This is a genomic window from Amycolatopsis sp. CFH S0740 (genome assembly GCF_004522315.1).
GTDB classification, from domain to species: Bacteria; Actinomycetota; Actinomycetes; order Mycobacteriales; family Pseudonocardiaceae; genus Amycolatopsis; species Amycolatopsis nivea.
On record NZ_SDLS01000011.1, the window covers coordinates 170,222 to 227,005 of the forward strand.

A 56,784-nucleotide genomic window follows, 5' to 3' on the forward strand; every position below is an offset into this window, starting at 1 on the left:
TCGGGGTCGTTCTCGACCCCGAGCTGCTCCGTCTTTCGCTCACGCACCGCTCGTACGCGTACGAGCACGGCGGCCTGCCGCCGAACGAACGACTGGAGTTCCTCGGAGACGCGGTGCTCGGCCTCGTCGTCACCGACCACCTCTACACCACCCACCCCGACCTGCCCGAGGGCCAGCTCGCGAAGCTGCGCGCCAGCGTCGTCAACATGCACGCGCTGGCCGGCGTCGCGCGCGGGCTCGGCGAGGGCGGGCTCGGGGCGCATCTGCTGCTGGGCAAGGGCGAAGAGCTCACCGGCGGCCGGGACAAGGCGAGCATCCTCGCCGACGGTCTCGAAGCCGTCATCGGCGCCACGTACCTCGCGCACGGCATCGAGGTCGCGCGCAAGCTCGTGCACCACCTCTTCGACGGGTTGCTGGCCGAGGCTCCGCTGCGCGGGGCAGGCCTCGACTGGAAGACCAGCCTGCAGGAGCTGACCGCCTCCGGGGGACTCGGCGTGCCCGAGTACCGCGTCGAGGACAGCGGTCCCGACCACCGCAAGGAATTCACCGCCACCGTGCTGGTGGCGGGCCGTGCGCTGGGCGAAGGCAACGGCACCACGAAGAAGGAAGCCGAGCAGAAGGCCGCGGAGACCGCCTGGCGGGCCCTGTCGGAGGAACTCGGCACGGGCGACGACGCGAGCTGACGCGTCGCACTCTTCCCGGGGCCGGTCGACCTAGGTCGACCGGCCCCGTTTTTTGTCGGTGGCGCCGGGCAGAATGAGCGCATGCCCGAACTACCCGAGGTCGAGACCGTCCGCGCCGGTCTCGAAGCGCACGTCGCCGGCCGTACCGTCCGGGCCGTCGAGGTGCTGCACGACCGCGCCATCCGGCGGCACGCCCAGGGAGCCGCCGACTTCACCGGACGGCTCGCCGGAGTCACGATCGAAGCCGCCCGGCGGCGCGGCAAATACCTGTGGCTGGAACTGTCCGACGGCGAGGCGGTGCTGGCGCATCTCGGCATGAGCGGCCAGATGCTGGTGCAGCCCGAGGACGCGCCGGACGAGAAACACCTGCGCGTCCGGGTCCGGTTCGCCGACGACGGACCGGAACTGCGGTTCGTCGACCAGCGCACGTTCGGCGGGCTGGCGCTGGACGAACTGGTCGAGGTCGACGGCGACAGCCTGCCCGGCACGATCGCGCACATCGCCCGGGACCCGATGGACCCGAAGTTCGATCCGGAGGCGGCGGTGCGCGCACTGCGCTCGCGGCGGACCGAGGTGAAGCGTGCGCTGCTGGACCAGACGTTGGTGTCCGGGGTGGGCAACATCTATGCGGACGAGGCGTTGTGGCGGGCCAAGCTGCATTGGTCCCGGCCGACCGAGAAACTCACTGCCGCGCAAGGGCGAACGCTGTTGTCGGCGGCCAGTGACGTGATGTCGGCTGCGTTGCTCGTGGGCGGGACGTCGTTTGACGCGCTTTATGTGAATGTGAACGGTCAGTCTGGGTATTTTGAGCGCTCGCTCGACGCGTACGGCCAGGAAGGGATGCCGTGTCGTCGGTGCGGGTCGCCGATCCGGAGGGAGCCGTTCATGAACCGGTCGTCGTTCTCGTGCCCGCGGTGTCAGCGGCGGGCTCGGGCCGCTTAGTCGGCCGGAGTCGAGAGAAGGCCAAGCCAGCGGCGGTCGTCGCCAGTGCGAGCCATGCGAACCGGTCGCCGAAGCGGGTGTGGAGTGTCTGGCCGGGGTCGGCGGGGACGTCGGTGGCCGCCGGTGCGGGCCTAGTCGAGGACGCGGGCGTAGCTGTCGGGCAGCGTCAGGCTGCCGTTCGCGTCGCGGTGTCAGCGGCGGACTCGGGTCGCTTGGCAGCGCGGAGGCGGGTGAACACTAAGCCAGCAGCGGTCATCGCCAGCGTGAGCCAAGCGAACCAGTCGCCGAAGCGGGTGTAGAAGGTCTGGCCGGGACCCGCCGGGACGTCGGTGATGACTGACGTGAACGGGGCTGGGCCGCCGGTGCGGGCTTCGCCCAGGACGCGGCCGTAGCCGTAAGACAGCATCAGGCTGCCGTTCGCGTCGGAGAGGGCTATCGACTGTCCGCTTTCGACACCTCGGAGCAGCGCGTTGCGGGTGTGCTGCCAGCCGCCCTCGTCGTTGGTGCCCGGTGGGACCGCCAGTTCCGCGGGGACGGCGAGGATCCGCGAACCGGCGGCGGCGTAGTCGCGGCTGGGGGAGGGGAACGTCGTGTCGCCGCAGATCACCAAGCCGGTCGGGATCCTCGCGCCGGGGACGAGCACCAGGTCCTGGCCGGGCGGGCTCACCAGGTCGTGGTGCTTTAGGTAGCGAGCGGGCACCGAGCCGTCGGCGGGGAAGGCCAGTGCGTAGTCGTAGTTGTGCTTGCCGGGGCGGTCGTAGTACTCGAAGCCGACCACGATCGCCGCACCACGGGCCTTCGCCGCGCGTCGCATCGGCTCGACCAGTGCGGCGGGCCATTCTTCTTTGGCGCTGAAAGCGGCTTCGGGCAGGACAACCAGCTGCACGCCGTCGGGCATGGCGGAGATTTGGTCGAGGTACTCCTGCACCAGGGCACGGCCGCGAGCGGTGCCGAGTTCAGGACCCCAGTGGTAGCCAGCGTTTTGCGTGATCGCGGCCATCCGCACCGTCGGGCCGCCCGTGCCGGAAAGTCGTAGGGCACCGCCGCCGAGGGACAGCGTCACGATGACTGCGGCGACCACACCGGTGCGCAGCCGGGAAGCGCCGGGTGCGCACATCGCGGCGACCGCACAGGCGGGCAACAGCACCAGAAACTCGACGCCCCACATTCCGGCCCACGACGCGGTTTGCAGTACGAGGGGCGCGTCGCCTTGGTCGTTGGCGAGGGAACCCATCATTCCCATCGGGTTCAAGGTCGCGATCAAGTACAGGAGGGCAGTCCACGCCGCGGGGGCGGCCAGGCTGGCCAGCAACGTCCGGCGGCGGCGCGCCAAGGCCCAGAAAAGCCAGACCGCGAACGTGAACACCAGCGACATCCCGACATCGATGGCGGCGCCGAACGGCCACAGCGGTTCGTCGCCGGAATGTGCTTGGTAGGCCCACATATTCGCGGTGCCGAGCAGGAACGCGCCGAACGCGGTGCCCGCGGCGGTCCAGCCGCCGACGCGGGTTGCCAGCAGCAGCACCGGAAACGGCGCGAGCCAGGTCAACGCGGCGATCGGCGCGAGGCCGGTGCCGAAGTAGAAGAGCGCCGCCGAAGACAGGAGTGCGGCTGGGATTTGCCAGCGGGCGTGAGGTTTTGAGGTCATCGGAGGCCCTTCGGGGGCTCCGTTGGCCGAGGTTGCGCGGCCTGGATCTCTCGGCGGGCGTGAGGTTTCGAGGTCATCGGAGACCCTCCGGAGGCTCCGTTGGCCGAGGTTGCGCGGCCCGGATCTCTCGGCGGGCATTACGTTCTGAGGCCATCGAAAATCCTCCGGGAAGTACGTCGGCACAGTGCGCGGAACTCGGGTTCCGCCACCCCCATCCGGCCGGCGAGGTAGTGCAGCACCATGCCTTGCGTCTGCGTGCTCACGGTCAGCGCGGCTTCGAGCGGATCGTCGTCGCGCAGCACGCCGTCGCGCATGCCTTCTTCGATCAAGCGCACCAGCGCGGTGAACGGCGGCGATCCGGGCTCGCGGAAACCGTCCGGGTACAGCCGGGCTTGGGCGCCGTCGTCGGTCATCAGGAAGCGGTACAGGTGCGGTTGGCCGAGTGCGAAATCCAGGAACCGGGCCAGCAGCGCGTCGAAGCGGTCGAACCAGTCGCCGTCCGGGGCCGGGTCTTTCCACGCCGCGCCCAGTTCGCGGCCGGTGGCGTCGGCGACCGCGCGCAGCAGGACCTCTCGGTTCTCGTAATGCCGGTAGATCGCCATCGCGGTGACTCCGGCGGCTTCGGCGACCCGGCGCATGCTGACCGCCGCCGCGCCCTCGGCGGCGATGATCTCGCGCGCCGCCGACGCGAGCCGTTCGGCTGTCGGGATCTCGACCATGTCTACACTGTAGACCAGGATGTCTACGCTGTATACCTGACCGTTTGTCTCCCGCTGACCTGGCCGGATGGGCAGCGATACCGCCGGATGGCCGCTCGCCGCGCACACTACTGCGCTATGCGTGGTACCTTCTCTCGCGTAACACCGGGGAAGGAACGCCGTGGAGATCAGTCAGCTGCTCAAGGGAGTGCTGGACCTGGCGGTCCTCGCGGTGCTGCGCGACGACGACGGGTACGGCTACGACGTGCTGCGAAGACTTCGGGTCGCCGGCCTGGGCGAGGTCGGGGACGCATCGGTGTACGGCACGCTGCGGCGGCTGTACAAGGCGGGGTTGCTGACGTCCTATGTGGTTCCGAGCGAAGAAGGCCCGCACCGCAAGTACTACAGCTTGAACGAGCGGGGCCGGGCGCGGCTCGCCGAATCGGCGCGCACGTGGCGCAGCTTCGCGTCCACTATGGACAGTTTGGTGAAAGAGCGGGCCTGACCGCGCGGACAGGCGGAACGCGGCACGAATCGGGGAGAGGCAGCAATGAGCACGGACAAGCCGACGGCCGCGCGGGCGTACCTGTCGAGGGTGCGCACCGCGCTCGCGGATCTGCCCGCGAACGAGATCGAGGAACTGCTCGAGGACGTCCGGCCGCAGCTGGCCGAGATGGAGACGGAACTCGGGGCGGCGGCGAAGGTCGAGGACCTCGTCGCGCGGCTCGGCACCCCGGAGAGCTACGCGGCCGAGTTGCGGGCGTCCGGCGGCTACCCGCCCGCCCCGGCGGCTCCGGAAGCGGCGACCGAGGTGCTCCCGGCGGCGAAGCCGGGCCGGGTCGGACCGCGGCTTGCCCTGTGGGGCTTGCTGTTCAGTGCGGCGGGGACGGCGCTTGTGGCGTTCTCCGCCGCGGTGCGTTTCGACGCCGAGGTGCTGATCGGGATGCTCGTGCTCGCCCCCGTCTTCGCGGTGAGCGTGGCGTTCCTGCTGCTCCGCGGCGTCGACGCGATGCGGGAGCTGCCGGAGGTGGTCCGCGCCAAGGCGATGGTGAAGTCGATGCGGGAGGACCGGTCGGCCGACCGCGCGCTCACGTATCTCAACTCGCTGAAGCCGGCGTGGTGGGTGGTCTGCGGGTTCGCGCTGCTGGCGTTCGGGCTGCTGCTGATGGTCCGGAACCTGCATGCGATCCTGCTGCTGCCGGTGCTGCTGGTCGGCGCGGGCCTGGTGATGTGGGCGGGCCCGCGCACCAAGGCCGACGGACGGATGCTGTGGATCGCGGTTCCGGTGTCGGCGTTCGTGGTGGGCAGCGCGTTCGGCGGCCTCGGCGCGGCGGTCAACCTCGTCCGCGACCGCTCGTACTCGTCGAACTCCACCCCGATCTACACCTCGTCGATGTACCAGGACTCCCACGGCAACGACTCGCTGCGCTACGGCCAGCACGAACTGACCAACCTGTACGTCTTCGACGCGAACGGCAAACCGCTCGAGAACGTCTACCTGTACGACGACCGGGGCCGCCCGCTCACCATCACGCGCTACGGCTGCGAGAAGGACACCGGCACGAGCCAGATGACCGGCCAGGACAACCAGTTCCCGCGCCCGAAGGTCGTCGAGGGAGTGCAGGACGACCACGGGAACGTCAACGGCTACAACGGTTATCGCGGATACTGCCGGGAGGACGCGGGGGTGCCGTTCGCGGCGGTGATCCCGAAGGCCCCCACGCCGGTTCCGCCGACCGCTCCGACGAAGGCCGCTCCGCCGACGCGGTAAGCGCGCCCTCGTGAGCGTTGATTCCGGTCAGAACCGGCATCGGCACTCACGAGACCCCGCCTCCCGGAAAAGCCCCGGAACGCGAAACCGGGTGCCCAGGCCGCGAACGGCCCGGGCGCCCGGGAGGCGAGTCGCCGGAACTCAGTGGTTGAACGCGGAGCGCGCGGCCAGGTCCGCCAGCAGCTGGCGGCCCTTCTCGGCGTTGCGCGGCTGCGACAGCACGTCGTAGCGCTGGGCGACCAGCTGGCTTTGCGAGATGAACCCGCGCTTGTTGCGGTTCGCCGCGTAGCCCAGTGCGCCGAAGGCCACGTTGAACACGACACCCGCGGCGAGGCCGAGCACGATCGACAGCAGTCCGGCGGCCGGGTTGAGCATGCTCAGCACCAGGCCCAGGAACAGGCCGAACACCGCGCCGGACATGGCCGCGCTGCTGAGCATCCGGCTCCAGCTCATCTTGCCCGCGATGCGCTCCACCAGCATCGGCTGGACCCCGACGATCGTGACGTCGGTGACCGGGAAATCAGCGTGCGCGAGGTGGTCGACGGCCTGCTGGGCCTGTTCGTAGGACTGGTACGACCCGATCGGCCACCCGGTGGGCAGCGTCGGGAGCTGCGGCCGCGCCTGCTGCTGGCTGAACGTGGTCTGCGTGAATGCTTCAGTCATCCCTCTCACCTCTCTTGCCCGGTCCAACGCACGAGGCGGCGGATTTGGTCCCGGACGCACCCGATTCACAGTATCTTCTCAGCCGGGCAACCCGGACATAGCAGGCGCCGTGCGGGGGAGGCCGGGCGAGCGCGCGTTTAAAGGTATGAGAAAATACCTTTCAGTGGATTGACCGAGGCCCGACGGCCCGGTAGGAAGAAGCCGCAAAGGACCTGATCCGAACCTTTGGGGCGATGCGATGGCGGCCAGGCGAGGAATGCTCACGCTCGAAGAACTCCGCGAACGGGTGACGGCGGGCACGATCGACACGGTGCTCGTCGCGCTCACCGACATGCAGGGGCGGCTCCAGGGCAAGCGCTGTTCGGCGGAGTACTTTCTCGAAGAGGTAGCCGGCCACGCGACCGAGGCGTGCAACTACCTGCTCGCGGTGGACGTCGACATGAACACCGTCGACGGCTACGACATCTCGTCCTGGCAGAGCGGTTACGGCGACTTCGTGCTCCGGCCGGATTTCGCGACGCTGCGGGAGATCCCGTGGCAGGAGGGCACCGCGCTGGTGCTCGCGGACGTCGAGCGCGTGCAGGGCGGCCCGGTTTCCGTTTCCCCGCGCCAGGTGCTGCGCCGTCAGCTCGACCGGCTCGCCGAGCACGATCTGAAGGCATACGCGGGGACCGAACTCGAGTTCATCGTGTTCGACGACTCCTACGAGTCCGCGTGGGACAAGCGCTACCACGACCTCAAACCGTCCAATCAGTACAACGTCGACTACTCCATGCTCGGCACCGCGCGCATCGAGCCGCTGCTGCGCCGGATCCGCAACGAGATGGCGGGCGCAGGCCTGTATCCGGAGTCGGCGAAGGGCGAGTGCAACCCGGGTCAGCACGAGATCGCCTTCCGCTACGCCGAAGCGCTCGCGACCTGCGACAACCACGGCATCTACAAGAACGGTGCGAAGGAGATCGCCGCGCAGGAGGGCAAGAGCCTCACGTTCATGGCGAAGTACAACGAGCGCGAGGGCAACTCCTGTCACATCCACCTGAGCCTTCGCAGCAAGTCCGGCGAAGCGGTGCTTCCCGGCGACGGTGACCACGGCTTCTCGAAGCTGATGCAGCACTTCCTCGCCGGACAGCTGGAGGCGTTGCGCGAGCTGACGTACTTCTTCGCCCCGAACATCAACTCCTACAAGCGTTACGTCCCTGGCAGCTTCGCGCCGACAGCGATCGCGTGGGGCACGGACAACCGTACGTGCGCGTTGCGCGTTGTCGGACACGGTGACGGGTTGCGTGTCGAGAACCGCGTACCCGGCGGAGACGTGAACCCGTACCTCGCTGTCGCCGCGATGGTCGCTGCAGGGCTGCACGGCATCGAGAACGAACTGCCGTTGGAACCTGAGTTCGTCGGCAACGCGTACGCCTCTGACAAACCGACCGTGCCCGTCACGCTCGCTGAAGCGGCTGAAGCCCTCGAAGGCAGCCGTATCGCGCGAGATGCCTTCGGTGGCGATGTAGTCGACCATTACCTCAACGCCGCGCGGATCGAGCGCGAAGCGTACGAGCGAGCTGTGACCGATTGGGAGCGCATCCGTGGTTTCGAACGACTCTGACCCGCCCGTCATCGGGCTCAGCACGTATTCGGAACAGGCGAAGTTCCTGGCCTGGGACACCGAAGCGACGCTGTTGCACCGGGTGTACGCGGACTGCGTGGTCAAGGCGGGCGGAATTCCGGTGCTGCTGCCGCCGGTAAGCACGGCCTACGACGCGCTCGTCGGACGCATCGACGGTCTTGTCCTCACCGGCGGCGCAGACGTCGAACCCAGCCGTTACGACCAGGAGCCGCACCCCGCGACGTACATCCGCCCGGAGCGCGACGCGTTCGAGTTCGGCCTGTTCGCGGCGGCGCGTGCGGCCGGGAAGCCGGTGCTCGGCGTGTGCCGCGGGCTGCAAGTCATGAGCGTCGCGCTCGGCGGCACGCTCTCGCAGCACCTGCCGGAAACCCTCGGCGACGCAACGCATCAGCCCGCTCCGGCGACGTTCGGCACCAGCACGGTCAACCTGGTCGACGGCACGCGGGCGGCCGCGATCCTCGGCCGGGAAACGAAAGTCCAGTGCTACCACCATCAGGCGATCGACCGGCTCGGCTCCGGCTTGGTCGCGTCCGGCCACGCGGCGGACGGGACGATCGAGGCCGCGGAGATGCCGGGGGAGTTCGTGCTCGGCGTGCAGTGGCATCCGGAGCAGGACGGCGACGACGTCCGGCTGTTCGCCGCGCTGGTCAACGCCGCGCAGGAGGGGAAATGACGACGTTCGAGGTGCGCAACCCGGCGACCGCGGAAGTGGTGCGCCAGGTCGATCTGACCACCGAGGCGGAGACCGACGCCGCGATCGCTCGCGCGCACGCCGCGTTCCCGGCCTGGCGGGCGGTCGCCCCCGGCGATCGGGCGCGGCTGCTGCGCCGGTTCGCCGACGCGGTCGACGCCGACGTCGAGAACCTGGCCCGGCTGGAGGTCGAGAACTCCGGGCACACCATCGGCAACGCCCGCTGGGAAGCGGGCAACGTGCGCGACCTGCTCGAATACTCTTCCGGAGCGCCGGAACGCTTGCTGGGCAAGCAGATCCCGGTCGACGGCGGCGTCAACGTGACCTTCCACGAGCCGCTGGGCGTGGTCGGCGTGATCGTGCCGTGGAACTTCCCGATGCCGATCGCGGGCTGGGGTTTCGCGCCGGCGCTCGCGGCGGGCAACACGGTCGTGCTCAAACCGGCCGAGCTGACCCCGCTCACCGCGTTGCGGCTGGCTGAACTCGCTCGCGAGGCGGGTATCCCCGAGGATGTCTTCCAGGTGCTGCCGGGCAAGGGATCCGTTGTCGGACAACGGTTTGTCACGCATCCGGCGGTGCGCAAGGTCGTGTTCACCGGCTCCACCGAGGTCGGCAAGCAGGTGATGGCCGGCTGCGCGGCGCAGGTGAAACGGGTGACGCTTGAGCTCGGCGGCAAGAACGCCAACATCGTGTTCGCCGACGCGGATCTGGAGAAGGCCGCGGCGACCGCGCCGTACGGGGTGTTCGACAACGCCGGGCAGGACTGCTGCGCGCGGTCGCTGATCCTGGTGCAGGACACCGTTTACGACCGGTTCCTCGAACTGCTGGAACCCGCGGTGCAGGGCGTGGTCGTCGGCGATCCGGGCGACGAGGCGACCGAGATGGGCCCGCTGATTTCCGCGGACCACCACGCCAAAGTCTCCTCCTACGTCACCGAGCGGACGCCGGTCGCCTTCCGCGGCAGCGCGCCGTCCGGGCCTGGCTACTGGTTCGCGCCGACCGTCGTGCTCCCGCCGGGACTGGACGATCCGCTGGCCCGCGACGAGATCTTCGGCCCGGTCGTCGCGGTGGTCCGCTTCCGCGACGAAGCCGAGGCGGTGCGGATGGCGAACGACACCGAATACGGCCTGTCCGGTTCGATCTGGACCCGCGACGTCGGCCGCGCCTTCCGGGTCGCGCGCGGCGTCGAATCCGGGAACCTGTCGGTGAATTCGCACTCCTCGGTCCGGTACTGGACGCCCTTCGGCGGCTTCAAGCAGTCCGGTCTCGGCCGCGAACTGGGCCCGGACGCCGCGGCCGCTTTCACCGAGACGAAGAACGTTTTCTTGAGCACGGAGGAATAGATGGTGCAGCGTTTTGACGGCCGCGTCGCGGTGATCACCGGCGGCGCGAGCGGCATCGGCCTCGCCACCGCCAAGCGGTTGGCGAGCGAGGGCGCGAAGGTCGTGATCGGCGACGTCGCGCCGGAGCAGGGCAAGGCGGCCGCCGACGCGGTGGGCGGGGCCTTCGTCCAGGTCGACGTCACCGACGCGGACCAGGTCGAAGCCCTTTTCCAGACGACCGTCGACGAGTTCGGCGCGGTCGACGTCGCGTTCAACAACGCGGGCATCTCGCCGCCGGAGGACGACTCGATCCTCACCACCGGCATCGAAGCCTGGGAGAAGGTGCAGCGGGTCAACCTGACCTCGGTGTACCTGTGCTGCAAGGCGGTGTTGCCGCACATGCAGCGCCAGGGCCGTGGTTCGATCGTGAACACCGCGTCGTTCGTGGCCGTGATGGGAGCCGCGACGTCGCAGATTTCCTACACCGCTTCGAAAGGCGGCGTGCTCGCCATGACGCGCGAGCTGGGCGTGCAGTTCGCGCGCGAGAACATCCGGGTCAACGCGCTGTGCCCGGGGCCGGTCAACACTCCGCTGCTGAAGGAACTGTTCGCGAAGGACCCGGAGCGCGCGGCTCGCCGTCTGGTGCACGTCCCGGTCGGCCGCTTCGCCGAGCCGGAGGAGATCGCCGCCGCGGTGGCCTTCCTGGCGAGCGACGACGCCAGCTTCATCACCGCCGCGCAGTTCCTCGTCGACGGCGGCATCTCGGGCGCTTACGTGACCCCGCTGTGACGGTCCGTGAAGGGCTCCTTGCCGGAATCTGATTCCCTCAAGGGGTCCTTCACGGACGTTTGTGGCGTAGGCCGGGAGCGGTAGACTGGTGCGCGAAGCGGCAGGTAGAGTGGCCGCACCCACAACTGAACACAGGGCCGTTCGAGCCGGAGCGGGAGAGTCCCATGCGATCAGTGGGACACCGAAGGAGCAAACTCCCCGGAATCTCTCAGGTAACCGCTACCGCTTTTGGCGAGGCCACTCTGGAAAGCAGGCGCACCCGCGCCTCACCCAAGGTGAAAGCCGCGCCGAGCGCGGTGAAACTCTCAGGTGCCCATGACAGAGGGGGAGTTCCCAGTGCACCGCCGCGCCCGGTGCCCGTCCCGAGGAGCTCCCATCACCTCCACCCCCTTCGACACCCGCCATATCGGTCCCGGCGAGGCCGAGCGGGCGAAGATGCTCGCCGAATGCGGTTACGGAAGCCTGGACGCCCTCGTGGAAGCGGCGGTGCCGTTCGCCATCCGCACGGCCGGTGACCTGGCGCTTCCCGCGCCCGCGTCCGAGGAAGAGGCCACCGCCGAGCTGCGTGCGCTCGCCGCGCGCAACCGGCCGATGACGCAGATGATCGGCCTCGGCTACTCCGACACCGTCACCCCGGGCGTGATCCGCCGCAACGTGCTGGAGAACCCGGCCTGGTACACCGCGTACACGCCGTACCAGCCGGAGATCTCGCAGGGCAGGCTCGAAGCGCTGCTGAACTTCCAGACCGCGGTGTCCGACCTGACCGGGCTGGCGATCGCCAATGCCTCGATGCTCGACGAGTCCACCGCGGCCGCCGAGGCGATGACGCTGATGCGCCGCGCGTCGAAGTCGAAGTCCAATGTGGTCGTTCTCGACGCCGAATGCCTTCCGCAGACCATCGAGGTCGTGCGGACGCGTGCCGCCGGCCTCGGCATCGACGTGCAGGTGCGCGACCTGCTCACCGGGCTGCCCGAGGAGTTCTTCGGCGTCATCGTGCAGTACCCGGGCGCGTCCGGCGTGCTGCGCGGGCGCGGTTTCTACCACGCGGTTTCCGAAGCGGCGAAGGCCGCGGGCGCGCTGTACACGGTCGCTGCCGACCTGCTCGCGCTCACCTTGATCGCCGCGCCCGGCGAGTTCGGCGCGGACGTTGCCGTCGGTTCCACGCAGCGCTTCGGCGTGCCGCTGGGCTACGGCGGTCCGCACGCCGGGTACATGGCGGTGCGCGCTGGCCTGGAGCGCTCGCTGCCCGGCCGGCTTGTGGGCGTGTCCGTGGACGCGGACGGCAACACCGCGTACCGCCTCGCGCTGCAGACGCGCGAGCAGCACATCCGTCGCGAGAAGGCGACCTCCAACATCTGTACCGCGCAGGTGCTGCCCGCGGTGCTCGCGGCGATGTACGCGGTCTACCACGGTCCCGAGGGCCTGAAGGCGATCGCGACGCGGGTTCACGAACTCGCGGCCGGTCTCGCGAACGCGCTGCGCGCCGGTGGCGTCGAAGTCGCGCACGAGGCCTTCTTTGACACTGTCGTCGCGAAGGTGCCTGGTCGCGCCGCTGAAGTGCACGCGGCTGCGCGCGAGGCGGGGATCAACCTCGGCCACGTCGACGCTGACCACGTGCGCATCGCCTGCGACGAGGTCACGCGTCCCGACACGCTCGCGAAGGTGCTTCGCGCCTTCGGTGTCGACAGTGCGTGGGAAGCCGCGCAGGCGCTCCCGAACGGTCTCGCTCGCGAAAGCGGCTACCTGACGCACGAGGTGTTCAACTCGCACCGGTCCGAGACGTCGATGCTGCGTTACCTGCGCCGCCTCGCCGACCAGGACTTCGCGCTCGACCGCGGGATGATCCCGCTCGGCTCCTGCACGATGAAGCTCAACGCCACCACCGAAATGGAGCCGATCAGCTGGCGCGAGTTCGCGGGCATCCACCCGTTCGCGCCCGCCGAGGACGCCGAGGGCTACCACGAACTGGTCCGCCAGCTGTCCGGCTGGCTCGCCGAGGTCACCGGCTACGACCAGGTGTCGCTGCAGCCGAACGCGGGCAGCCAGGGCGAGCTCGCCGGGCTGCTGGCCATCCGCGCCTACCACCAGGCGAACGGCCAGCCTGAGCGCGACGTCTGCCTGATCCCGTCGTCCGCGCACGGCACCAACGCCGCGTCCGCGGTGCTCGCCGGGATGCGCGTGGTCGTGGTCAAGTGCACCGACGAGGGCAACGTCGACCTCGAAGACCTGCAGTCCAAGGTGGACCAGCACAGTTCCGACCTCGCCGCGATCATGGTCACCTACCCGTCCACGCACGGCGTCTACGAGCACGGCATCGAGCGGCTCGCCAAGATCGTGCACGACGGCGGCGGCCAGGTGTACGTCGACGGCGCGAACCTCAACGCCCTGCTGGGCCTGGCGAAGCCGGGCGAGTTCGGCGGCGATGTCTCGCACCTGAACCTGCACAAGACGTTCTGCATCCCGCACGGCGGCGGCGGTCCCGGCGTCGGCCCGGTCGCGGCGCGCGAGCACCTCGCCCCGTACCTGCCGAACCACCCGCTGCTCGCGCAGGCCGGACCGGACACCGGTGTCGGCCCGATCAGCGGCGCGCCCTACGGTTCGGCGTCGATCCTGCCGATCTCCTGGGCGTACGTGCGGATGATGGGCGCGCCCGGGCTCACCGAGGCCACCAAGGTCGCGGTGCTCGCGGCGAACTACATCGCCGCCCGGCTCGCGCCGCACTACCCGGTGCTCTACACCGGGCAGGACGGCCTGGTCGCGCACGAGTGCATCCTCGACCTGCGCGGCATCACCAAGGAAACCGGCGTGACCGTGGACGACGTCGCGAAGCGGCTCATCGACTACGGCTTCCACGCGCCGACCATGTCCTTCCCGGTCGCGGGCACGCTCATGGTCGAGCCCACCGAGAGCGAGGACCTGGCCGAGATCGACCGGTTCTGCGAGGCGATGATCGCCATCCGGCACGAGATCGACGAGGTCGCGGCCGGCCGCTGGACCGCCGAGACGAGCCCGCTGCGCGGCGCGCCGCACACCGCGTCCTCGATCGCCGGCGAGTGGACCGCGGACTACGACCGCGAGCTGGCGGTGTACCCGGTCGGCGTGGCGCGCAAGACCAAGTACTGGCCGCCGGTGCGGCGGATCGACGGCGCGCGCGGCGACCGCAACCTCGTCTGCTCCTGCCCGCCCCTCGACGCGTACGACGCGTGAGCGCGACCTCCGCTCGCGACAACGAAAGGCTTCCTGTGACGGAAACCCCCCTGCACCAGGTCCATAAGGATCTCGGTGCGCTGTTCACCGATTTCGCCGGCTGGTCGATGCCGGTGCGCTACGCCAGCGAGCTGGCCGAGCACAAGGCCGTGCGCGAGGCGGCCGGGCTGTTCGACCTGTCGCACATGGCCGAGATCCACGTCCGCGGCGCGCAGGCGGCCGACGTGCTCGACTACGCGCTGGTCGGCAACCTGACCGGCGTGAAGCCGGGCCGCGCCCGCTACACGATGATCTGCGACGCCGACGGCGGCGTGCTGGACGACCTGGTCGTCTACCGGCTCGCCGACGAGGAGTACCTGGTCGTGGCCAACGCGGGCAACGCCGCCGTGGTCGCGGACGCGCTGGCCGAGCGGGTCGCCGGGTTCGACGCGGTGGTGGAGAACCGGTCCGCGGACACCGCGCTGATCGCGGTACAGGGCCCGAAGGCGGTCGACGTCCTCGCCGCGGTGACCGACGCCGACCTCGCGTCGCTGAAGTACTACGCGAGCGTGCCCGCCGTCGTGAAGGGCATCGACGTGTTGCTGGCCCGCACCGGCTACACCGGCGAGGACGGCTTCGAGCTGTTCGTGCCCGCGGCGCAGGCTCCGGCGCTGTGGCAGCTGCTGACCGAGGCGGGGCAGGAGCACGGCCTGGTCCCGTGCGGGCTCGCCTGCCGCGACACGCTGCGGCTGGAAGCCGGGATGCCGTTGTACGGCAACGAACTCAGCCGCGAGCTGAACCCTTTCGCCGCCGGTCTCGGCCGGGTCGTGAAGTTCGAGAAGCCGGGCGACTTCGTGGGCCGTGCGGCCCTGGAGGAGCTGAAGAAGGCCGACGTCCCGCGCGTGCGGGTCGGCCTGCGCGGCACCGGCCGCCGCGCCCCGCGGCACGGGTACGCCGTGCTGTCCGGGGATGCCACTATCGGGGAGATCACCAGCGGCGCGCTGTCGCCGACGCTGGGCTACCCGATCGCCATGGCGTATGTAGACCGGGAGCACGCCGAGCCCGGCACCGCGCTGTCCGTCGACATCCGGGGCCGCGTCGAGCCGGTCGAGGTCGTCGCCCTGCCCTTCTACTCCCGAGCCTGAGAGGCCTGCCGAACCATGAGCATCCCCCAGAACCTGTCCTACACCAAGGAACACGAGTGGCTGTCGGTCAACGACGGCGTCGCGACGGTGGGCATCACCGCGTTCGCGGCAGGCTCGCTCGGCGACATCGTGTTCGTGCAGCTGCCCGGCGTCGGCGACACCGTCACCGCGGGCGAGGTGTTCGGCGAGGTCGAGTCGACCAAGTCGGTCAGCGAGCTGTACTCGCCGGTCAGCGGCGAGGTGGTGGCGGTGAACGAGGCCACATCGGACACCCCCGAGGTCATCAACTCCGACCCCTACACCGAAGGATGGCTGCTGCAGGTGCGGCTCTCGGGCGACGTCCCGGAGCTGCTCGACGCGTCCGCGTACGCCGAGCTGACCCAGGAGAACTGATGACCGCCCCGTTCGACGCCCCCCTGTCCGAGGTGGACCCCGAGGTCGCCGCCGCGGTGGCCGCGGAGCTGGACCGCCAGCAGTCGACGCTCGAGATGATCGCCTCGGAGAACTTCGCGCCGGTCGGCGTGCTCGAGGCGCAGGGCTCGGTGCTGACGAACAAGTACGCCGAGGGCTACCCGGGCCGCCGCTACTACGGCGGCTGCGAGCACGTCGACGTCGTCGAGCAGCTCGCGATCGACCGGGCCAAGGCGCTGTTCGGCGCGGAGCACGCGAACGTGCAGCCGCACTCGGGCGCGCAGGCCAACGCGGCGGCGATGTTCGCGGTGCTGAAGCCGGGCGACACGATCCTCGGCCTCGACCTCGCGCACGGCGGCCACCTGACGCACGGGATGAAGATCAACTTCTCCGGCAAGCTGTACAACGTGGTCGCCTACCACGTCGACAAGGAGACCGGGATCGTCGACGTCGCCGAGATCGAGCGGCTGGCGGTCGAGCACAAGCCGAAGCTGATCGTCGCCGGCTGGTCGGCCTACCCGCGCCAGCTCGACTTCGCCGAGTTCCGCCGGATCGCCGACCTGGTCGACGCCAAGCTGATGGTCGACATGGCGCACTTCGCCGGCCTCGTGGCCGCCGGGCTGCACCCGTCGCCGGTGCCGCACGCGGACATCGTCACGACCACCACGCACAAGACCCTCGGCGGTCCGCGCGGCGGCCTGATCCTCTCCCGCCAGGACTTGGCGAAGAAGATCAACTCGGCGGTGTTCCCCGGTCAGCAGGGCGGTCCGCTGGAGCACGTGATCGCGGCCAAGGCCGTGGCGCTGAAGATCGCCGCGACCGACGGGTTCCGCGAGCGCCAGGAGCGCACCCTGGAAGGCGCGAAGATCCTCGCCGACCGGCTGTCGCGCACCGACTGCGCCGAGGCGGGCGTCCGCGTCCTCACCGGCGGCACCGACGTGCACCTGGTCCTCGTCGACCTGGTGAACTCCCAGCTCAACGGCCAGGAGGCGGAGGACCGGCTGCACTCGGTCGGGATCACCGTCAACCGCAACGCGGTGCCGTTCGACCCGCGTCCGCCGATGGTCACCTCGGGCCTGCGGATCGGCACCCCGGCGCTGGCCACCCGCGGTTTCGGCGCCGACGACTTCACCGAGGTCGCCGACATCATCGCCGAGACGCTCAAGCCGGACTTCGACGAGGCCGCGCAGCAGGCGCTGCGCACCCGGGTCGAGCTGCTGGCGAAGAAGCACCCGCTGTACGCGGACCTGAGCCGATGAGCGCGCAGCCCGAAGGGCGGAAGTTGTTGCGGCTTGAGGTGCGCAACAGCGCGACGCCGATCGAGAAGAAGCCGTCGTGGATCAAGACGCGGGTGCGGATGGGTCCGGAGTTCACCGAACTCAAGGGGCTCGTGCGCCGCGAAGGCCTCCACACGGTGTGCGAAGAGGCGGGTTGTCCCAACATTTACGAATGCTGGGAGGACCGCGAGGCCACGTTCCTGATCGGCGGGGACCAGTGCACCCGGCGCTGTGACTTCTGTCAGATCGACACGGGCAAGCCCGCTGCGCTGGACCGGACGGAGCCGCGGAAGGTCGCGGAGTCGGTGCAGGCCATGGGGCTGCGGTACTCGACGATCACCGGCGTGGCTCGTGACGATCTCGAGGACGGCGGGGCCTGGCTGTACGCGGAGACGGTGCGTCAGATCCACGCGTTGAACCCCGGTACCGGTGTGGAGTTGTTGATCCCGGACTTCAATGCGGAGCCGGATCAGTTGGCTGAGGTGTTTGGGTCGCGGCCGGAGGTTTTGGCGCACAACGTGGAGACGGTGCCGCGGATCTTCAAGCGGATCCGTCCCGGTTTCCGTTATGCGCGGTCGTTGGATGTGATCACGCAGGCTCGNTCCCGGTTTCCGTTATGCGCGGTCGTTGGATGTGATCACGCAGGCTCGTGCGGCTGGTTTGGTGACGAAGTCGAACCTGATCCTCGGCATGGGGGAGACCCCGGACGAGGTCAGCGTCGCGTTGCAGGACCTCTTCGACGCGGGCTGCGAGATCATCACGATCACCCAGTACCTGCGGCCTTCCCCGCGGCACCACCCGGTCGACCGCTGGGTCAAGCCGGAGGAATTCGTCGAGCACGCGAAGACCGCTGAGGCCATCGGGTTCCCGGGCGTGATGGCGGGACCGCTGGTGCGGTCGTCGTACCGCGCCGGACGGCTCTACGCCCAGACCAAGGCGCACCGCGGCGAGGAACTGCCGGAGAACCTCGCCCACCTGACCGCCGAAGGACCGGCGGCGCAAGAAGCCAGCAGCGTGCTGGCGAGGAACTAAGAGAAGGGGCGGATCAATGGCGATCAGCGTCTTCGACCTGTTTTCGATCGGCATCGGGCCGTCGAGTTCGCACACGGTCGGCCCGATGCGCGCGGCCAAGACCTTTGTGGACGGTCTGGTCGAGGACGGCGTGCTCGAGACGGTCGCGCGAGTGCAGGCCGAATTGTTCGGCTCCCTCGGCGCGACCGGATTCGGGCACGGCAGCGACAAGGCGGTGCTGCTCGGGCTTTCCGGGGAGCGTCCGGAGGAAATCGACACCGACACGGTGCCCGCCAAGGTGGCGGCGATCCGGGAGTCCGGCCGGCTGGCTGTCGGCGGGACGCACGAGGTCGCGTTCGTCGAGGACACCGACCTGACGATGCACCGGCGGAAGTCGCTGCCCGCGCATCCCAACGGGATGGTGTTCCGGGCGTTCGCCGCCGACGGTTCGCTGGTGCGGGAACGCACGTACTACTCGGTCGGCGGCGGTTTCGTGCGGGACGAGTCGTACGAGACCGACACGGTGTTCGTGGAGGACTCCACGCCGGTCCCGTACCCGTTCCGCACCGGGGCGGACCTGCTGAAGCATTGCTCGGACACCGGGCTTCCGGTCAGCGAGATCATGCTGCAGAACGAGCTTTCCTGGCGCAGCCGCGAGGAAATCCGGGCTGGGCTGCTGCAGATCTGGCAGGTGATGGCCGAGTGCGTGCGCAACGGGTACACGCACGAGGGCGTGCTGCCGGGCGGTCTGAAGGTTCCTCGGCGGGCCAAGTCGTTGCACGACAAGCTGCTCGCCGAAGACGGCGCGGACGATCCGTTGTACGCGATGGACTGGGTCAGCCTGTACGCCCTCGCGGTCAACGAGGAAAACGCCGCGGGCGGACGCGTCGTCACCGCTCCGACCAACGGCGCGGCCGGGATCATCCCGGCGGTTTTGCATTATTACCAACGGTTTGTGCGCGGGTCTTCGGACGACGGCATCGTCACCTTCCTGCTCACCGCGGGCGCGATCGGCTCGATCCTCAAGCAGACCGGCTCGATCTCGGGCGCCGAGGTCGGCTGCCAGGGCGAGGTCGGCTCGGCCTCGGCGATGGCAGCTGCCGGGTTGACCGAGGTGCTCGGCGGGTCGCCCGCCCAGGTCGAGAACGCGGCGGAAATCGGGGTGGAGCATCACCTCGGATTGACGTGCGACCCGGTGGGCGGGCTGGTGCAGATCCCGTGCATCGAACGCAACGCAGTCGGTGCGTCCAAGGCGATCCACGCCGCGCGCATGGCGATGCGCGGCGACGGAAGCCACGTGGTGACGCTGGACAAGGCGATCAAGACCATGCGCGAGACCGGCGCGGACATGTCGGTGAAGTACAAGGAGACCGCACGCGGCGGGTTGGCCGTGAACGTCATCGAGTGCTGATTTTCGTTCCGTGAAGGGCTCCTTGCGGGAATCAGATTCCTTCGAGGAGTCCTTCACGGCTTTTCGGGGTGGCGAGGCGAAGGCCCACGGTCATCAGCCACCAGCCGAGCCGTTGCCGGGGAGAATCCTTCGGCGTGGACGGCGGTTTGTGCCGGGCGAGACGGCGCTGGTCCGCGTCGGCGCGCAGTCCGTCCTGATATTGGGTGACGAAGGCCAGCAGGTCTGGGTTCATCAGTCTTGGTCCTCTGCTTCCGGTCTGGGCGCGTAGGGAAACACCGACCACTGGGCGAACACAGTGGTGTCGCCGGGACGGCTTTCCCGGCGGTAGCTCTCGATCAGTTCTTGGATCTGCTTGCTCAGCCGCCCGGTTTCCTCCGGGGTGAGCTGGAGTCCGGTGTCGCTCAACGTCGCGTTGCTCTGCCAGGTCTTGCTCCAGCGGGGCATGTCGGCGACGAACCGCAGCGTCTCGCGATAGCGCTGGTTGACGACGTGGTGCAGGAACGCGGTGACTGTGCCCGCGAGGTCGGGATCCTCCAGGAACTCGCTCGTCTTGAGCGAGGTGCCCTGCTGCGCCGCCTTCCACCACCGTTCGCGCTTCGAACCGCGTTCGGGATCCTCGACCACCAGTCCGGCGTCCGCGAGCTGGCGCAGATGCCAGGACGTGGTGCCGGAACTCTCGCCGACGCGTTTGGCGAGGCCGGTCGCGGTGGCCGGGCCGTCCATCGTCAGCAGGTCCAGCAGTTCCATCCGCAGCGGATGGGCGAGCGCGCGCAGGGCGCGGGCGTCGATCTGCCGGTCGTGGTGTTCCGAAGGCATGCGTCCACCATAGAACCGCAGAGAACTCTTTGCAAAGACTTCTCTGCAATTAGGCAGCATAGAATCGGACAGGTGGAGTCGACCTCGGTGGTGAGCGCGAACGCGGCCCTGTTCCGGCCGGTGCGTGCCGGGAACGCCTTCGAGGAGACCGTCGAGCGGCTGTTGCAGGCGATCCGGCTCGGGGTCGTCGGCGCGGGGGACCGGTTGCCCTCCGAGCGCGAGCTGGCGGAACGGCTCGGCGTGAGCCGGGTGACGCTGCGGGAGGCGATTCGCGCGCTGGCCGACGCCGGGTACGTCGAGTCGCGGCGCGGGCGGTACGGCGGCACGTTCGTGAACGAGAAGCTGCCGGAACCTGCCGAACGCGCGGTCGGCGAGGTGGACGCGGCCGGGCTGGAAGACGCGTTGTGCCTGCGGCATGTCCTGGAAACCGGTGCGGCGGAGGCAGCCGCGGCGCGCACGTTGAGCCCGGCCGACCGGCAGCATCTCACCGGCACGCTCGCGGAAGCTTCGGCAGCCAGTCTCGCCGATTACCGGCGCAAGGATTCGCGGCTGCACCTGGCGATCGCCGAGGTCACCGCGTCCGCGTCGCTCACCAGCACGGTCGCCGACGCGCGAACCCGGGTCAACCAGCTGCTCGACCGGATTCCGCTGCTCGAGCCCAATCTGGAGCATTCGAACGCGCAGCACGAGGCGATCGTCGACGCGATCCTGGCCGGCGATCCGGTCGCCGCGCGGCAGGCGATGGCCGAGCACATCGAGGGCACCGCGTCCTTGCTTCGCGCGTTCCTCTCGTGATCAATTCACCGGGTCGACAGAACCTTGTCACTAGTTCAGCCGTCCTCCATTCGTGGAGCCAGCCCCGGAGAGTGAGCAATCCGCTGTTGCCCGTAGCACGTGGCGCCGCATCCGCAAGGGTGCCTACTACCTGACCGGCTTCGCGGTCGGCGTGCCGCTGATCGCGTTCTGGATCGCCTACCTGCTGCTGGATGTCCGCAGTCCGCAGGACGTCCTCGCCTCGCTCGGCAAAACCGTCACGCTGAAGTACGCCGACGGCAGCGAGCTGCTGCGCGTCGTGCCCCCGGAAGGCGACCGGCGGTTCGTGCCGTTCGACCAGATCCCGCAGAAGCTGCGCGACGCCATCGTCGCCACTGAAGACCCGACCTTCTGGGCCAACTCCGGCTTCGACCCGACCGGGATCGGCCGCGCGTTCCTGACCGGCGTCGGCGGCGGGTCCGGGATCACCCAGCAGTACATCAAGAAGTCGACCGGCGACGAGGATTCGACGCTGTCGCGGAAAATGCAGGAACTCGTGCTGGCCACGAAGATCACCCAGGAACAGAGCAAGGAACAGATCTTCGAGAGCTACGTCAACATCATCTCCTTCGGCCGCAACACTTTCGGCCCGGCGGCGGCGATGAACGCGTTCTTCGGCCGCCCGCTGGACAACAGCATCACCTGGAGCGAAGCCGCGTTCCTGGCCGGGATGATCCAGTCGCCGTCGGTGCACGATCCGGCGGTGTCCGGCGACGAACACGCGGCGAAACGCTGGCGGTACGTGCGCGACAAGCTGGTCGAACGGGGTTATCTCAAGAACTCCGACGGCATGGCTTATCCCGGCGCGGAGATCAAGCCGCCTGCCGAGACCCGGGTGAGCCTGAATTACGACCAATACCACCTCAAACAGCGAGTGCTCACTGAACTGGAGACCGCCGGGTTCTCGCTTTCCCGGTTGCAGCAAGGGAATCTGACCGTCCAGACCACCCTGGACCCAGGGTTGCAGACCGCCGCGCACGCCGCGCTGAGCGACCGGTTGAAGGGCGAACCAACGGAGTTCCGCGGCGCGCTGGTGGCAGTCGATCCGGCCAGCGGCGCGGTGCGGGCGTACGACGGCGGCAACCAGGGCGTCCGAGATTATGCGGCAACCGGGCATCCGCTCGGCTCCGCGTTCTACCCGTTCACCGCGGCGGCCGGCTTGAAGAACGGGATGTCGCTGGACGAGAAAGTGGCTGCTCCCCGGGAGATCCAGTACCTCGGCGAGAAGTTCGACTATCCGCCGAAGTGCCCGCAGCCGTGCACCTTGCGCACCGCGTTGACGTCCGGAGCGGACACGCCGTTCATCACGGTCTCGAAGAAGATCGGCGTCGACGAGGTGAGCGAGGCGGCCCGGTCAGCCGGAATCCCGGACGAAGTGGACGGCACGCCGACCATGCGCGAACAGGACGGTGCCACGATCGGCTCGGGCATCGTCGTCGGCCGGTACCCGATGCGGCCGCTCGACGTCGCCGGGGCGTACGCGACCTACGCCGCCAACGGGATGCACGCGCCGGTGCACCTGGTGGACAAGGTGCTCGATCAGTCCGGGAAAGTCGTGTGGCAGCACGAAAACCAACCGGTCTCCGCCGTTCCGGAGCGGGTCGCGCAGGACTTGACGTCCGTTCTGCAGACGACGTTGCCGGACGGTCGCGCGGCGGCTCTGCGCACGGGCGAGTTCGAGCGCGGCAATTCGCGGGACAACCAGGACGCCTGGGCGGTCGGCTACACGCCGCAGCTGGCGACGGCGGTGTGGCTCGGCACCGATGACAACCGCAAGCTGCTCGACGCGACGGGCAAGAAGGTGACGGGTTCGTCGGTACCGGCGGACGTGTGGCGGTCGTTCATGTCCCGCCGCTGAATCACGCCGCGCGGCGGCTGACCTTAGGGATCACCATTGGGCTCCCGCTTTCCGGGCACTCCATCACCCGGCACGGCAGCTCGAAAATCCGCTCCACGTTCTCCGCCGTCACGACCTCCTCCGGCGTCCCGGTGGCCAGCACCTTCCCGTCGCGCATCGCGATCAGGTGCGTCGCGTACCGGGCCGCGTGGTTCAGGTCGTGCAGCACCGCGACCAGCGTGCGGCCCTGTTCGCTGTGCAGGGTCGCGCAGAGGTCGAGGATGTCGAGCTGGTGCGCGATGTCCAGGTACGTCGTGGGCTCGTCGAGCAGCAGCAGATCGGTCTGCTGGGCCAGCGCCATCGCCATCCAGACGCGCTGGCGCTGCCCGCCGGACAGCTCGTCCACCATGCGCTCGGCGAGGTCGTCGACGCCGGTCGCGCGCATCGAATCGGCGACCACCGTCGCGTCCTCGCGGGACCATTGGCGCAGCAGTTTCTGGTGCGGGTACCGGCCGCGCGCGACGAGATCGGACACGGTGATCCCGTCCGGCGCGATCGAGCTTTGCGGCAGCAGGCCGAGCCGCCGCGCGACCTCCTTCGCGCCGTAGCTGGAGATCACCTCGCCGTCGAGGTAGACCGAGCCCGCGCGCGGCTTCAGCATCCTGGCGAGCGCGCGCAGCAGCGTGGTCTTGCCGCAGGCGTTGGGACCGACGATGACCGTGAACGACTTGTCCGGGATGACCACGCCGAGCCGTTCGGCGACCGTGCGGCCGTCGTAGGCCAGCGTCAGGTCCTCGGCGTGCAGTCGGGTGTCTTCGCTCGTCCGTGCCACACAGGTAAGGCTAACCTAGTGACCCCCGTCCGGGGAGTTCCGTGGGTCGCATTAGCGAACAGTGACCGGCCGGTGCCATGATGCGTCCGGGAGAATCCCGGCAGAGCGAGGGTGGGATGGACGACTACCGCGTCGTCGCGGACGAACTCGCCGCCGACATCGAAGCCGGCCGGCTGCGGCCCGGCGATCGGCTGCCGCCGCAGCGCAGGTTCGCGCGCGACCGCGGCATCGCGGGCTCCACCGCGGCCCGCGTGTACGGCGAACTCGTCCGCCGCGGCCTGGCGGTCGGGGAGGTCGGCCGGGGCACCTTCGTACGCGCGGCGAAGCCCGGCCCGGAACCGGCGCTGTCCGAACCCGGCGACGCGCGCGTGGACCTCGAACTCAACTTCGCCGTGCTGCCGACCCAATCGGCCAAACTGGCGCAGGCGCTCGAACCCGTCTTGCGCGCGGACGTCTTCACCGACGCCCTGCATCCGCTCGGCGCGGCCGGCACCAGAGCGGTCCGCGAGGCGGCGGTCTCGATGCTCGCCCGGGGCACTTGGCAGCCGGATCCGGACCAGGTGCTGGTCGCGGGAAACGGGCGGCAGGGCATCGCGGCCGCGCTCGCGGCGTTCGTGCCGACCGGCGAGCGGCTGGCGGTCGAATCCCTGACGTATCCGGTGGTCAAGGCCGCGGCGACTCGGCTCGGCATCGAGCTGGTGCCGATCGAAACCGACGCGCACGGCCTGGTCCCGGCCGCGCTCGCGGCGAGCGCTCCGGTGCGGGCGCTGTACGTCCAGCCGACCCTGCACAACCCGCTCGGCACCACGATGCCGCCGCGGCGCCGCGCCGAGCTGGCCGAGACCGTCCGCAGGCTGGACCTGCCGGTGATCGAGGACGGCATCTACACCTTCCTCCGCCCGGACACCGAACCGCTCGCCGCGCTGATGCCGGAGCGGACGGTGTTCGTGGACAGCCTGTCGAAACGCGTCGCGCCCGGGCTCACCGCCGGGTTCCTCGTGGTGCCGCCGCCGTGGGTCGCGCGGCTGGCGAGCGCGATCCGGTCCGGCGGCTGGTCGGCGTCGCGGTTCTCGGTGGAGGCGGCGCGGCGGTGGATCACCGGCGGCGTGCTCGCGGAGGTCGAAGCGGCGAAACGCGCGGACGCCGGGGCGCGGGCCCGGATCGTCGCGGAGCGGCTGGCGGGTTTCCAGGTGTACGGCGACGCCTTGGCCTACCACCGGTGGTGGGTGCTGCCGGACCAGTGGCGGGCCGAGACGTTCGTGGCCGCCGCTGCTCGCCGGGGGATCGCGTTGTCCCCGGCGGCGGCGTTTTCGGTGGTGCCGGGGCACGCGCCGAACGCGGTGCGGATCGCGGTGTCCGCGCCCTCGGAGGAGACGTTGGCGGGTGCGTTGGACGTGCTGGCCGGGCTGGCCAGCGGATCGCCGGACGACCTGCTGGTGGACTCGTGAGTGTCGATGCCGGTTCTCACCGTGCTGAACACTCACGACGTCCTTAGGCCTTCCGCCGCCAGACCAGCCGCGTCAGCGTCGCCGCGACCTTTGCCGAGGCGGGCTGCCGGGGCAGCTTTTTGGCTTCCGGCGCGGATTCCGGCATCACCCGGTAGACGAGGTGCGCCGCGAACCGCGCGAGGTCCGGCGCTGCCAGCGAGGCCAGTTCCGCGGCCCGGCCCTCGGGCAGGCTCAGGATCTGCGGCCGCCGTTCGATCGCCTTCACCACCAGTGCCGCGGCGCGTTCCGGCGAACTCGCGGGCAGCCCGCGGTACGACCCGGTCGGCGCGATCATGTCCGTGCGCACCAACGGCATCCGGACCGAGGAGAACGTGACGCCGTCGGACAGCGTCTCGCGCCCGGCGGTCAGGCTGAACTCCTCGAGCGCGGCTTTTGAAGCCAGGTAAGCGGAAAACCGCGGGGTGTCGGTCTGCAGGCCCTGCGTGGTGACGTTCACGATGTGGCCGAACCGGCGTTCGGTCATCGACGGCAGCAGGCCGAGGATCAGCCGCACCGGACCGAAGTAGTTGATGGCCATGGTGCGTTCGTAGTCGTGGAACCGTTCCGTCGACAGCTGCACCGAGCGTCGGATGGAGCGTCCTGCGTTGTTCACCAAGACGTCCACCGCGCCGTGGTCGGCGAGGACCGCCTTCACGAGACCGTCGACCGCGTCGCCGTCAGTGAGGTCGCACGGGTACGTCGCTGCTTCGCCGCCTGCTGCGGTGATCTCGCTACGCACGTCTTCGAGTTCTTCGGCACGGCGCGCGATGAGAAGCACCTTCGCACCGCGTCGCGCGACAGCGAGCGCACTAGCGCGGCCAATGCCCGACGACGCACCGGTAATGAGGACAACGCGTCCTTCAAGCCCTGGGCGGCGAGCGTGGTCCGGATCGAGATGCGCGCGCCAGTAGCGGTAGAGCGGTTCTGCGTAGTCGCGAAGCTCGGGAAGGTGGACGCCGCTGCCGTACAGCTCCGAAGTGGTGCGCGCGGTGTCGAACTCCACCTCCATGTTCAGGTGGGGGAGTACTTCGAGCGGAATTCCCAGCTCGGTCAACACTGCTGCGCGCGTCGCACGTCCAGTCGGCAGGCGGTCGACAGCGGTCGCGAGGCGAGACGCTGTGCTGCGAAGCAGACCGGACGGCACCGTCGTGCGTACGCGCGGCGCTCCGGCAACGCGGGCGAAGGCGTTGTAGACCTCGTGCAGCTTCTGCGGTCGCGGCGAAGCGAGGTGATACGTACTGCCCGAAGGCGCTTCGCGGTGCATGAGGTTTTCCATCGCGGCGACGACGTAGTCGACCGGGACGAGGTTGGTGGCCCCGAAATCGGGCGCGGCGAGCGGCAGCTGCTTCGGCAGCGCGGCAAGGCGCGAGATGGCAGGCAGGAAGTAGTACGGACCGTCGATCTTGTCCATCTCGCCGGTGCGCGAATCGCCAACGACCGCGGAGGGCCGGTAGACGCGGAAGGGCACGTCGGACTGCGCGCGGACCAGCTTCTCGGCCTCGAACTTCGTGGCGTGATACGGAGAACTGAAGGACTGTCCGAGGTCGAAATCGGCTTCGGTGAAGCGGCCGGCGTGATCGCCCGCGACGGCGATCGACGACACGTGGTGCAGCAGTCCCGCGCCCGCAGCGGCGGCGAAGGCGAGCAGGTTCCGGGTGCCCTCGACGTTCGCGGCCTGGTTCGCCGCGTCGTCGGCGGTGAAGTCGTAGACCGCGCCGAGGTGGACGACGTGATCGACCCCGTCGTAGCCGGCCGGGTCGAGGCCCAGCAGCGGTTCGGTGAGGTCGCCGACGGCGGGGACCAGGCGGTCGGCGTTCGGCCAGTCCCGCGCCAGCGCGGCCAGGCGGTCGCGCGAGGTGTTGCGGACGAGCACGTGGACGGCGGTCGTGTCCCGCCGCGAGAGCAAGCGGGCGACCAGGCGCTTCCCGAGGAAGCCCGTCGCGCCCGTGACGAAGTAGGTGGTCATGGCCGGCACCTTTCGGGGTCTGCGGGTGCCGACTCTACCTACTCATGAGTAGGAACGGTAGTTGTCAGTCGGTTCCGGTGCGTCGCGCCGACGTCGCGGTGGCCACCACGGCGTCGCGCAGGGCCGCGCGCAGCCGCCCGACCTCCAGCGGCCCCAGCACGGCCGCCTCGCCCGGCGGCGCGACCAGGACGACTTTGTCGTCGCTGCTCACGAACACCGTCACGTCGCGCCGCCTGCCCGCCAGGTCCCGGCAGCCGACCGTCCACTCGTTCCGCACCGCACTGTCGTCCCGCGCTGTCACGGCCCTCGCCTTCCGATCACGTAGCACCCGTGTCCTTCGTGCGGGGGTGTGACCGCGCCCTCCGCGGCGGCTTACGCCGGTTCACCCGAATTGCCTACCGGCCGGTTTTCCACGGGGTGTGACCAGCCGCATACCGGAGTAGCGTCGGCCACCGCACGCCGCGGGCACTCAGGAGGACGCATGTCGGAACCTCGGAAAATCGTCATCGTCGGAGCCGGACTGGCCGGTGCCACCGCCGCGGCGACAGTGCGAGAACGCGGTTTCGACGGCGAGATCCTGCTGCTGGGAGCGGACCCGCACCGGCCGTACGAGCTGCCGCCGCTGTCGAAGGCGGTACTGCTCGGCAACGCCGACGAACCCGACTGGGTGCGCGAAGAGGGCTACTGGAGCGAGCACGACATCCAGCTGCTCTCCGGCACCACCGCAACCCGGGTTGAACTGGGCGCCCGACTGGTCCTCGACGACGCTGGCGACGAACACCGCTACGACCGCCTGGTCTTAGCGACCGGCTCACACCCGCGGACGCTGAAGGTGCCCGGCGGCGACCTCCCCGGCCTCTACATGCTTCGCACTCTCGACGACTCCCTGCGGCTGCGCGCGGCCTTCGAAGCTGCGAAGCGCGTACTGATCGTCGGCGCGGGCTGGATTGGTACCGAAGCCGCCGCTGCCGCGCGTACGCACGGTGCCGAGGTGACTGTGGTCGCCCCGGAGAAGCTGCCGCTCGCGAACGTGTTGGGCGACGAAGTGGCCGGAGCGTTCTACCGCCTGCACGAAGAACACGGTGTGCAGTGGCGTCTAGGCGAAGGCGTCGCAGCGATCACCGGTGACACCGCAGCGACCGGTGTCCGACTGTCGAGCGGCGAAGAGCTGTACGCCGACGTTGTCCTTATCGCCGTCGGCGCGGCCCCGAGCGTCGAACTGGCGCACGCCGCCGGTCTCGAGTTGGCAGACGACGGCGGTGTCGATGTCGATGCAGGTCTGCGTACAGCGGCACCTGACGTTTACGCGATCGGCGACATCGCTTCGCAGTTCCATCCGCGCTACGGCCGCCGCGTACGCGTCGAGCACTGGGCGACAGCGCGTACGCAGGGCGAGCACGTGGCGGCCAACCTCTTTGGCGCGAACGAGCCGTACTTGAACAGCCCGTACTTCTTCTCCGACCAATACGACCCAGACCGCGGCGGCCCGGCGATCGGCTGCGAATACCGCGGCCTGCCCGTCTTGGACCGAGACCGCGTCGTCGTGCGCGGCGACCTCGCGAGCTACGACTTCACGGCGTTCTGGGTGACCCCGGAGAGCGAGGTCTCGGCCGCGATGAACGTCAACCAGTGGGACGACGGGGACGCGCTGCAAAAGCTGGTCGACGAACGCATCGCGGTCACCGACGACCAGCTGCGGAGCGGAAATCTCGCCGATCTGGGCTGACCGCCAGCGTCGCGAACGACAGCAAGGCGACCACCCCGAACCCGGCCATCACCGCGGTCATCGGCACCGCCGTGCCCGGCCCGCCGAGCCCGACCAGCGGCGTCGCGATCCCGCCGATCGCGAACTGCAGCACGCCCAGCAGCGCCGACGCTGACCCCGCCGTACGCGCGTGCCCCGCGAGCGCGAGCGAACTGGCGTTCGGGTTGATGATTCCGATGCAGGAAACCATGAGCAGCAACGGAATCAGCAACGCAGGCAACGGCAGCCGCATGACTGCGGCCGCCAGCGTGGCCAGACCGGAGAGGGTCGACACCGTCAGCCCCGTGCGCAGCAGCGTCCGTTCGGGGAAGCGGCCGACGAGCCACCCGTTGAGCTGCCCAGCGAGCACGATGCCCACCCCGTTGAGCCCGAAGACGACGCTGTATTCCTGCGGACGCAGCCGGTAAACGTCCTGCAGGGCGAACGACGATCCCGAGATGTACGCGAACAACGCGGCGAAGTTCAGCCCGGCGGTGAGCGCGTAACCGAGGAACGTGCGGTCGGTGAGCAGGTGCCAATACGTCCGAAGCACCCCACCCAAGCGCGCCGGATGCCGCCGCTCGACCGGCAACGGCTCCGGCAGCGCGAACGCGACCGCGGCGAGCAACAGCGCACCGAACCCGGTGAGGACGACGAACACTCCGCGCCAGGACGTGAACGTGAGCAACTGCCCGCCGAGCACCGGAGCGAGGATCGGCGCGAGACCGTTGACCAGCAGGAGAAGCGAGAAGAACTTCGTCATCGCCGTACCGGTGTAGAGATCGCGGACGGTCGCGCGCGCGATCACGATCCCCGCCGCCGCGCCAAGCGCCTGGATACTCCGCGCCGCGATCAGCAGCTCGACGCCCGGACTCACCGCCGCCGCGACCGACCCGGCGATGTACAACCCCAACCCGACCAGCAACGGCCGCCGCCGCCCGAAGGAATCCGACAAAGGCCCAGCGACGATCTGCCCGACCGCGAGCCCGACGACGAACGCAGTGAGCGTCAGCTGGACGGTCGTGTCGGAGGCCCGGAAATCCCCCGCCATCCGGGGCAGGGCGGGGAGATACATGTCGATGGAGAGCGGCCCGAAGGCGGAGAGGCCACCGAGGATGAGAAGACGCCGGATCTTGCCCCGGCGAGGGTGCTCGGGGAGGGTGACGGAGTGTTCGAGGGAGGGATATTCCGCGTTGGCTGTGGTGGGGTGGTCGGCCGCGGAGTGATCTGGGGTGGGGCGGTCGGCTGTGGATTGATCCGCCGCGGGGTGGGCGACTGTGGATTGATCCGCCGCGGAGTGACGCGGGGTGGGGTGGTTTGCCGCGGATTGATCCGCCGCGGAGTGATCCGGGGCGGGGCAGTCGGCTGCGGAGTGATTGGCTGCGGAGTGTCCGGGCGTGGAGTGATCCGCGGTGGAGGGTTCGGCAACGGAATGCTCCGCGTCGGAGTATTCCGTTGCAGAGTGATCGGCCGTGGAGTGGTTTGCCATGGGGTGATAGGCCGTGGAGTGATCGGGCGTGGCACGGTTCGCCGTGGGGTGGTCGGCCCTGGAGTGATCGGGCGTCGAATGATCCGCCACCGATCCCTGAGCCCTGGAATGCTCCGCGCCGGAGGCACCAGCGGCGGAGTATTCAGCTCCGGAATGATCCGACGTCACGCGGTCCGCCGTGGAGTGATCCGTCGCGGAATGATCAAGAGCCACCTGATCGTCCGCCGAATAATCAGCAGCGGAGCGCTCCGGAGCGAGCATCCACGAGCCGTCCGGCAACGGCACTGCCCGCTCAGCGGCACACCATTCGCCGCCCGCGCCGCCCGCGCCGCCCGCGCCGCCCGCGCCGCCCGAGTCGTCCGAGTCGTCCGAGTCGTCGGAACCGTCCGCGCCGACTGCCGGAGCGCCAGCCGCGTTCGGGTCCTCCCGGCGATCGCGCCAGTTGCCATCGCTGGGCTCACGCACCCCGCCCTCGTCCCCGGCACCCCGCAGGCCTCCCGCGTCGCCGATGCCTCGCACGCCTCCCGCGTCAGAGCTGTCCCGAGCCCCCTTCATCGGCCCCGACTCTCCGCCGCTGCCCGCCCGCGCCTCGCGGCCTTCCTCGCCGTCGCGCGAACCGCCGCTCGCACGTCCCCGCGGTCCAGCCGCATCCCCAATCGCCATCCGCGCCGCACCGTCTCCCTCGCTCTGACGGGACAACCCCGCCACGACGAGTGTCCGTTATCCGCCCGCCAGCCCGGTGATCGGATCAATTTCCGCACCAAATCCCGCTTCCCTCTAGATCTGTCGCCCTCCGGTGCGCTATACATCGGATGTATCGCGAGAACGGTGTCGAGAGAGGGGTTCGTCCGTGCGGTTTGTGCGTCTCGGGGCAGCGGGGGCTGAGCGTCCGTTCGTCCGTGCCGGTGACGGCACCCTCCACGACCTCTCCGGGGTCACGCCGGACATCGACGGCGCGTTCCTCGCCGGCGACGGACCGGCCAAGGCCGCGCGGGCGCTCGAAGCCGGGGAACTGCCGGTCGCCGACGGGGCCGGGCTGCGGGTCGGCGCGCCGATCGCCGCGCCGGGCAAGATCGTCTGCATCGGCATGAACTACCGCCGTCACGCCGAGGAAACCGGCGCGGCCGTGCCGACCGAACCGGTGCTGTTCATGAAGGCGCCCGACGTGATGGTCGGACCGTTCGACGAGGTGCTCGTCCCGCGCGGCTCCACGGCCACCGACTGGGAGGTCGAGCTCGGCGTCGTCATCGGGAAAACCGCGCGGTACCTGGAAAGCGCGGACGAAGCGCTGGCGCACGTCGCCGGGTATGTCGTGTCCAACGACGTCTCCGAGCGCGATTTCCAGCTGAACCGCGGCGGCCAGTGGGACAAGGGCAAGAACTGCGAGACCTTCAACCCGCTCGGCCCTGAACTCGTGACCGCCGACGAAATCCCCGACCCGCAGGCGCTCGGCCTGCGCACCTGGGTCAACGGCGAGAAGGTGCAGGATTCGTCCACAAAGGACATGGTGTTCGGCGTCGCCGAGATCATCCGTTACCTGAGCCAGTTCATGGTGCTGCGCCCCGGCGACCTGATCAACACCGGCACCCCGGAGGGCGTCGCGCTCGGGCAGCCGGAACCGAAGCCGTACCTGCGCGCGGGCGACGTCGTCGAACTGGAAATCGACGGCCTCGGCAAGCAGCGCCAGACCTTCGGGCAGGCCTGACATGGCGAAAATCGTGGCCATGGAGGTCCGGGACGTCCGCTTCCCGACGTCGCGCGACCTCGACGGTTCGGACGCGATGAACCCGGATCCGGACTATTCGGCGGCCTACGTCGAATTGCACACCGATGCCGGACCGGATGGTTACGGCCTCGCGTTCACCATCGGCCGGGGCAACGACGTGCAGGCCGCCGCGATCCGTGCGCTCGCGCCGCATGTGGTCGGCCGCGATGTTCCTGAAGACGCAGAAGCGCTCGGTGCGCTCTCTCGGGCCTTGGTCGGCGACTCGCAATTCCGTTGGCTGGGACCGGAAAAAGGCGTGGCACACATGGCGATCGGCGCGATCGTCAACGCCGCGTGGGACCTTGCCGCACGGCGTGCCGGACTTCCATTGTGGAAGTTCGCGTCGCGGATGACGCCGGAGGAGCTGGTGTCCCTTGTGGACTTCCGCTACCTCTCCGACGCGCTCACCGAAGAGGAAGCGCTCGACATCCTGCGCGCCGCCGAGCCCGGGAAAGCAGAGCGGATCGCCAAGCTCGAAGCCGACGGCTATCGCGCGTACAGCACGTCGGCGGGTTGGCTCGGTTATTCCGACGCGAAATTGGTACGACTGGCCGAACAAGCCGTTGCCGACGGTTTCGAGATGATCAAACTGAAGGTCGGCGGGAATCTCGAAGACGACGTCCGGCGAATGAAGCTGGCCCGCGAGACTGTCGGCCCGGACATCCGGATCGCGGTCGACGCGAACCAGCGCTGGGATGTCGCGACGGCAGTGTCGTGGATGACTGCGCTGGCACCGTTCGATCCATATTGGATTGAAGAGCCGACCTCGCCGGACGATGTTCTTGGCCATGCGGCCATCGCGAAGGCGCTCGCACCGATCAAGGTCGCCACCGGCGAGCATGTCCAGAACCGCGTGGTGTTCAAGCAATTGCTGCAGGCTAACGCGATCGACGTGCTGCAGCTGGACGCCGCACGCGTCGGCGGGGTGAACGAGAATCTAGCGATCCTGTTGCTGGCAGCCAAATTCGGCGTCCCGGTGTGTCCGCACGCCGGTGGGGTCGGATTGTGCGAACTGGTGCGGCATCTGTCCATGTTCGACTTCGTGGCAGTGTCCGGTTCGGAGAGTGACCGGTCCATCGAATGGGTCGACCACCTGCACGACCACTTCACCGACCCGGCCGTCGTGCGCGACGGCCGCTACCTGGCCCCGACCGCACCGGGCTTTTCCGCGCGCATGCACGACGCTACGCTGCGCCGGTTCAGCTTCCCGGACGGTCCTGAATGGACGGAGAACGCGCAGTGAGCGAATTCGACGGCCTGGTCGCCGCGGTCACCGGCGGCGCTTCGGGCATCGGCCTGGCCACGGCGAACCTGCTGGCCCAGCGCGGCGCGCAGGTGGCCGTGCTCGACCTCAAGACCGACGAGGTGCCCGAGCCGCTGGCCGGATTCCGCTGCGACGTGACGTCCGACGCCGAGGTTCGCGCCGCCGTCGACGCGGTGGCCGAACGCTTCGGCCGGCTCGACATCCTGATCAACAACGCGGGAATCGGCGCGCAGGGCGACGTCACCGCGAATGACGACGACGAGTGGCACCGCGCGTACGACGTGAACGTGGTCGGCATGGTGCGCACTGCGCGGGCAGCCTTGCCGCACTTGAAAAACTCGCCTGCGGCAGCGGTCGTGAACACGTGCTCGATCGCCGCCTGGGCCGGACTGCCCGCGCGGGCGCTGTACTCGGCCACGAAAGGCGCGGTGCTGTCGCTGACCCTCGCGATGGCCACCGATCACCTGCCGGACCGGATCCGCGTCAACTGCGTGTGCCCCGGCACCGCGGACACCCCGTGGGTCGGCAGGCTGCTCGACACCGCCGCGGACCCCTCGGCCGAGCGGGAGGCGCTCGCCGCCCGCCAGCCGATGGGAAGGCTGGTGACCGCGGACGAGGTCGCGAACGCGATCGCGTACCTGGCCAGCCCGCTTTCGGCATCGACTACCGGCACCGCGCTCGCGGTGGACGGCGGCATGTACGGCCTGCGCCCGCGCGGACCCGTGCAGAACTGATCTGCTTAGCCAACAAGGCCTGTCATCAAGGAGGATGCGGTGCGTACGAAGGTGATCCGGCTGGCCGCCGCGGTGGCCGCCTGCGGTTTGGTGCTCGGTGCGTGCGGGTCCACTAAGGACAAGCCGGCGGCCGCGGCGAGCGGCGGCGGCACCGGCAAGGTCGGGGCGACGCTGCCTCTGCTGACCTCGCCGTTCTGGCAGGCCTACAACAAATACGTGCCGCAGATGGCGAAGGAGCAGGGCCTCGACGCGCTGCCCACGGTAAACGCCGACAGCGACCCGGCGAAGCTCATCACCGACATCGGCACGCTGCTCAGCCAGGGCGTGAAGGGCCTTGTCGTCACCCCGCTCGACTCGGCCGCGGTCGTCGCCGGGCTGAAGCAGGCCGAGAACAAGGGCGTCCCGGTGGTCGCGGTGGACGTCGCGCCGGAGAGCGGCAAGGTCGCGATGGTGGTGCGCGCGGACAACAAGGCGTACGGAACCAAGGCGTGCGAGGAAATCGGCAAGCGCGTGAAGAGCGGAAAGGTCGTGCAGGTAATGGGCGACCTCGCGTCGGTCAACGGCCGCGACCGGTCGGCGGCGTTCCGCGAATGCATGAAGCAGAAGTACCCGGACGTCAAGGTCCTCGAGGTCGCCGCCGAATGGAAGGCGGACAAGGCTTCGTCCGGTTTGGACAGTCTGCTGACTGCGAACCCGGACATCAAGGGCGTGTACATGCAGGCGGGCGGCGTCTACCTCGCGCCGACCGAGCAGGCGCTCAAGCGCAAGAACCTGTTCTTCCCGGTCGGCGACCCGAAGCACGTGGTGCTGGTGAGCAACGACGGCATCCCGCAGGAGCTCACCGCGATCCGCAACGGCGAACTGGACGCGACCGTCTCGCAGCCTGCCGACGCCTACGCCAAGTACGGGATGTACTGGCTCAAGAAGGCGATGGCGGGCGAGACGTTCAAGCCCGGCCCGACCGACCACGACTCCACGATCGTCGAGATCAGCCCCGGCGTCCTGGAAGACCAGCTGCCCGCGCCGGTCGTGACCAAGGACAACGTGGACGACAAAGCGTTGTGGGGTAACAACCTGTGAGCGCGCCGGTAGTGCAGGCGGACGGCGTCGGGAAGCGGTACGGGCCCACCGTGGCGCTGCACGACGTCAGCCTCACCGTGCGGCCCGGCGAGTCCCACGCACTCGTCGGCCGCAACGGGGCGGGCAAGTCCACGCTGGTGTCCATCCTCACTGGACTGTCCGAAACGGACACCGGCAGCGTTTCCTTCGGCGGCGTACCGGCACCCTCCTTGTCCAAACAGGACGACTGGAAGGCGCACGTGGCGTGCGTGTACCAGCACGCGATGGTGGTACCGCAGCTGACCGTCGCGGAGAATCTGTTCCTGAACCGGCAGGCCAGGGGCGGATTCGCGATCGGCTGGAAGAAGCTTCGCCGGCAGGCGCGGGAGCTGCTGGACTCGTGGGACGTACGGGTCGATGTGGACACTCCGGCGGGCGATCTGTCCGTTGAGGACCGTCAGTTCGTCGAGATCGCCCGCGCGTTGAGTTACGGTGCCCGGTTCATCGTGCTGGACGAACCGACCGCGCAGCTGGACAGCCAAGCCATCGAGCGGCTCTTCGAGCGCATGCGGCAGATGCAGGAGAACGGGGTCACGTTCCTGTTCATCTCGCACCACCTGCACGAGGTTTACGAGGTGTGCCAAGCGGTTACCGTCCTGCGCGACGCCTGTCACGTGCTCACCGCACCCGTCGAGGAGGTCAGCCGCGCGGCACTGGTCGACGCGATGACGGGGGAGCAGGGCGGCCTCGCCGTCCGCGACGCCGCCACCCGCGACCCGCTCGCAGTCGACGCCGAAGAGGTCCTCGCCGTAGATGACCTGTCCGGCGACGGATTCCACGATGTCTCGCTACGGATCCACCGCGGTGAGGTCGTCGGACTCGCGGGCAGCAACGCAAGCGGCAAGCACCAAGTGGCCGAAACGGTCTACGGCCTGCGCAAGCCCACCTCAGGAACCGTTGCAGTAAACGGAAAACGCTTGCCCCCCGGTGATATTACTGCTGCCCTGCGCGCAGGCATCGGCTGTGTCCCGCGGGACCGGCACCATGAAGGTCTGGTGCTGGAACACTCCATTATGGACAATGCGACCCTGTCGGTGCTCGACCGGATGGGCCGCGCCGGTCTGGCGTCCCCGAAGGCCCGCCGCGAACGCGGATCGCGCGCCCTGGCCGACTACGACATCGTCGCGGCCGGCCCGGACCAGCCGGTTTCGGATCTGTCCGGCGGGAACCAGCAGAAAGTCGTGCTCGCCAGGGCTCTGGAGAGCGATCCGCGCGTGGTGGTGCTGATCAACCCCACCGCGGGAGTGGATGTGAAGTCGAAGGAGGCCCTGCTCGCGGTCGTGGACCGGGTGCGGGCCGAGGGGAAGGCGGTGCTGCTCGTGAGCGACGAGCTGGACGACCTGCGCCTGGCCGACCGGGTGCTGGTGCTGCGCGCCGGCGAGGTGGCCGCCGTTCACCAGGCCGGCTGGTCCGACGGGGACCTGGTGGCGGATATCGAAGGAGTCGGGCTCCATGACTGACCTGATGAGCGACCCGCAGACGGCGCTGCCCGCGGCGGCGCCGAAGCGCCGGAAGTCGGCGTGGCTGCGCGAACTGGCGCTGCTACCCGCGCTCGTGGTGGTGTTCGTGATCGGCGGGCTGATCAGCGACACGTTCTTCACCTTCGACAACATCATCAGCATCCTTTCCGCGGCGGCCGCGTTGTCGCTGGTCGTGCTGGGCGAGTCGCTGGTGCTGCTGACCGGCAAGTTCGACCTGTCGCTGGAATCCACGATGGGCATCGCACCCGCGATCGGCGCGATGCTGGTCATTCCCGCGGCGTCGTCCGGCTTCGGCACAGAATGGCCTTCGGTGCTCGGCTTGGTGGCGATCCCCGTGGTGGGTGCCTTGATCGGCTTCGTGAACGGCTTCCTGATCGTGAAGCTGAAGCTGAACGCGTTCATCGTGACGCTGGCGATGCTGACGGTCCTGCGCGGAACCCAGATCGGCACGACGAACGGCAAGACGCTCTTCGACCAGCTGGACGCGTTCACCGCGCTGGCGACCACGACGTTTGCTGGCTTGCCGATGTCAGTCTGGCTCGCGGCGGCCCTGTTCGTGCTCTTTGGACTGGGCCTGCGCTACCACCGAGTCGGCCGCTCCCTGTACGCAATCGGCGGCAACCGAGAAGCCGCGCGGGCCGCGGGCATCCGGGTGGACCGGATCTCGTGGGCGGTCTTCGTGGTGGCCGGAGTACTGGCTGCCATCGGCGGCCTGGCATACACGGGCTACGTGGGTGCCCTCGGCGCTGACCAGGGCGACGGACTGATCCTCCAGGTCTTCGCCGCAGCGGTCATCGGCGGCGTCTCCCTGGACGGCGGTCGAGGCACGCTGGTCGGAGCGCTGACCGGGGTGCTGTTGCTGCAGTCGGTGGACAGCCTGCTGCGCATCGCCCAGGTCCCGGCGGAATGGCTGAAGGCGATTTACGGAGGGATCATTTTGATCGCCTTGATCATCAGCCGGTACGCGGGCGGAAAGCCCCAGACCTGATCGGTGGAGGTTCGGTGATCATCCGACCTTATGGGGGCTTGCGCTCGGCCTGGTCGGCGGCTTCGTCTCCGACCTCGCTGCCGCCGGGGCCGGGGTGGCCGCTGCCGTCGGGTTCGGTGGGCGAGCGATTGGCTGGTGCCAGTGCCAGTGCCAGTGCCGGTACCGCCGCTGGTGCTGGTGCTGGTGCCGGTGCCGCGACTGGTGCCGGTGCCGTTGCTGCCGGTTGCGCTCCCGTTTCCGCCGCACGGCCCTTCGCCTCCGCTGGTGGTGCGGTGGAAGGAACCTCCGCATCACCAGCGCCGCAGTTAATGAAGGGTCCCATCATTCCGCCCGTCGACGAGCGAGTCCCCGCCGCTTTAGCCGAGCGCGCGCGATGGGTCCCCTCGCCGTTCCCATGTCGACGCTTGCCGGTCTACGCCGCGCCCGCTGCGCGAAAGTCCCCCTCGCTCCGGCTGGGCGTGCGCGATGGGTCCCTTCGCTTCGATGGTCGCGGAGTGACGGCCCCTGTTGCTCCCGCTGTTCGGGTGCGAAGGTCCCCTTCGCTCCAGTCAGGCGTGCGGGGTAGGGCTTTTCGTTTCGGCGGTCGTGGCGTGATGGGTCCCGTCACTCCGGCCGTGCGGGTGCGAAGGTCCCCCTCGTTCGAGCCGGGCGTTTGCGGTGGGGCCTTTCGTTTCGGCGGTCGTGGTGTGACGGGTTCCGTCACCCCTACCGTGCGGGTGCGAAAGTTCCCCTCGCTCCAGTCACGCGTGCGCGATGGGTCCCCTCGCTCCGATGGTCATTGTGTGACGGGTCCCGTCGCTCCCGCCGCTCAGGCGCGAAAGTCCCCCTCGCGTCCCTCGAACAAAAGTGACGGGTCCCTTCACTCCTATCAGCAAGGAGTGAAGGGACCCGTCACTGCAACAAACCGCTCAGGAGCCGTCGCCGCTCGGTCAGGAAGCAGCGGGTTCGGCCTCATCGCCGGGCGCGTCGTCTTCGACCAGCGTGCTTCGCAGCCACTGTTCGACTCCCGCGACGTGCACCGTCGCCCACGAGCGGGCCAGTTCGGGTTCCCGTGCGGCGATCGCGTCGTAGATCGCGGCGTGTTGTTCCCGGGTTCGGGCCACCGCGCCCTCCTGGGTGAGGCCGCGCCAGATGCGGGCTCGCGCCGTCGGGCCGGACAGGCTTTCGAGAAGCGAGCAGAGCACTGGGTTGCCCGAGCCGTCCGCGATTTTGCGGTGGAACTGCAAGTCGTTGGCCACCAGTGCCTCGACGGTCGGCGAATCCTCCAACTCGCCGAGCAGCGCGCCGAGTTCGGCGACGTCCTCGTCGCGCATGTGCAGCGCTGCCATCGCGGTGGCAGCGGGCTCCAGAATCCGCCGCACAGCAAGGAAATCGAGCACGGTGTCGTCGCGGTGGAAGTCGACGACGAAGGTCATCGCGTCGAGCAGCAGGTTCGGTTCCAGGCTGGTGACGTACGTGCCGTCGCCCTGGCGCACGTCCAGCACCCGGATCAGGCACAGCGCCTTCACCGCTTCCCGCAGCGAACTGCGGGAAAGCCCCAGCCGCTGCGCGAGCTCGGCCTCCTTGGGGAGCCGGTCGCCCGGGGCCAGCTCGCCCGAAATGATCATGTCCTTGATCTTGTCGATCGCGACATCGGTGACGGGCATCGGGACCGCCCTCCCTGCAGAGACCTCGGATGTTTACCCCCTACAGCGTGCCACGACTCCCGTCAGGAGGAACGATGACCCACGGCCCGGCGCCGCAAACGGTCGCATTGCGCACCCGGCTCAAGCCCGGAATGGAGAAAACGTACGAGGAGGTGCACGCGGTGATCCCGCAGGACCTGGACGCCGCACTGCGCCGCGCCGGCGTGCGGTCGTGGCGGATCTGGCGCGACGGGCTCGACCTGTTCCACTTCGTCGAGGTGGACGATTTCGAGCGGATGCGCGCGGAACTCGCCGGCGATCCGGCCGACATCGCGTGGCAGAAGCGGATCAACGAACTGCTCGACCTCGACCACTCCGACGTCGCGCACGGCCTCGGGCTGGTGTGGCAACTCCCGGCGGAGGCGTGACCGTGGACCTTCCTCCGCTGGGACTCGGCGGCGCTCAGCTGGGCAATCTCTACCACGCGGTGCCGGACGAAACCGCCGCGGCGAGCGTGCGACGGGCGTGGGACGAGGGGATCCGTTATTTCGACACCGCGCCGCACTACGGGCTCGGGCTGTCCGAACGCAGGCTCGGAGCCGCGCTGGCGGCGTATCCGCGCGGCGAATACGTCCTGTCCACAAAAGTCGGTCGCGTCCTGGAACCGCGCGCGGCGGCCCCCGGGGAACGCGACGACCAGGGCTTCGATGTCCCGGGGACTTACCGGCGCCGCTGGGATTTCAGCCGCGACGGGGTGTTGCGTTCGCTGGAATCGAGCCTGAATCGGCTGGGTCTCGACCACGTCGATCTCGTGTACGTGCACGATCCGGACGATCATTTCGAGGAAGCGGTTTCGGGTGCGTTCCCAGCATTGCTGGAGTTGCGCGAGCAGGGCGTCGTGGGGGCGATCGGGGCTGGGATGAACCAGGCTCCGATGCTGGCGGAATTCGTGCGCCGATTCGATCTTGACCATGTTCTAATGGCCGGTCGCTACACCTTGCTGAACCAGCCGGCGTTGGACGAGTTGTTGCCGCTGTGCGTCGAACGCGGCGTCGGCGTCGTGGCGGGCGGGGTGTTCAACGGTGGAATCCTCGCCACTGAACAACCCGGCGCGATCTACGATTACGCGGCCGCGCCCGCGGATCTCGTGGAGAAAGCCCAGAAGATCGCGGAAATCTGCGCACGGCACGGTGTTTCGCTGCCCGAGGCCGCGCTCGCGTTGCCGCGTACGCACCCGGCGGTGGTGTCGGTGGTCGTCGGGGCCCATGACGCCGAGCAGGTGTCGCTGAACGTTCGCCGCGCCGCGGCGAAAATCCCGGCCGTACTGTGGGACGACCTCGCCGACGCTGGCCTCCTGCGGCCGGCTGCCCGCCCCGTCGTGTCCGGAGGAACCCAGTGATCGATTCGCATCACCACCTGTGGGATCCCGCGCGTCGCGAGTACCCGTGGATGTCCGGTGACGCACTGGCCCCGATCCGCAAGCCGTACACCGTCGACGATCTGCGCGCGGTGACCACTGCGGCGGGCGTCCACGCTACCGTGCTGGTGCAGACCGTCTCGGACGAGGCGGAAACCGAGGAATTCCTTGCCACAGCCGCGTCCGAACCCGTGGTGGCCGGCGTCGTCGGCTGGGTCGACCTCGCCGCTCCGGACGTGGCCGACCGGCTCGCGCGGCTGCGCGAACTCGGCCCGCTGGTCGGCATCCGACACCAGGTCGAGGACGAACCGGACCCGGATTGGCTGCTGCGCCCGGAAATCCTGCGCGGCCTGACCGCGGTCGCCGCTGCGGGCCTGGTCTATGACCTGCTGGTGGCACCAGCGCAGCTCGCCGCCGCCCGGCAGGTAGCCGAACGCCTGCCGGACCTGCGGCTGGTCCTCGACCACGCCGCGAAACCTGGCATCGCAGCTGGCGAGTGGCAGCCGTGGGCGAACGGCGTGGCCTCGCTCGCCGAGCACGGCAACTTGCACTGCAAGCTGTCCGGCTTGGTGACGGAAGCCGACTGGCGCGAATGGCAGGTGGGCCATCTGCGCCGCTACGCAGACCACGTTTTCGAGTCGTTCGGCGCGAACCGGGTCATGTTCGGCTCCGACTGGCCAGTGTGCGAACTGGCGGCAGCGTACGAAGTCGTACTGGACGCGGCGGTGTCGCTGACCGGTGCGCTGAGCGACCCGGAACGGCTCGACGTCTTCGAGCACACGGCGGCACGAGTTTATGAGTTGAGCTGAGAGATGCGGCGGGTAAAACCAGAGTGCCGCGCGAAACCGAGCCTGTCGACCTATTCGGCGGTCCGCGGCGGCCTTCCAGCCGTTCGAGTGACCAAACGGCTCAGAAGTCCTGGCCCTGCACCATCTCGCGGAGCTTGGACAACGCACGGTGCTGCGTGACGCGGACGTTGCCGGCCGAAATGCCCAGCGTCTCGGCCGTCTCGTTCGCGCTGAGGCCGACAACGATGCGCAGCGCCAGGATCTCCTGCTGCAGCGGGGCGAGGCGGGTGAGCAGTTCCTGGAGGCGGCTGCCGAGGTCGAGGCGCAGCGCATGCGATTCCGGCTCGTTGCCGCCGGAGAGCGGGTGCTCCGGAAGCTCGGGCACCGGCTCGGACCGGTCGCGCGCGACCGCCCGGTAGGCGTCAGCGACCTTGTTGGCCGCGATCGCGTGCACGAGGTAAAGGAAGGAACCGCCGCGGTCCTGGTAGTCCGGAAGGGCCTTGAGGACAGCCATGCAGACGTCCTGTGCGACGTCGTCGGCGGCGAGGTAGGAGAGGTCGCGGCCGCCCATCCGGGCCCGGCAGTAGCGGGCGACGACGGGGCGGAGCACGTGCAGCAGGTCGGCGACCGCGGCTTGATCGCCCTGTCCTGCCGCGCGTACGAGCGGGTCGAGGTCTTCTTTGGTCAGGCGTCCGCCGGACCGGGGCAGCGTCGCGGGGCTCACGTAGCCCTCGACGCCGGACACCGCAGTTCGGGACGTCTTCGACGGTGCTGTCATGGTCGTCTCCCCGGCAACCCTGCGACCGTCGCTGTCTCGGGGTCAACACTCTGTGATGTTGCGGTCGCAAGTACTCCAATCGAACGGGGGGAGCACTGCGATCGTTGCGACGCTCCGTAACCTTAAGCGGCCGGAGGCCGACCGTCCACATTTCAACTACGAATACCCCGTTAGCAGCAGTGGTCTTGACACAAACGAGACCAGCCGACGCACAGTACGAATCCGGCCTCGCAGCATGTGCGGATGTCCGGTTTTGTACGTCACGAAGAGTGATAGCGGGGTAGCGCAACAGAGAGTGGTCGCACTGCGGGTAGAACGGGTTCCACTACCGTTGGTGATCTTGTGCCGCGTCCGCTCGCCGAGCCCGCGCGAACACCCACCACCGCAGAACGGCGAACCGGACGACCCCGCCGACGAAGCTGGCCGCGAGAAGCACGGCGGTTTGCTGCCCGGCGGAGGGATGCGGGACGACTGCGTCGAGAGCGGCGAGAACGACCGATCCGTAGCCGGCGTAGAAGGCAAAAGTGACGAGATCCTGAAGGTGGCGCTTGCCCGCGCGGCTGCTCCGGTTGGCGAACGTGACGCGGCGATGGAACTCGGTGTTGCCGACCGTCGTGATCGCGAGCGCGGCGAGATTCGCCCATTGCGCGCCGATTTCCGGCCGGAAGGCCAGGAAGAGAACGGCCTGGAGTCCGGTGGTGACGACACCGGCGGCCAGGTACCAGGCAGCATGACTGCCCATCTCGCGGCGGCGAGTGGTGCGGTCTTCGGGGTTTGGCCGATTATCGGCGACGCTCGGAGGTGCTGGGTGCTTGATGGGGGCTGCGGCGGGAGTCAGGTGGGGCTGGTGGTGACTGGGCTCGGCTGCTGGATCCGTCGCTGCTCGCGGTTGGCGGGCTTCGGCGGCGCTGTAATTGGCGGGTTGTTGCGGCAGCAGGTCTGTGTCGCTCGGCGCGTGGGTCGGTTTCGCCGTTGAATGGCGACTGGGTTTGTCGCTGGACTCCCGCCGTGGCTGTTCGGCGCAGTCGGTTGCCGTTTTACGGCGATCGGAGCTTGAGTTCGTCGGCAGCCGGCGAGGGCTGTTGTCTCCGGGCTTCGCCGGTAGCTGGTCAGCGTCGCGATCAGTCGTTGCCTGGCGGTCGGCGCGCGGATTAGCCGCTGAGGGGCGACGGGTGTTCTCACCATGGCGGTCGGCGGCGGAGTCCAGCAGGTCGCGGCGAGTGTCGATCTCGTCGGCGAGCGCGGCCAGGTCGTTGGCGGCTGCGCGGTGCTGGTCGGCGGCCTCGTCGAAGTCCGGGGAGCGGTGGCTCGGAGTCTCGTCGAGCGTGCGGAACTCCGGCTGCGCGTCATCGCGGACCGGGTCGTCGCTGGCTTTGCGTCGGGGGCGGAGACCGATCCGGCCGCGCGGCTTCCACCGGGTGGTGGTCATGTCCTGACGCTAGCTCTGCTTCGCCTGCTGACGCCCTGGCAGACCCAAGGAAACGCTGTGATTCCGACGACAGCCGTTCGGCCCGTTTCACTCGAAGTCGCCTCGGGTAGCTCACCACGAACAAATCCGGACTTTCGGGAGGTGCCCGTGAGCGATCCCGGTGACGACACTCTCCGCGAGAGTGAAGCGCCCGGTGCGGACGGCTCTCGTGTCGGCTCGTTTCGTGCGTCCGGCTCCATGGGCGCGTCAGCTTCCGGCGAGGTCCGGGAAAGCCAGCGTGCCGGGGACGAGCCGGAGGTTCGGCCGCCGGTCCACGCTGCTGGGGAGGCCGGCGGAGGCGACCCCGAACTGGGGTCGCTCGGCTCGGCCGGGGATGGCTGGCCCCCGGTGCCCGGACAGGGCGAACGGGTCGACCACGGAGGAGGCACGGTTGCCGACGCGATCCGGTCGGCCATGGCCCGAAGATCCTGATCTCAAACGTATTTGTGACAGGTTCCACCGTCGCGGCAAACGGCCTAGCGCTCACACTGCGCGACCGTCATGCCGCCTTTAGCGTGAAAAACCACCCTGCAACCAACCGCGCGCATCCGACTGCGACGAAGGGAAGGCCGAAAGATGCTGACCGTTACCGAAGCCGCCGCCGAGGCGATCACCGCGTTGACCGCTGAACAAGGCAGTGACTCCGAGAAGAGCGGCCTGCGCTTCGCGCTGCAGAGCATGGAAGGCGACGGTGCCCAGTTGGCGCTGTCGGTAGCCCCGGCCCCGGAGGACGGCGACCGCATCGTCGGCGCCGACGGCGGAGCCAAGGTCTTCCTCGAGCCGCAGGCAGCGGCATTGCTCGACGACAAGGTCCTCGACGTTCAGCAGGACGACACCGGCGACGTCGCCTTCGCCGTCCTGCCGCAGCAGCAGTCCGCCTGACGGGCTGCGCAAGCAAGCTCCTGGCCACGGGGATCGGCGCGGCGGTGTCCGTCCGCTGATCCCGTGTGCCGCTGGCCGGTGCCTCCGGAGGTCTCAGGACGTCCGGGGCCGGTGAGTTGATTCATGGCCGATCCCTGGGCGGTGCTGCCGCCCAAGACGCGGGTTGTCCAGACGACGGGGTGGCTGCGTTGTTGTGTGGAACGCTCCCGCGGCTTGATCGCGGGAGCGTTCTGCTACCTGGTGCGCAGCCAGTCCCGCACTAGCACTCCGGCCCGTTCGCGCAGCAGTTCCGCGGCGTGCGAGCGGGCGTAGTCCAGCGACGGTGCGTGGTCGATCAGCGCGCTGCTGCCCACGACTCCCAATCCGTCCAGCGCGTCCGCGTCCAGCTGGATCCGTCCGGCGAGCACCAGAAGCGGGACGCCCGTCTGCCCGGCGCGAGCCGCGATGCCTGCCGGGGCCTTGCCGGACAGCGACTGTTCGTCCAGCGAGCCCTCCCCGGTGATCACCAGGTCAGCACCGGTCAGCGCGGTGTCGACGCCGGTCAACGCGGCGATCAGATCGAAGCCGGACTCGACCGTCGCGCCGAACCCTGCGATCGCTCCCGCCGCGACACCTCCGCCAGCGCCGGCTCCGGGCAGGTCGGAGACGTCCGGTGCGCCGGCCTGCACAAGCGCCTTAGACCAGTGCGACAGGCTTTCGTCCAGCGTGCGGACGTCGTCCGGTGCCGCGCCTTTTTGCGGACCGAACACGGCCGCCGCCCCGTTCGCGCCGAGCAGCGGATTCGTCACGTCCGTCGCGACTGCGACCGGCACTGCGCCCAGCTGCTCCCGAACCGGGCCCAAATCGACGCGCGCCACTTGCGCCAGCGACCCGCCGCCGAGACCAACCGGCGCACCGGACGCGTCGAGGACCTCGGCACCCAACGCAGCCAGCATCCCGGCACCGCCGTCGGTGCTAGCGGTGCCGCCGACGGTCAGCACGAGCCTCCGCGCGCCGCGGGCGAGGGCGTCGTTCAGCAGCTCGCCGACGCCCCACGTGTGCGCGGCCAGCGCGACTTCCCGGCTCGGCGTCACGAACTCGATCCCGCACGCCCGCGCCGATTCGACGTAGGCCGTGCCGTCGAGCAGCACGTACCGGGCGTCGACCGGTTCGGCCAGCGGACCGCGCACCGACAACCGCACCACGGAGCCGCCCGCGTTCTCGAGGACCTCCAGCGTCCCTTCGCCGCCGTCGGCGACTGGGCACGCGGAGATCTCGGCATCCGGCAACGCATCGCGCACGCCGTGCGCGATCGCTTCCGTCACCTCGACCGCGGTCATGCTTCCTTTGAACTTGTCCGGTGCGATCACGACCCGGGTCATCGGCCCACCTCCGTCAGCGGATCGGCGCCGGCGAGCACTGAGACGACGTTGCGTGCGGCCAGCACCGCCATCGCCGTACGCGTTTCCACCGTCGCCGAGCCGAGGTGCGGTGTGACCACCACGTCGTCGCGCTCCAGCAATCGAGGCTCGACGTCCGGTTCGTTTTCGAACACGTCCAACGCCGCGCCCGCGATCTCTCCGGCCGCGAGCGCGTCGGCCAGCGCCGACTCGTCAACGACCGGACCACGAGTGGTGTTCACCAGGTACGCACTCGGTTTCATGGCCCGCAAGGCATCCGCGTCGACAAGGTGTCGGGTCTCGGGAGTCAGCGGACAGTGCAGCGACACGAAGTCGGAACGCCGCAGCAGTTCGTCGAACGACACGAACTCGCCGTCGAAGTCCGGTTTCGCCGACCGTCCGGAGTAGACGACCCGCATCCCGAACGCCGCCGCCCGCTTCGCCACCGCGCGGCCGATCTGCCCGAGCCCGACGATGCCGAGTGTCTTGCCCTGCAGCCCGGACCCGAGCAGGAAGCCGAGGTGGAACGACCACGGCTGCCGCGCGCGCAGCAAACGTTCGCCTTCGCCGAGCCGCCGCGAGACGGCCAGCAGCAGTCCGAACGCGAGATCCGCGGTGGCGTCGGTGAGCACGCCCGGCGTGTTGGTGACCACGACCCCGCGTTCGGCCAGTGCACTGACCTCCACGTTGTCGTAGCCCACCGCGACGTTCGCGACGACCTTCAGTCCGGGACCCGCCGCGTCCGCGACTGAGCCGTCGATCCGGTCGTGCAGCATCGACACCACCGCGGCCGATCCGGCGACGAACTTCCGCAGTTCCTCGGGCGTGAGCGGCCGGTCCTCCGGCGAGATTTCGACTTCGCCTGCTTCGCCGAGCACCTGCACGGCCTCGTCCGGGATCCAGCGGGTGACAGCGATCTTCGGCATGCCGAGCAGCCTAATGCCGACCGTGCCGCCCGAGCGAGGTTCGCGGCGCGCTCACCGCCGGACACCCGCCTGAGCTGCGACGGAGCGTCCAACCGCGACAGAACGCCACTGACGCCGGCAGGGCCCGAATTCCGCATTGCGGTACCACGCAACGAAATCCCGGTCTGCCGACGGCCGCGCCGCCCTGTGCCGCCGCGAAACCCGTTCGCCGACTCCTAGCGCACCGTGTTGTCTTATCGCATCACCTCTCTTCTCTCGCAGTTCGCAAAACCTCGCGTCGTCTTGTGCCGTCTCTCCGGACGTCCGCTTCACCCTTTGGCACTCCCGCGGGCGGCCGGATCGTGCTATGTTCTCATGTAGAACTTCTGTGCGCTATGCGAACACGCTAGCACGGAACGGCAGAAGCAGGAAGATCCAGACGGAAGGGCTCGTGATGGCAAGGGTGCTGTCGCTCGGCGAGGCGGTCGCCGAGCTGGTGCACGACGGAGACACCGTCGCTCTCGAGGGCTTCACGCACCTCATCCCCGTGGCGGCCGGGCACGAGATCATCCGTCAGGGCAGGCGGAACCTCACGCTCGTGCGGATGACGCCGGACATCGTCTACGACCAGCTCATCGGCGCGGGCTGTGCGCGCAAGCTGATCTTCTCGTGGGGCGGCAACCCCGGGGTCGGCTCGCTGCACCGGTTCCGCGACGCCGTGCAGCACTCGTGGCCGGTGCCGCTGGAGATCGAGGAGCACAGCCACGCGGGCATGGCGAACCGTTATGTCGCAGGCGCTTCCGGGCTTCCGTTCGCCGTGCTGCGCGGGTACACCGGCACCGATCTTCCCGCGCAGACGGACACGATCAAGCCGATCACCTGCCCGTTCACCGGCGAACAGCTCACCGCGGTGCCCGCGCTGAACCCGGACGTCACGATCGTGCACGCGCAGCGCGCCGACCGGGCGGGCAACGTCCAGCTGTGGGGCATCGCGGGTGTGCAGAAGGAAGCGGTGCTCGCGGCGAAGCGGTCGCTGGTCACCGTCGAAGAGGTCGTCGACGAGCTGGAGCCCCGGCCGGGCGCGCTGGTCCTTCCGTCCTGGGCGGTCACCGCGGTGGCCGAGGTGCCGCGCGGCGCGGCGCCGTCGTACGCCGCTGGGTACTACGAGCGGGACAACGCGGCGTACCAGGCGTGGGACGAGATCGGGCGGGACCGAAAGGAATTCGCCCAGTGGCTGAACGATCTGACCGGGGTGAAGGCATGAGCGAGTACACCGCCGACGAGATGATGAGCATCGCCGCGGCCCGCGCGCTCGGCGAGGGCATGTCGTGCTTCGTCGGGATCGGATTGCCCAGCACGGCGGCGAACCTGGCCCGGCGCACGCACGCCCCGAACCTCACGCTGATCTACGAATCGGGTTGTCTCGGCGCGAAACCCAGCAGGCTGCCGCTGTCGATCGGCGACGGCGAGCTGGCCGACACCGCCGACGCGGTGGTCAGCGTGCCCGAGGTGTTCAACTACTGGCTGCAGCCCGGCCGGATCGACGTCGGGTTCCTCGGCGCGGCGCAGCTCGACAAGTTCGGCAACATCAACACCACGGTCATCGGTTCCGACTACCACGATCCGAAGGTGCGCCTTCCCGGCGCGGGCGGGGCGCCGGAGATCGCCGCGTCCTGCAAGGAAGTGTTCGTCGTGCTGCGTCAAAGCAAGCGGACGTTCGTGGACAAGGTCGACTTCGTGACGTCGTTCGGCCATGGCTCCGGGCGCGGCGACCGCGAACGGCTCGGCCTGCGCGGAGCCGGGCCGACGCTCGTGGTCACCGACCTCGGCCTCATGCGGCCCGACCCGGACACCGCGGAGCTCACGCTCACCGAACTGCACCCCGGGGTCGAACTGGACCAGGTCGTGGAAGCGACGGGGTGGACACTGAAGACGGCCGCGGATCTCAAGACCACCCCCGCGCCCACCGAACGCGAACTGACCCTGCTCCGCGAACTGAAGAAGGCCGGCGAATGAGCGACGCTTACGTACTCGACGCGATCCGCACTCCCTTCGGGCGCTACGGCGGCGCTCTCTCCGGAGTGCGTCCCGACGACCTGGCCGCGGGCGTCCTGCGCGCGCTGGCCGAGCGCAACGGGCTCGATCCGTCCACTGTGGACGAGGTCGTGCTCGGCGACGCCAACGGGGCGGGCGAGGACAACCGCAACGTGGCGCGGATGGCCGCGCTTCTCGCCGGCTGGCCGACGTCGGTGCCCGGTGCGACGGTGAACCGGCTGTGCGGGTCCGGCGTCGAGGCGACCATGCAGGCGAGCCGGGCGATCCAGGTCGGCGACGCTTCGCTGGTGGTCGCGGGCGGCGTCGAATCGATGAGCCGCTCGCCGCTGGTGATGCCGAAGCCGGACAAGGCTTTCCCGGCCGGCAACCAGACGCTCTACAACACGGCACTCGGCTGGCGGATGGTCAACCCGGCGATGCCGTCGCAGTGGACCGTTTCCCTCGGCGAGTCCACCGAACTTCTCGCCGAACGCTACGGCATCGGCCGCGACGAGCAGGACGCGTTCGCCGCGCGCAGCCACGTGAACGCCGCGCGGGCGTGGGACGAGGGCTTCTACGACGACCACGTGGTCCCGGTCGAAGGCGTCGAGCTGACCCGGGACGAGGGCATCCGGCCGGATTCCTCGCCCGAGAAGCTCGCGAAGCTGAAAACCGTGTTCCGCAAGGAAAACGGCACCGTCACGGCGGGCAATGCGTCACCGCTGAACGACGGTGCGTCGGCGTTGCTGCTCGGCGACTCGGCCGCGGCCGAGCGGCTCGGCAAGACGCCGCTGGCCCGCATCGCCGGGCGCGGCGCCGCGGGGGTCGACCCGGACGTGTTCGGCATCGGCCCGGTGCGCGCGGCGGAGATCGCGCTCGAACGGGCGGGCATCGGCTGGGACGACCTCGCCGCGGTGGAACTCAACGAGGCGTTCGCGGCGCAATCGCTGGCCTGCCTGAAAGAATGGTCGAAGCTGGACCCGGAGATCGTCAACGTCAACGGCGGGGCCATCGCGATCGGGCACCCGCTCGGCGCGTCCGGCGGCCGGATCATCGGCACGCTGGCGCATCAGCTCCGCCGCACCGGCGGCCGCTGGGGCCTCGCGGCGATCTGCATCGGCGTCGGCCAGGGACTCGCTGTCGTGCTCGAGAACCGCTGAGAAAGGGGAGGCATCGTGGCCACACCGACCGGGCGGCGCCTGCCGCAGTACCGGCCCGATCCGGAGGGCACCCACCCGCCGCTCGACTACGCGCCGTACCGCTCCACCGCGCTGCGGCATCCGAAGCAGCCGCTGGTCCTGCTGCCGCAGATGCTCACCGAGGTCACCGGTCCGCTGCTCGGCCCGGGACGGCTCGGCGAGCTCGACAACGACCTCACCCGCCAGCACGAGGGCGAGCCGCAGGGCCAGCGGATCATCGTCACCGGCAGGCTGCTCGACGGCGACGGACGGCCGATCCGCAACTCGCTCGTGGAGATCTGGCAGGCCAACGCGGGCGGCCGCTACCGGCACACCGGCGACCGCTGGCCGTCCCCGCTCGACCCGAACTTCGACGGGCTCGGCCGCACGCTGACCGACGACGACGGGCGCTACGAGTTCACCACGATCAAGCCCGGCGCGTACCCGTGGAAGAACCACGACAATGCCTGGCGTCCCGCGCACATTCACTTCTCGGTGTTCGGCTCGGCGTTCACCCAGCGGCTCGTCACGCAGATGTACTTCCCGGACGATCCGCTGTTCTCGCAGGACCCGATCTTCAACTCCATTCCGGACGAGAAGGCGCGGCAGCGGATGATCTCCCGGTTCGACCTCGACCGCACCGAGGAGGAATGGGCGCTGGCGTTCCAGTTCGACATCGTGGTGCGCGGGCGGGAACAGTCGGTGTTCGAGGACGAGGAGGAGGACGAGTGAGGCTGGAAGGCACGCCTTCGCAGACCGTCGGGCCGTACCTGTCCATCGGGCTGCCGTGGGACGACGGGCCGTTCGTGGTCCCGGAAGGCACCGAAGGCGCGGTGTGGATCCGCGGCGGCGTGTATGACGGCGCGGGCAACCCGGTTCCCGACGCGATGATCGAGACGTGGCAGGCCGATCCGGACGGCGGGTTCGACCACCCCGACGACCCGCGCGGCAAGCCCGCCGGTGCGTTCCGCGGATTCGGCCGGTGCCCCACCGACGAGCAGGGCCAGTACCGGATCCTGACGCTGCTGCCCGGGATCGTGCCGGACGCGTCCGGGGCTCCGCAGGCGCGGCACATCGACGTGTCGGTGTTCGCTCGCGGGCTGCTGAACCGGGTCGTCACGCGGGTGTACTTCGAGGACCAGGACAACGCCGGCGACGCCGTGCTGGCGAGCGTTCCCGAGGAACGGCGGGATACGTTGCTGGCCAAGAAGGACGGTTCCGGCTACCGGTTCGACGTGCGTTTGCAAGGCGAAGGCGAGACGGTGTTCTTCGCGGTCTGACCGGCCGTGTCCATTGTGGAGGTTCAAGCGTGAGCAGTGTCCGGGTGCACCGGGTCGTCGAAGGCCCGGCGGCGGGTCCGGTGGTGGTGTTCTCCAACTCGATCGGCAGCGACCACCGGATGTGGGAGCCGCAGGTCGCGCCGTTGACCGAACGCGGATTCCGCGTGGTCCGGTACGACACGCGGGGCCACGGGTCGTCGCCGGTTCCGCCGGGGCCGTACGACCTGGCCGATCTGGGTGGCGACGTGCTGGGGTTGCTCGACGACCTCGGTGTCGAGCGCGCGCATTTCGTCGGCCTGTCGCTCGGCGGGATGACCGGGATGTGGCTCGGTATCAACGCCGCCGAGCGGTTGTCGAGCCTCACGTTGTGCTGCACGTCAGCGCTGCTCGGGCCGCCCGAGATGTGGGCCGATCGCGCGCGGCTCGTGCGGGCCGAGGGCACCGGTGCGGTCGCGGAAGCCAGTGTCGGGCGCTGGGTCACGCCGGGCTACGCGCAGGCGCATCCGGACCAGGTCGCGTACCTGCGCGAGATGGTCGCGGCCCAGCCGGACGAGGGATACGCCGGATGTTGCGAGGTCATCGAGCGGATGGACCTCACCGGCGACCTGCCGAAGGTCTCCGTCCCGACGCTGGTGATCGCCGGTGCCGACGACCCGTCGACGCCCGCCGAGCCGCACGGTCGGGTCATCGCGGACGGGATCCCCGGCGCCCGGCTCGAGGTCGTCGCCTCCGCCGCGCACCTGGGCAGCTACGAGCAGCCGGAGGAATTCACCCGGCTGATCCTCGACCGGATCACGGAGGAGCAGTGACCGGAGACCGCTACGAGGCGGGCATGCGGGTGCGCCGCGAGGTGCTCGGCGACGACCATGTCGACCGGGCGGTCGCGCGGACCACCGAGTTCAGCCAGCCGTTCCAGGAGTACATCACCGAGGCGGCGTGGGGTTCGGTGTGGACGCGCGACGGCCTCGACCGGCGGACTCGCAGTTGCATCACTCTGGCCGCGCTCGCCGCGCTGCACTGCCACGACGAACTGGCGATGCACGTCCGCGCGGCGGTGCGCAACGGGCTCACCGCGGACGAGATCCGCGAAGTCCTGCTGCACACCGGCGTGTACGCGGGAGTTCCGGCGGCGAACACGGCGATCGGGATCGCCCAACGCGTCCTCGCGGAGCTGGGAGAACCCACCGCTCAGCCGCCGGCCGGATAGGGTTCGCCGCATGGAATCCGACGACCAGGCCGAACGCGGTGCGCACCACGTGCAGTCGCTGGAACGCGGACTGGCGGTGATCAAGGCGTTCAGCGCCGAGGCGCCGCATCCGACGCTCAGCGACGTCGCGCGCGTCACCGGATTGACCCGCGCGGCCGCGCGCCGGTTCCTGCTGACGCTCGTGGACCTCGGCTACGTCCGCACCGACGGCAAGTACTTCTCGCTCACCGCGCGTGTGCTGGAGCTCGGCTACGCGTATCTGTCCAGCCTCAGCCTGGCCGAGATCTCGCAACCGCACCTGGAACGGCTCTCGGCGGAGGTCCACGAGTCGAGTTCGGTGTCGGTGCTGGAGATCGCCGACATCGTGTACGTCGCGCGCGTCGCGGTGTCGCGGATCATGACGGTGAGCATCAACGTCGGCACGCGGTTCCCCGCGCACGCCACGTCGATGGGGCACGTGCTGCTCGCCGACATGGACCGGACCGAACTCAACACCTACTTCGTCGTCGCCGACCTCGACCGGTTGACCCCGCACACGCTCACCCACCGCACCGCGCTCGAAGCCGAGCTGGCGAAGGTCCGGGAGCAGGGCTGGGCGATGGTCGACCAGGAGCTCGAAGAAGGCCTGCGTTCGGTCGCCGCGCCGATCCGCAACCGGGCGGGGCGCGCGGTCGCCGCGGTGAACATCTCGACGCACGCGAGCCGGACGCCGGTGGAGACCGTCCGGACCGAGTTCGTTCCGCCGTTGCTCGAGACCGCGGCTGCCATTTCGGCGGAGCTCGCCGCGGTCGCGCCCGGGCGAGCGATCAAAGGCTGAGGAGCGCCGATGCCGGAACCGGTTGCCGGATTGCTGCTCGCCGCCGGGGCGGGGCGGCGATTCGGCGGGCCCAAAGCGCTGGTCGAGTACGACGGGGAGCCGCTGGTCCAGCGGGCGGTCCGGAACCTGGCCGAGGCCGGATGCACCTCGGTGCGGGTGGTCGTCGGTGCGTCGGCTGAGCAGGTCCGGGAGCTGCTGCCACCGGAGGTCACTGCGGTGTCCGCGGCGCGGTGGCAGGACGGGATGGGCGAGTCGCTGAAAGCCGGGCTCGAGTCGTTGGCGGGGGAGCCGTCGGCGGCCGTGCTCGTGCACCTGGTGGATCTGCCGTGGGTACCGGCGGCGGCGCTCGCGCGGATCGTCGGGGAGGTTTCCGAGGACGCTGTCGTCCGGGCCGCGTACCAGGGGGTTCCGGGACATCCGGTGCTGTTCGGGCGGCGTTGGTGGGGAGAGATCGCGGATTCGGCGCACGGTGACCACGGGGCGCGGGACTGGTTGCGTGGGCGCGGCGACGTGCGGCTTGTCGAGTGCGGTGACCTCGGGAGCGGCAGCGATGTCGATCGGCCTGGGGACCTGGCCGGGCCTGGGGCGGAGCGGCGATGAACGGTGCCGGGGCGGTCGGGTGCCTGGCTGCGTTGGGTCGCTGACGGAGCTTGCCTGGTCCGGAATGCGTGCGTTACGAGCCGCTGAGCGACGCGGTGAACGGCGAACTTGGCGGTCTCGGATCTACGATCGGGGGCGTGACAGAGTCCCTCGCCTCGCCCGACGCGCTCGCGGCCGCCCTCGACACCACCGGTTACCTCGCCGACGAGGGGCTGGCCACCGCGGGATTTCTCGCGACGCAGATGCAGCGGCCGCTCTTCTGCGAAGGCGAGCCCGGCACCGGGAAGACCTCGCTGGCGCTTGCCTTGTCCGAGGCGTTGAAGTGGCCGTTGGTGCGGCTTCAATGTCACGAGGGCATCGACGCCGCGCAGGCCCTTTACGAATGGGACTTCCCTCGTCAGCTGCTGCACCTGCGTGCGCTCGAAGCGGCAGACGGCGGACGGCTCGACGCGGAAACTGCCGAGCGTTCGCTGTACACGGAGCGTTTCCTGCTTGCGCGGCCGTTGCTGCAGGCGCTCACCACGACACCGTGTGTGCTGCTGGTGGACGAGATCGATCGCGCGGACGATGAGTTCGAGGCGTTCCTCCTGCAGTTGCTTGACGAGTACACCGTCACGATCCCGGAGTACGGCGAGGTTCGGGCGGAGCAGCCGCCGCTGGTCGTGCTGACGTCGAACCGGACTCGCGAGGTGCACGACGCGCTCAAGCGCCGGTGCCTCTACCACTGGCTCGAACACCCGGACCTGGCTCGGGAGATCAGCATCCTGCGCCGCCGGCTGCCGGGGATCGGCGAGACGCTCGCCCGGCAGATCGCCGACGCGGTGCACCGGCTGCGGGCGATGGACCTCCTCAAACCGCCCGGGGTCGCCGAATCTCTCGACTGGGCAAGGGCTTTGCTCGCGCTCCAGCGCGACGAACTGGACGCCGCGACGGCCGCGCGGACTCTCGGTGCGGTGCTCAAGTACAGCGAGGATCTCGACCGGGTGCGGGCGAAGCTGGACACGCTGTTCTCTTGAGTTTTTGTCTACTGTGGACGGTCAAGTAATTCCGTTGCGGCGGGGTGCGGGATCGGGCATGCTTGGAGCATCACTGGATGACTTCGCCGACTTCATTGATGAGTGCCTGATCTTGTGACTGCGACTGTGCCGGAAGGAGGGCTCGTGACCGACTTCGTCCGGACTGCCCTCCCGGCTGTCCGCTGAGTTCCCGTTCTTTCCTGAAGGTTCCGCGCGGCCGCCCTTCGTTGCCGCGGTGAGCCGTGTGGTGGGGCCTTGGGGAGTTTCGCGCGGCGGAGGGTTGGCTGAACCGAACCGCCCGGGAACGCGGCGCGGGGGTTGGCTGGCGGAGGTGCCGGGAATCCTGGACGCGGCGCGGAGGCGGCCAGCTGGCGGAAACGTCGGCAAGCCTTGGCGCGGTGTGGGGTTGGCCGACGGGCGCGGGATGTCTGCGGGCTTGAACGCGGGCGAAATTGGGCTGGCGACGGTTCAGCTGGGTGGAGCGGTGTGCGGGTCGCGCGGAGCGGCGAGTTGGCGCAAGCCGGAACATCTGCGGGGCCGACGCGGTTCACACTGGAATGGCGGTGCGGAGGAACGCTGGCGAGCTGGAGCAGCTCAAGCCGGGACCTTGGCGTGCCCAGGAACCCGCCCCAGAACCTTCGAGCGGCCGAGCGCTAGCCCCAGAACGTTCGCGTGGGCGAGAACTCGGCCAAGAACTTGCCCAAGAGTCTCTGCACGAATCGGAACTCGGCCAAGAACCGCCGCGCGGCCGGGAGCCCGGCCAAGAACTCGATCAAGAACCGTTGCGTGCCAAGACCGCTGCCGACAACTCGCAGGCTGCAGCCGGACGCCAGCGGCTCCAGGAAGCTGAACCGGTCGCCGCCGGAGTGAGTGAAAGGCGTCCGAACCAGGCAGGATCGGCTGTCGCGGCGCGGTTTTCGGGGTTGGGGTCACAATGGGGGACATGAACACCGAAGTCGCTGACCCGCTTGCTGGCTATGCGGGGTTCGCGGCGGCATTGCGGGAGGCGGGCGTCGCCTGTGACGCGCGGCGGGTGCAGGCTTACCTGTCTGCGGTGGCGAAGGTCGACGTCGCCCGGCCGACGCAGTTGTACTGGGTTGGGCGGTTGACGCTCTGCTCCGACCCCGACGATCTGCCTCGGTACGAGGAAGCGTTCGCGCGGTGGTTCGAAGGAGATGACAGTCCGAAGGCGACGTCGGGGACTCCGGTGCGGAAGCAAGCCCGGATCGCTCCGCTGGTCGCGGCGGCCGGGGACGGGGACAGTGCCGAGGAATCGCACGACACGCTTCGGGTCGCGGCTAGCGATCACGAGGTTCTCCGGCATCGGGATCTCGCCGAGTTGACCAAAGCTGAGCGGGCGCATTTGCGGGAGTTGCTCGCGACGCTGCGTCCGGTGCTGCCCCGGCGGCGGGCGGCGCGGCGGGCGCCCGCGCATCGTGGTGCGCTTGACCCCGCGCGGACTCTGCGGGCGATGCTTGCGTCCGGTGGTGAGCCAGTGCGGCTGGCGCATCATCGAAGGGGGACGCGGGCGCGGAAGGTCGTCTTGCTGATCGACGTTTCCGGCTCGATGAGCCCGTATGCCGACGCGTTGCTGCGGTTCGCGCACGTCGTCGCGCGGGCTGCTCCGATGTCGGTCGAGGTGTTTACGCTGGGTACTCGGATGACGCGAGTGTCCCGGCAGCTCCGGCAGCGCGATCCGGAGCAGGCGATGCTCGCCGCCGGTACCGCGGTGCCTGATTTCGCTGGTGGGACACGGCTTGGCGAGACATTGCGGGTGTTTCTCGACCGGTGGGGACAGCGCGG

The 56,784-nt window shown here is 69.3% G+C and carries 52 protein-coding genes, 1 pseudogene and 1 riboswitch (2 of these 54 only partly in view); of the genes and pseudogenes, 39 read left to right on the forward strand and 14 right to left on the reverse strand.

The genetic code is table 11. The annotated features are described in order from the left end of the window. Window positions 1–683: the 3' portion of a ribonuclease III gene (rnc, locus tag EIZ45_RS20580; RefSeq protein ID WP_182892148.1), read on the forward strand. Its footprint begins 58 nt before the window's first position; 683 of the gene's 741 nt are visible here — the last part of the coding sequence; its start codon lies off the left edge, out of view; its stop codon occupies window positions 681–683. An 81-nt stretch (window positions 684–764) separates the two neighbouring features. Next, a complete protein-coding gene (mutM, locus tag EIZ45_RS20585) occupies window positions 765–1,625 on the forward strand; it encodes a bifunctional DNA-formamidopyrimidine glycosylase/DNA-(apurinic or apyrimidinic site) lyase (RefSeq protein ID WP_037811650.1) in 861 nt (286 codons plus the stop codon). A 166-nt stretch (window positions 1,626–1,791) separates the two neighbouring features. On the opposite strand, the gene EIZ45_RS20590 is transcribed toward mutM, so the two are convergent. Beyond that, a complete protein-coding gene (locus EIZ45_RS20590) occupies window positions 1,792–3,273 on the reverse strand; it encodes a nitrilase-related carbon-nitrogen hydrolase (RefSeq protein WP_134665497.1) in 1,482 nt (493 codons plus the stop codon). Window positions 3,274–3,410: 137 nt separating this feature from the next. Then, the gene (locus EIZ45_RS20595; RefSeq protein WP_037811648.1) at window positions 3,411–3,992 is read right to left on the reverse strand and encodes a TetR/AcrR family transcriptional regulator; all 582 of its coding nucleotides are present in this window, start codon (window positions 3,990–3,992) and stop codon (window positions 3,411–3,413) included. A gap of 160 nt (window positions 3,993–4,152) precedes the next feature. Between EIZ45_RS20595 and EIZ45_RS20600 the strand changes: the two genes are divergently transcribed. Together EIZ45_RS20600 and EIZ45_RS20605 are read left to right on the forward strand one after the other, a co-directional pair. Then, window positions 4,153–4,476: a PadR family transcriptional regulator gene (locus EIZ45_RS20600; protein WP_134665495.1), complete on the forward strand. Its 324-nt coding sequence runs from the start codon at window positions 4,153–4,155 to the stop codon at window positions 4,474–4,476. Window positions 4,477–4,521: 45 nt separating this feature from the next. Continuing rightward, complete coding sequence (locus EIZ45_RS20605) at window positions 4,522–5,742, forward strand: hypothetical protein (protein ID WP_037811645.1); 1,221 nt, start codon at window positions 4,522–4,524, stop codon at window positions 5,740–5,742. 141 nt (window positions 5,743–5,883) lie between these two features. Here the strand turns inward: EIZ45_RS20605 and EIZ45_RS20610 are convergent, their stop codons facing one another. After that, window positions 5,884–6,405 carry a general stress protein gene (locus EIZ45_RS20610; protein WP_134665493.1) on the reverse strand — a complete coding sequence of 174 codons (522 nt, stop codon included), beginning with the start codon at window positions 6,403–6,405 and terminating at the stop codon, window positions 5,884–5,886. Window positions 6,406–6,643: 238 nt separating this feature from the next. Between EIZ45_RS20610 and EIZ45_RS20615 the strand changes: the two genes are divergently transcribed. The 10 genes and pseudogenes from EIZ45_RS20615 (at window position 6,644) to EIZ45_RS20660 (ending at window position 19,272) form a co-directional block, all read left to right on the forward strand. Then, window positions 6,644–8,008 (forward strand): glutamine synthetase family protein, encoded by a 1,365-nt coding sequence (locus tag EIZ45_RS20615; protein ID WP_199817560.1) that lies wholly within the window; start codon window positions 6,644–6,646, stop codon window positions 8,006–8,008. Further along, on the forward strand, window positions 7,989–8,702 hold the full coding sequence (locus EIZ45_RS20620; RefSeq protein ID WP_037811641.1) for a gamma-glutamyl-gamma-aminobutyrate hydrolase family protein: 714 nt from the start codon (window positions 7,989–7,991) through the stop codon (window positions 8,700–8,702). Before EIZ45_RS20615 ends, EIZ45_RS20620 begins: the two co-directional genes overlap by 20 nt. Then, on the forward strand, window positions 8,699–10,063 hold the full coding sequence (locus EIZ45_RS20625) for an aldehyde dehydrogenase (protein WP_134736062.1): 1,365 nt from the start codon (window positions 8,699–8,701) through the stop codon (window positions 10,061–10,063). Before EIZ45_RS20620 ends, EIZ45_RS20625 begins: the two co-directional genes overlap by 4 nt. Then, window positions 10,064–10,831: a 3-oxoacyl-ACP reductase gene (locus EIZ45_RS20630; protein WP_037811639.1), complete on the forward strand. Its 768-nt coding sequence runs from the start codon at window positions 10,064–10,066 to the stop codon at window positions 10,829–10,831. A gap of 232 nt (window positions 10,832–11,063) precedes the next feature. Continuing rightward, window positions 11,064–11,163, forward strand: a riboswitch (glycine riboswitch). Window positions 11,164–11,206: 43 nt separating this feature from the next. Beyond that, window positions 11,207–14,038: an aminomethyl-transferring glycine dehydrogenase gene (gcvP, locus tag EIZ45_RS20635; RefSeq protein ID WP_134665666.1), complete on the forward strand. Its 2,832-nt coding sequence runs from the start codon at window positions 11,207–11,209 to the stop codon at window positions 14,036–14,038. A 35-nt stretch (window positions 14,039–14,073) separates the two neighbouring features. After that, a complete protein-coding gene (gene gcvT, locus EIZ45_RS20640; protein WP_043835364.1) occupies window positions 14,074–15,162 on the forward strand; it encodes a glycine cleavage system aminomethyltransferase GcvT in 1,089 nt (362 codons plus the stop codon). A 15-nt stretch (window positions 15,163–15,177) separates the two neighbouring features. After that, window positions 15,178–15,555 (forward strand): glycine cleavage system protein GcvH, encoded by a 378-nt coding sequence (gene gcvH, locus EIZ45_RS20645; protein ID WP_037811636.1) that lies wholly within the window; start codon window positions 15,178–15,180, stop codon window positions 15,553–15,555. Continuing rightward, on the forward strand, window positions 15,555–16,832 hold the full coding sequence (gene glyA, locus EIZ45_RS20650; RefSeq protein ID WP_043835362.1) for a serine hydroxymethyltransferase: 1,278 nt from the start codon (window positions 15,555–15,557) through the stop codon (window positions 16,830–16,832). The genes gcvH and glyA overlap by 1 nt, the downstream gene beginning before the upstream one ends. Next, window positions 16,829–17,882: pseudogene (gene lipA / locus EIZ45_RS20655) on the forward strand (lipoyl synthase). The gene glyA and the pseudogene lipA overlap by 4 nt, the downstream one beginning before the upstream one ends. 16 nt (window positions 17,883–17,898) lie before the next feature. After that, a complete protein-coding gene (locus EIZ45_RS20660) occupies window positions 17,899–19,272 on the forward strand; it encodes an L-serine ammonia-lyase (RefSeq protein ID WP_037810147.1) in 1,374 nt (457 codons plus the stop codon). A 31-nt stretch (window positions 19,273–19,303) separates the two neighbouring features. Here the strand turns inward: EIZ45_RS20660 and EIZ45_RS20665 are convergent, their stop codons facing one another. Together EIZ45_RS20665 and EIZ45_RS20670 are read right to left on the reverse strand one after the other, a co-directional pair. Continuing rightward, window positions 19,304–19,504: a hypothetical protein gene (locus EIZ45_RS20665; RefSeq protein WP_134665489.1), complete on the reverse strand. Its 201-nt coding sequence runs from the start codon at window positions 19,502–19,504 to the stop codon at window positions 19,304–19,306. Beyond that, a complete protein-coding gene (locus tag EIZ45_RS20670) occupies window positions 19,504–20,088 on the reverse strand; it encodes a helix-turn-helix domain-containing protein (protein WP_134665487.1) in 585 nt (194 codons plus the stop codon). Before EIZ45_RS20670 ends, EIZ45_RS20665 begins: the two co-directional genes overlap by 1 nt. Window positions 20,089–20,160: 72 nt before the next feature. On the opposite strand from EIZ45_RS20670, the gene EIZ45_RS20675 reads away from it, so the two are divergent. Together EIZ45_RS20675 and EIZ45_RS20680 are read left to right on the forward strand one after the other, a co-directional pair. After that, on the forward strand, window positions 20,161–20,883 hold the full coding sequence (locus EIZ45_RS20675) for a FadR/GntR family transcriptional regulator (RefSeq protein WP_037810150.1): 723 nt from the start codon (window positions 20,161–20,163) through the stop codon (window positions 20,881–20,883). 52 nt (window positions 20,884–20,935) lie between these two features. Beyond that, window positions 20,936–22,759, forward strand: a complete 1,824-nt coding sequence (locus EIZ45_RS20680; RefSeq protein WP_134665485.1) for a transglycosylase domain-containing protein — start codon at window positions 20,936–20,938, stop codon at window positions 22,757–22,759. Between the two features lies 1 nt (window position 22,760). Here EIZ45_RS20680 and EIZ45_RS20685 read toward each other — a convergent pair whose 3' ends face one another. After that, window positions 22,761–23,570 (reverse strand): ABC transporter ATP-binding protein, encoded by an 810-nt coding sequence (locus EIZ45_RS20685; RefSeq protein ID WP_037810152.1) that lies wholly within the window; start codon window positions 23,568–23,570, stop codon window positions 22,761–22,763. A 116-nt stretch (window positions 23,571–23,686) separates the two neighbouring features. Between EIZ45_RS20685 and EIZ45_RS20690 the strand changes: the two genes are divergently transcribed. After that, a complete protein-coding gene (locus tag EIZ45_RS20690; protein ID WP_134665483.1) occupies window positions 23,687–25,018 on the forward strand; it encodes a PLP-dependent aminotransferase family protein in 1,332 nt (443 codons plus the stop codon). A 43-nt stretch (window positions 25,019–25,061) separates the two neighbouring features. Here EIZ45_RS20690 and EIZ45_RS20695 read toward each other — a convergent pair whose 3' ends face one another. Both EIZ45_RS20695 and EIZ45_RS20700 read right to left on the reverse strand, forming a co-directional pair. Further along, on the reverse strand, window positions 25,062–27,023 hold the full coding sequence (locus EIZ45_RS20695; RefSeq protein ID WP_134665481.1) for an SDR family oxidoreductase: 1,962 nt from the start codon (window positions 27,021–27,023) through the stop codon (window positions 25,062–25,064). A gap of 64 nt (window positions 27,024–27,087) precedes the next feature. Then, complete coding sequence (locus EIZ45_RS20700) at window positions 27,088–27,324, reverse strand: hypothetical protein (RefSeq protein WP_037810157.1); 237 nt, start codon at window positions 27,322–27,324, stop codon at window positions 27,088–27,090. Between the two features lie 180 nt (window positions 27,325–27,504). On the opposite strand from EIZ45_RS20700, the gene EIZ45_RS20705 reads away from it, so the two are divergent. Next, window positions 27,505–28,749, forward strand: coding sequence for an NAD(P)/FAD-dependent oxidoreductase (locus EIZ45_RS20705; protein WP_134665479.1), 1,245 nt, complete (start codon window positions 27,505–27,507; stop codon window positions 28,747–28,749). Here the strand turns inward: EIZ45_RS20705 and EIZ45_RS20710 are convergent. After that, complete coding sequence (locus tag EIZ45_RS20710) at window positions 28,703–29,899, reverse strand: multidrug effflux MFS transporter (protein ID WP_134665664.1); 1,197 nt, start codon at window positions 29,897–29,899, stop codon at window positions 28,703–28,705. The genes EIZ45_RS20705 and EIZ45_RS20710 overlap by 47 nt on opposite strands. Window positions 29,900–31,106: 1,207 nt before the next feature. Here EIZ45_RS20710 and EIZ45_RS20715 point away from each other — a divergent pair. From EIZ45_RS20715 to EIZ45_RS20740, 6 genes are read left to right on the forward strand one after another with little or no spacing between them, the layout of a single operon-like run. Continuing rightward, on the forward strand, window positions 31,107–31,961 hold the full coding sequence (locus tag EIZ45_RS20715) for a fumarylacetoacetate hydrolase family protein (protein ID WP_134665477.1): 855 nt from the start codon (window positions 31,107–31,109) through the stop codon (window positions 31,959–31,961). A 1-nt stretch (window position 31,962) separates the two neighbouring features. Further along, window positions 31,963–33,264 carry an enolase C-terminal domain-like protein gene (locus EIZ45_RS20720; protein WP_134665475.1) on the forward strand — a complete coding sequence of 434 codons (1,302 nt, stop codon included), beginning with the start codon at window positions 31,963–31,965 and terminating at the stop codon, window positions 33,262–33,264. Next, window positions 33,261–34,019 carry an SDR family NAD(P)-dependent oxidoreductase gene (locus tag EIZ45_RS20725; protein WP_134665473.1) on the forward strand — a complete coding sequence of 253 codons (759 nt, stop codon included), beginning with the start codon at window positions 33,261–33,263 and terminating at the stop codon, window positions 34,017–34,019. The genes EIZ45_RS20720 and EIZ45_RS20725 overlap by 4 nt, the downstream gene beginning before the upstream one ends. A gap of 39 nt (window positions 34,020–34,058) precedes the next feature. Continuing rightward, window positions 34,059–35,099, forward strand: a complete 1,041-nt coding sequence (locus EIZ45_RS20730; RefSeq protein ID WP_167756508.1) for a sugar ABC transporter substrate-binding protein — start codon at window positions 34,059–34,061, stop codon at window positions 35,097–35,099. Continuing rightward, a complete protein-coding gene (locus EIZ45_RS20735) occupies window positions 35,096–36,598 on the forward strand; it encodes a sugar ABC transporter ATP-binding protein (protein ID WP_134665471.1) in 1,503 nt (500 codons plus the stop codon). The genes EIZ45_RS20730 and EIZ45_RS20735 overlap by 4 nt, the downstream gene beginning before the upstream one ends. Then, the gene (locus EIZ45_RS20740; RefSeq protein ID WP_134665469.1) at window positions 36,591–37,607 is read left to right on the forward strand and encodes an ABC transporter permease; all 1,017 of its coding nucleotides are present in this window, start codon (window positions 36,591–36,593) and stop codon (window positions 37,605–37,607) included. The genes EIZ45_RS20735 and EIZ45_RS20740 overlap by 8 nt, the downstream gene beginning before the upstream one ends. 929 nt (window positions 37,608–38,536) lie before the next feature. Here the strand turns inward: EIZ45_RS20740 and EIZ45_RS20745 are convergent. Then, window positions 38,537–39,253: a FadR/GntR family transcriptional regulator gene (locus EIZ45_RS20745; RefSeq protein WP_037810166.1), complete on the reverse strand. Its 717-nt coding sequence runs from the start codon at window positions 39,251–39,253 to the stop codon at window positions 38,537–38,539. A gap of 74 nt (window positions 39,254–39,327) precedes the next feature. On the opposite strand from EIZ45_RS20745, the gene EIZ45_RS20750 reads away from it, so the two are divergent. From EIZ45_RS20750 to EIZ45_RS20760, 3 genes are read left to right on the forward strand one after another with little or no spacing between them, the layout of a single operon-like run. Next, window positions 39,328–39,660 carry an L-rhamnose mutarotase gene (locus EIZ45_RS20750; RefSeq protein WP_037810167.1) on the forward strand — a complete coding sequence of 111 codons (333 nt, stop codon included), beginning with the start codon at window positions 39,328–39,330 and terminating at the stop codon, window positions 39,658–39,660. Continuing rightward, a complete protein-coding gene (locus EIZ45_RS20755) occupies window positions 39,657–40,631 on the forward strand; it encodes an aldo/keto reductase (protein ID WP_037810168.1) in 975 nt (324 codons plus the stop codon). The genes EIZ45_RS20750 and EIZ45_RS20755 overlap by 4 nt, the downstream gene beginning before the upstream one ends. After that, window positions 40,628–41,458 (forward strand): amidohydrolase, encoded by an 831-nt coding sequence (locus tag EIZ45_RS20760; protein ID WP_037810169.1) that lies wholly within the window; start codon window positions 40,628–40,630, stop codon window positions 41,456–41,458. Before EIZ45_RS20755 ends, EIZ45_RS20760 begins: the two co-directional genes overlap by 4 nt. A 100-nt stretch (window positions 41,459–41,558) precedes the next feature. On the opposite strand, the gene shbA is transcribed toward EIZ45_RS20760, so the two are convergent. Both shbA and EIZ45_RS47620 read right to left on the reverse strand, forming a co-directional pair. After that, complete coding sequence (shbA, locus tag EIZ45_RS20765; protein WP_037810171.1) at window positions 41,559–42,215, reverse strand: RNA polymerase sigma factor ShbA; 657 nt, start codon at window positions 42,213–42,215, stop codon at window positions 41,559–41,561. Between the two features lie 325 nt (window positions 42,216–42,540). After that, window positions 42,541–43,644: a GtrA family protein gene (locus EIZ45_RS47620; RefSeq protein WP_199817467.1), complete on the reverse strand. Its 1,104-nt coding sequence runs from the start codon at window positions 43,642–43,644 to the stop codon at window positions 42,541–42,543. A 615-nt stretch (window positions 43,645–44,259) separates the two neighbouring features. Between EIZ45_RS47620 and EIZ45_RS20775 the strand changes: the two genes are divergently transcribed. Next, window positions 44,260–44,565, forward strand: coding sequence for a hypothetical protein (locus EIZ45_RS20775; protein WP_009074268.1), 306 nt, complete (start codon window positions 44,260–44,262; stop codon window positions 44,563–44,565). Between the two features lie 233 nt (window positions 44,566–44,798). Here EIZ45_RS20775 and EIZ45_RS20780 read toward each other — a convergent pair whose 3' ends face one another. After that, complete coding sequence (locus EIZ45_RS20780) at window positions 44,799–45,926, reverse strand: glycerate kinase (RefSeq protein WP_134665467.1); 1,128 nt, start codon at window positions 45,924–45,926, stop codon at window positions 44,799–44,801. Then, window positions 45,923–46,870 (reverse strand): D-glycerate dehydrogenase, encoded by a 948-nt coding sequence (locus tag EIZ45_RS20785; protein ID WP_134665465.1) that lies wholly within the window; start codon window positions 46,868–46,870, stop codon window positions 45,923–45,925. Before EIZ45_RS20785 ends, EIZ45_RS20780 begins: the two co-directional genes overlap by 4 nt. A 433-nt stretch (window positions 46,871–47,303) precedes the next feature. On the opposite strand from EIZ45_RS20785, the gene EIZ45_RS20790 reads away from it, so the two are divergent. The 11 genes from EIZ45_RS20790 to EIZ45_RS20840 all read left to right on the forward strand — a co-directional run. Next, window positions 47,304–48,113, forward strand: coding sequence for a CoA transferase subunit A (locus EIZ45_RS20790; RefSeq protein ID WP_134665463.1), 810 nt, complete (start codon window positions 47,304–47,306; stop codon window positions 48,111–48,113). Then, a complete protein-coding gene (locus tag EIZ45_RS20795) occupies window positions 48,110–48,865 on the forward strand; it encodes a CoA-transferase subunit beta (RefSeq protein ID WP_043833033.1) in 756 nt (251 codons plus the stop codon). Before EIZ45_RS20790 ends, EIZ45_RS20795 begins: the two co-directional genes overlap by 4 nt. Further along, on the forward strand, window positions 48,862–50,043 hold the full coding sequence (locus EIZ45_RS20800) for a thiolase family protein (RefSeq protein WP_134665461.1): 1,182 nt from the start codon (window positions 48,862–48,864) through the stop codon (window positions 50,041–50,043). The genes EIZ45_RS20795 and EIZ45_RS20800 overlap by 4 nt, the downstream gene beginning before the upstream one ends. Window positions 50,044–50,058: 15 nt before the next feature. Further along, window positions 50,059–50,793, forward strand: a complete 735-nt coding sequence (gene pcaH / locus EIZ45_RS20805; protein ID WP_043833036.1) for a protocatechuate 3,4-dioxygenase subunit beta — start codon at window positions 50,059–50,061, stop codon at window positions 50,791–50,793. Further along, entirely contained in the window at window positions 50,790–51,341 is a 552-nt protein-coding gene (pcaG, locus tag EIZ45_RS20810; RefSeq protein ID WP_134665459.1) for a protocatechuate 3,4-dioxygenase subunit alpha, read from the forward strand. Before pcaH ends, pcaG begins: the two co-directional genes overlap by 4 nt. 29 nt (window positions 51,342–51,370) lie before the next feature. Beyond that, entirely contained in the window at window positions 51,371–52,150 is a 780-nt protein-coding gene (gene pcaD / locus EIZ45_RS20815) for a 3-oxoadipate enol-lactonase (RefSeq protein ID WP_134665457.1), read from the forward strand. Then, window positions 52,147–52,548 (forward strand): 4-carboxymuconolactone decarboxylase, encoded by a 402-nt coding sequence (gene pcaC, locus EIZ45_RS20820; RefSeq protein WP_205670066.1) that lies wholly within the window; start codon window positions 52,147–52,149, stop codon window positions 52,546–52,548. The genes pcaD and pcaC overlap by 4 nt, the downstream gene beginning before the upstream one ends. Window positions 52,549–52,558: 10 nt before the next feature. Next, complete coding sequence (locus tag EIZ45_RS20825) at window positions 52,559–53,365, forward strand: IclR family transcriptional regulator C-terminal domain-containing protein (protein WP_037810187.1); 807 nt, start codon at window positions 52,559–52,561, stop codon at window positions 53,363–53,365. 9 nt (window positions 53,366–53,374) lie between these two features. After that, window positions 53,375–53,965: an NTP transferase domain-containing protein gene (locus EIZ45_RS20830; protein WP_134665455.1), complete on the forward strand. Its 591-nt coding sequence runs from the start codon at window positions 53,375–53,377 to the stop codon at window positions 53,963–53,965. 137 nt (window positions 53,966–54,102) lie between these two features. Continuing rightward, the gene (locus EIZ45_RS20835) at window positions 54,103–54,981 is read left to right on the forward strand and encodes a MoxR family ATPase (protein WP_051172312.1); all 879 of its coding nucleotides are present in this window, start codon (window positions 54,103–54,105) and stop codon (window positions 54,979–54,981) included. Window positions 54,982–55,924: 943 nt separating this feature from the next. Then, a protein-coding gene (locus tag EIZ45_RS20840) for a VWA domain-containing protein (protein WP_134665453.1) crosses the window boundary here: on the forward strand, window positions 55,925–56,784 show its 5' portion. It continues 256 nt past the right edge of the window; 860 of the gene's 1,116 nt are visible here — the first part of the coding sequence; the start codon lies at window positions 55,925–55,927; its stop codon lies off the right edge, out of view.

What these genes read in the sequence shown, in the direction of transcription:
- mutM (WP_037811650.1), top strand. Translation starts at nt 765, where the DNA reads ATGCCCGAACTACCCGAGGTCGAGACCGTCCGCGCCGGTCTCGAAGCG.
- EIZ45_RS20590 (WP_134665497.1), bottom strand. Translation starts at nt 3,273, where the DNA reads ATGACCTCAAAACCTCACGCCCGCTGGCAAATCCCAGCCGCACTCCTG.
- EIZ45_RS20595 (WP_037811648.1), bottom strand. Translation starts at nt 3,992, where the DNA reads ATGGTCGAGATCCCGACAGCCGAACGGCTCGCGTCGGCGGCGCGCGAG.
- EIZ45_RS20605 (WP_037811645.1), top strand. Translation starts at nt 4,522, where the DNA reads ATGAGCACGGACAAGCCGACGGCCGCGCGGGCGTACCTGTCGAGGGTG.
- EIZ45_RS20610 (WP_134665493.1), bottom strand. Translation starts at nt 6,405, where the DNA reads ATGACTGAAGCATTCACGCAGACCACGTTCAGCCAGCAGCAGGCGCGG.
- EIZ45_RS20615 (WP_199817560.1), top strand. Translation starts at nt 6,644, where the DNA reads ATGGCGGCCAGGCGAGGAATGCTCACGCTCGAAGAACTCCGCGAACGG.
- EIZ45_RS20625 (WP_134736062.1), top strand. Translation starts at nt 8,699, where the DNA reads ATGACGACGTTCGAGGTGCGCAACCCGGCGACCGCGGAAGTGGTGCGC.
- EIZ45_RS20630 (WP_037811639.1), top strand. Translation starts at nt 10,064, where the DNA reads ATGGTGCAGCGTTTTGACGGCCGCGTCGCGGTGATCACCGGCGGCGCG.
- gcvH (WP_037811636.1), top strand. Translation starts at nt 15,178, where the DNA reads ATGAGCATCCCCCAGAACCTGTCCTACACCAAGGAACACGAGTGGCTG.
- glyA (WP_043835362.1), top strand. Translation starts at nt 15,555, where the DNA reads ATGACCGCCCCGTTCGACGCCCCCCTGTCCGAGGTGGACCCCGAGGTC.
- EIZ45_RS20660 (WP_037810147.1), top strand. Translation starts at nt 17,899, where the DNA reads ATGGCGATCAGCGTCTTCGACCTGTTTTCGATCGGCATCGGGCCGTCG.
- EIZ45_RS20665 (WP_134665489.1), bottom strand. Translation starts at nt 19,504, where the DNA reads ATGAACCCAGACCTGCTGGCCTTCGTCACCCAATATCAGGACGGACTG.
- EIZ45_RS20670 (WP_134665487.1), bottom strand. Translation starts at nt 20,088, where the DNA reads ATGCCTTCGGAACACCACGACCGGCAGATCGACGCCCGCGCCCTGCGC.
- EIZ45_RS20690 (WP_134665483.1), top strand. Translation starts at nt 23,687, where the DNA reads ATGGACGACTACCGCGTCGTCGCGGACGAACTCGCCGCCGACATCGAA.
- EIZ45_RS20695 (WP_134665481.1), bottom strand. Translation starts at nt 27,023, where the DNA reads ATGACCACCTACTTCGTCACGGGCGCGACGGGCTTCCTCGGGAAGCGC.
- EIZ45_RS20705 (WP_134665479.1), top strand. Translation starts at nt 27,505, where the DNA reads ATGTCGGAACCTCGGAAAATCGTCATCGTCGGAGCCGGACTGGCCGGT.
- EIZ45_RS20720 (WP_134665475.1), top strand. Translation starts at nt 31,963, where the DNA reads ATGGCGAAAATCGTGGCCATGGAGGTCCGGGACGTCCGCTTCCCGACG.
- EIZ45_RS20740 (WP_134665469.1), top strand. Translation starts at nt 36,591, where the DNA reads ATGACTGACCTGATGAGCGACCCGCAGACGGCGCTGCCCGCGGCGGCG.
- EIZ45_RS20745 (WP_037810166.1), bottom strand. Translation starts at nt 39,253, where the DNA reads ATGCCCGTCACCGATGTCGCGATCGACAAGATCAAGGACATGATCATT.
- EIZ45_RS20750 (WP_037810167.1), top strand. Translation starts at nt 39,328, where the DNA reads ATGACCCACGGCCCGGCGCCGCAAACGGTCGCATTGCGCACCCGGCTC.
- shbA (WP_037810171.1), bottom strand. Translation starts at nt 42,215, where the DNA reads ATGACAGCACCGTCGAAGACGTCCCGAACTGCGGTGTCCGGCGTCGAG.
- EIZ45_RS47620 (WP_199817467.1), bottom strand. Translation starts at nt 43,644, where the DNA reads ATGACCACCACCCGGTGGAAGCCGCGCGGCCGGATCGGTCTCCGCCCC.
- EIZ45_RS20775 (WP_009074268.1), top strand. Translation starts at nt 44,260, where the DNA reads ATGCTGACCGTTACCGAAGCCGCCGCCGAGGCGATCACCGCGTTGACC.
- EIZ45_RS20780 (WP_134665467.1), bottom strand. Translation starts at nt 45,926, where the DNA reads ATGACCCGGGTCGTGATCGCACCGGACAAGTTCAAAGGAAGCATGACC.
- EIZ45_RS20785 (WP_134665465.1), bottom strand. Translation starts at nt 46,870, where the DNA reads ATGCCGAAGATCGCTGTCACCCGCTGGATCCCGGACGAGGCCGTGCAG.
- EIZ45_RS20790 (WP_134665463.1), top strand. Translation starts at nt 47,304, where the DNA reads ATGGCAAGGGTGCTGTCGCTCGGCGAGGCGGTCGCCGAGCTGGTGCAC.
- EIZ45_RS20795 (WP_043833033.1), top strand. Translation starts at nt 48,110, where the DNA reads ATGAGCGAGTACACCGCCGACGAGATGATGAGCATCGCCGCGGCCCGC.
- EIZ45_RS20800 (WP_134665461.1), top strand. Translation starts at nt 48,862, where the DNA reads ATGAGCGACGCTTACGTACTCGACGCGATCCGCACTCCCTTCGGGCGC.
- EIZ45_RS20825 (WP_037810187.1), top strand. Translation starts at nt 52,559, where the DNA reads ATGGAATCCGACGACCAGGCCGAACGCGGTGCGCACCACGTGCAGTCG.
- EIZ45_RS20830 (WP_134665455.1), top strand. Translation starts at nt 53,375, where the DNA reads ATGCCGGAACCGGTTGCCGGATTGCTGCTCGCCGCCGGGGCGGGGCGG.